This window comes from Longimicrobium sp. (genome assembly GCF_036399935.1).
Lineage (GTDB): Bacteria > Gemmatimonadota > Gemmatimonadetes > Longimicrobiales > Longimicrobiaceae > Longimicrobium.
The window spans coordinates 56427-106269 of the sequence record NZ_DASWMD010000076.1 but is presented as its reverse complement, the minus strand read 5'-3'; the positions used below and the strand labels follow the sequence as shown (position 1 = coordinate 106269).

Here is a 49843-nt window from a genome sequence, read left to right as displayed (position 1 = left end):
CGAGTGCGTGAGTGCGTGAGTGCGTGAGTGCGTGAGTGCGTGAGTGCGGAAGTGCGAAATGCGGCGAGGGGCCCCGGATGAGTTCCGGGGCCCCTCGTGTTCCGGTGCGGCGGCTGCTCAGTCGCTGGTCGTCCAGACGATGGGGATGGCCACTTTCACCGGCACCACCATCCCGGCGATCTTCGCGGGGCGGAACCGGAACCGCTCCGCGGCGCGCAGCGTAGCGCTCTCGAAGCCCGGGTGCGACGTCTCGATCACCCTTGCCGACCCCGGACGCACCCGCCCGTCCTCGTCCACGATCACCTCGACCACGGCGCGGCCGCTGACCCGCGCATCGCGCAGCTGCGGGGGATAGTTGCGCTCCATCAGGCGGGCCAGCCCGTTGCGGTCCAGTGAGGGCAGCTCGTCGACATCGCCCTCGCCCGGAACCCAGTCCGCCGGCTTCACCGGCGTGCCCGGGTCGGTGTTGCCCGTGGGGGGGCGGACGTCCGCCGGGTCCGGCGTGCCGATCACGTCGCCCGGCTTGCCGATGCCCGTCACCATGTCGGTCGTGATGGGCGATTCGTTTGCTCGCGGCGGGCTGATGACCGGCGGAATATCCGTCGGAGGCTGCAGCACCACCGTCTCGCCGATCACCGGGGCATCGGCCGCGGGCTGATCCGGCGTGTCCGGGGCAGGCGGGGGCGGATCCACTGTGGCCGGCTCCTTTTCCTTCTCCGGAATCGGCGGGAGCTCAACCTCAGGGCCGATTACCCAGCGAGGCTCCTCCGCCTTGCCCGAGGCGGCGTACATCACCCCGCCGAAGATGATGACGTGGGCGGCGGCCGAGACCGCGAGGAACAGGGGGCTGATCGCCCGGCGCTTCTTTTCCCGAACCAGGATCTGGAACATGCGGCACCTCCTGCGCGTGGAGCGGTGGGCCTCTCGGCCGCTGGGTCGCGGGGGGCGAGGGCGATCGTGTCGGCGCCTGTGCCGTCGTACGTCGCCGGCGGGCGGGAGTTCCGTCCCCGCTCCGTGCCCTTCCACATACGCAACGAACGATCGTTCGGCATTCTGACCGGCTGCGGGGCAGATGACGATCAGCCGCTGACCCGCGTTGGGTGCACACGCGCGACTCTCGGCCTCAGCGTCTCCCGCGAGCGATATAGTCCCGGTACTCGTCCTGAATGACGCCTTCGTTCACCCAGCGATCTGGATTGGCTCCGTACTCGGTCCGCGCGAGCGTAAGCGCCTCTTCCAGCGTGGCGCACGAGTGCTCGGCCGCGGGATCGCCTTGCTCTCCGTCTACTTCGGAGAAATCGTACAGGTCGAGGGAATCCTCTCCGCCCTCATCGTAGCTCTCGTAAAGGAGCAGCGTCACACCCCCGTCCTCCGGCTGGAGCGTGAGCCAGCGCAACGCCGGGGATCCATCGTGCTCGAAGCCGCCGAGGAATTGCTCAACAGGCCGGCCGCGGTTCAGGGCGCTCTTGATGGACCAAGGAAGGAGGTAGCGCATCGTGTTTTACTCACGAACTGATGGACGAGAAGCGGTATGAAGCATGGGCAAACAACCGACCAGCTACATTGAAGCGACTGGCGTTCGGCGCACAAGGGGCTCAGCACCTGCCGCAGCGCGATCGAATTCTCCCCTCTCCCGCTTGCGGGAGAGGGGCCGGGGGAGAGGGCAGCCCGGGGCGTGCGCCGGAGTGATCGAAACGCCTCGACGGTCGCGGCCGCTGCACGGGTGACCGCTGCCGCGCCCCGGCTTGGAAGTGCCCCATGCCAGATCCTTCGCCCCGCGAGGCAGGGTGTGCGGGCTGGTACGGCGCACCTGGGGCTCAGGATGACAGATTTCGCGGCTCTGCCCTGATTCACACCCGGGCTCCGGGGTACGCACGGCACTGGCTCCCTTCGCCCGCGCAGTTTGCGGGGGAAGGGTTGGGGATGGGGGACGCCTGAGGCGTGCGCGAAAGCTGGGCCCATCCGCCCGTTAGGCGTCGGAGATGCACCAGTCGACCGGGGTCTTCCCGGCGCGCTGCAGTTCGCGGTTGATGATGGTGAACGGTGTGCTTCCGAAAAAGCCCCGCTTGGCCGAAAGCGGCGACGGGTGCGCGGACTTGTGGACGTAGTGCGGCGGGCCGATCAGCGTCTCCTTCTTAGCCGCGTACCCGCCCCACAGCACGAATACGACGGGGTCTTCACGAGCCGCCACCGCGCGGATGACCGCGTCCGTGAACGTTTCCCATCCTTTGCCCTTGTGCGAGTTGGGCTCGCCCTCGCGCACCGTCAGTACCGCGTTCAGCAGCAGCACGCCCTGCTCGGCCCAGGGAACCAGGTAGCCGCTGCGGGGCACCGGGCATTCCATCTCGGCCTTCAACTCCTTGAAGATGTTGGCCAGCGACGGGGGAGGGCGCACGCCGGGAAGGACGGAGAACGCCAGCCCGTGCGCCTGGCCTGCGCCGTGGTACGGGTCCTGTCCCAGGATCAGCACCTTCACCGCGTCGTACGGCGTCAGCTCCAGCGCCGTGAACTCCCGGCCTTCCGGCGGAAAGACGGTCGCGCGGCTTCGCTCCTCGCTCACGAACGCGTGCAGCTTCTGGAAGTAGGGCTTCTCCAGCTCGGCTGCCAGGGGGGACCGCCACGACGGCGGAAGCGTCGGATTCATCGGCCGGATCTCGCGATTGGGGCGCGGAAGTGAACGGCGTGCACTCCATCCGCGGGATGCAATCGTGAGGCCGGGGCTGGGCTCATCATGATTCTGGACGTTCCGGCACTCCGCATGCAACTTGGGAGATATCCCCGGCGCCGGGGCGGCCCACATGGAACTTGTCGGGCCGCCGGGCAGTACGGCGAAGACCACACGTTTCGCTGGAGGCATGGATGATCAGGCCCAACGTACGAGCATCGTTCGGCAGGCGCGAGGCGGAATTGCTCACCTCGCTGGTCGGTACGGGTGGGGAGGAACGGCTGCGCGAGCAGGGGCTGGACGCGCTGCTGGACGACACCGGTGTGCTGCGCGCGCTGGTGCGCAGCAAGGGCGTGAGCGCCGTGCCGGCTCCGCTGCTGTTCTACGTGATGGTGCGCCACGCGCTGATGCAGCGCGAAATCCAGGATCGGCAGCTGGCGGACTACACCGCGGCGGTGCTGCTGGAGTTCGCCATGGCGGGCAAGGCGCACCGCGTGGACGGGGGGGAGGGCGAGCCGTTCTTCTACCTGACCGACATCCTGGGGGCGCTGGAGCGGGCGCGGGGGGAGCGCGAGTTCTTGCTGCGCGTGCACCTGGGCAACTTTGCCCTGTGGCTGGGAGGCGTGTTTCCCGACTACATCGCGCACCGGGTGCAGCGCCGGGGCGCGCCGCCCATGTCGTACTACGACGAGATGGGGGCGGCGGGGTTCCGGATGGCGGCGGGGAGCGACCTGGCGCTGCGCCACGGCGTCGGCGACCTGTTCGTGCGCGCCGCCGACCGCTTTCGCGACGTGCGCTCGGCGCTCAACTCGCTGTCGGACACACTGTTCTTTCCGCAGTCGCAAGATGCCATCGAGCGGCTGCTGCGCCAGGTGAGCGACGACTTCCAGCGGCAGAGCGGCTGGCGCTGAGGCCCCTCCCCCGGCCCCTCCCCGCACAAACTGCGTGCGGAGAGGGGGGAACTTCGATCGTGGCTTCGGCTGGACTTGGTGGGTGCCCCGGGCGCCCCCATCCCCAGCCCTTCCCCCGCAAACTGCGGGGGAAGGGGGCTAGTGTGGTGCTTCACACCCGCCCTCTCCGCACACACTGTCATCCTGAGCCCCAGGCGCACCGTACCGGCCCGTACACCATTCCTCGCGGGGCGAAGGATCTAGCCTGGGGCACGTAATAGCTTGGGCGCGGCAGCGGTGACGGAGATGTGGGACTCGGCCTCGCTCGCCCGTGGCGTTTCGACGGAGGCCGGCGCATTCCCCGGCTGCCCTCTCCCCCGGCCCCTCTCCCGCAAGCGGGAGAGGGGAGAATTCGACCGCGCTTCGGCAGGTGTCGCGTGCGTGCAGGTGAAGCCCCGAGCGGGACGCGACAGCTGCCCGAGTCGGGGCTTTCCGCATTTCGAGCGGCGGGTTCACCCGCTCAGGGGACGGTGCACTCTGAGGCTCGCGTGCGTTTCGATCGGGTGTGTGGCGGATCCCTCGTCGCTGCTATCTTCGGCGTACGGGCCGGTTCGGTGGGGCCGCTTCCCCGGGATGACAGATGCGCTCCGGCTGGTGTGGTGTGCGTGCTGGTGAAGCCCCGAGCGGGACGCGACAGCGGCCGAGTCGGGGCTTTCCGCCTTCCGAGCGGGTTCACCCGCTCAGGGGGACGGCGCACACTGAGGTTCGCGTGCGCTTCGAATGCTGTGTGGCGGATCCCTCGTCGCTGCTATCTTCGGCGTACGGGCGGGTTCGGTGGGGCCGCTTCCTCGGGATGACAGGATGCGCTTCGGCGGGTGTGGAGTGCGTGCAGGTGAAGCCCCGAGCGGGACGCGACAGCGGCCCGAGTCGGGGCTTTCCGCGTTCCCAGCGGCGGGTTCACCCGCTCTTGGGCCTCGTGGCCGCCGATACTCCCATTACCTGGCCATCAGGATGAGAGCTTTTGCGCTACCAGGGCGTTCGCCGGTACCACGTCGGCGTCGGAGGTGCGCGTCAGGCCCTCCCATCCACAGCGCGGGCACCAGCGGCGCTGGAGCTTTCCCATCAGCAGCTTCTGCAGCGTCCGCCCGCCCACCCCCATCCGCACGGGAAGCGTCTCCGCGTCGCACTCGTCGCAGGTGCGCTCCGAGGGAAAGATCAGGTAGCACATCGCGATCGCAAGCAGCAGCTTGGAGATGAAGGCGACGAAGATGAAGAACGTCCACAGAAGCATCGGCACCACGCGTGTCGGGGGACGGGTTGGCACCGGGATGCGCATCCCTCGTGCCCGTCGGATGTTCCCTTACGCCGGTGCATGGGCCTCCGTTCCGCCGCCTGCGTGAGGCCTTCTGTTTTCTGCGGTGTACTCGTAGGTTGCCGCGCGCATCTTCAGTCACCGCACGTGAATCGGAAATGAACGTCCTCAACGTCCAGAGTCTCAAGAAGAGCTACGGCACCCGGGTCGTCTTCGACGGCGTTTCGTTCGCGGTGGACGAGGGCGACAAGGTGGGCTTCATCGGCGTCAACGGGTCGGGGAAGAGCACCCTGTTCCGCATCGTGGCCGGCCTCGAGGGGCACGAGGGCGGCACGCTCGCGTTCCAGCGGGGCATCCGCGCCGGCTACCTGTCGCAGGAGCCCGAGTTCGACCCAGGTGCCACCATCCTGTCCGCCGTCGCGGGGGGCAAGCCCGAGCTGCTGGACGCCATCGGCGAGTACCACGCGGTGGCCCAGGCGCTCACGGCCGGGGAGGGCGACGTCGACCGGCTGCTGGCGCGGCAGGAGCGCGCGGCGGGTCGCATCGACGCGCTGGGCGGGTGGGACTACGAGCACCGGATGGAGGCCATCCTCACCAAGCTGGACGTGGCGCACTGGGAGCGGCCGGTGGAGGGGCTGTCCGGCGGCGAGCGGAAGCGCGTGGCGCTGGCTCGCGTGCTTCTTCAGCAGCCGGAGCTGCTGCTGCTGGACGAACCCACCAACCACCTGGATGCCGACACCACCGCCTGGCTGGAGGAGCACCTGCAGGAGTATCCCGGCGCGGTGCTGCTCATCACCCACGACCGCTACTTCCTGGACCGCGTGGTCACGCGGATGCTGGAGGTGTCCACGGGCGAGCTTACGGGCTATCCCGGCGGGTACACCGAGTACCTGGAGGCCAAGGCCGAGCGGATGGAGCGCGCGTCCGTGGAGGAGGAGAAGCGCAAGAAGCTGATCGCGCAGGAGCTGGCTTGGGTGCGCCGCTCGCCATCGGCGCGCACGGGCAAGCAGAAGGCGCGCATCGGGCGGCTGGGCGGGCTGGAGAAGGAGCAGAAGGAAAAGCGGATGCCCAACCGCGAGGCCGTGGAGATCAACCTGAACGAGGCGCCGCGGCTGGGCCGCACCGTGCTGAACCTGCACGGAATCGCCAAGTCGTTCGGCGAGCGGACGCTGATCCGCGGCTTCAGCGGCATGCTGCAGGCGGGCGAGCGCATCGGCATCATCGGGCCGAACGGGGCGGGGAAGACCACGCTGCTGCGCATCATCCTGGGGCAGGAGCCGCCCGATGCCGGCGAGGTGGAGGTGGGCAAGAACACGCGTTTCGCCTACTTCGACCAGCGGCGCGAAGAACTCAATCCCGACCACTCCATCTACGAGGCGGCCGCCGACAGCGACTGGGTGATGGTGGGCGGCCAGCGCACGCACCTGCGCAGCTACCTGGAAACCTTCCTGTTTCCGCCCGAGAAGCAGCGCCAGGTGGTGCGCTCGCTCTCCGGCGGCGAGCGCAACCGGCTGCTGCTTGCGCGCCTGTTCCTGCTGGACGCCAACCTGCTGATCCTGGACGAGCCCACCAACGACCTGGACCTGGTGACGCTGCAGGTGCTGGAGTCGGTGCTGGCGGATTACGGCGGGTGCGTGCTGATGGTGACGCACGACCGCTTCTTTCTGGACAAGGTGGCGACGGGGCTGATCGTCTTCGAGGGCAACGGCGTGCTTCACCGGCACGAGGGCAACTACGACCTGTACCGCCGTCTGAAGGAGCAGAAGGAGGCCGAAGCCGCCACCGCCCAGACGACCGCGCGCAAGGCCGCGACGTCCGCCGCCCCCGCCAAGAAGGACGACGGCGGGCGCAAGCTGAGCTACAAGGAAAAGAAGGAGCTGGATGGGATGGAGGCCGCCATCACCGCGGCCGAGGCGCGCAAGGAAGAACTCTCCGCGCGCCTGGCCGATCCCGCGCTCTACGCCGGCCCCGCCGACGAGGTGGCGCGCGTCACGGCGGCGTTCAAGGAGGCCGGTGAGGCCGTGGATGCGCTCTACGCCCGCTGGTCGGAGTTGGAGGAGGCGGGGACGTAGGCGTTCCGGTGGGCTTCGCGCTGTTCTATTCGTTTCTCAACGCCCGTGCGTCGACGACGACGTTGCGAACCGCGCGGATCACAACATCAGGGCGCTCAAACTGGATGTTGTGCCCGGCATCCACGGGCTCGTGGCGGCTCCGGGATGACCATGTCGCCATCTCTTGCTGGAGCTGGAACCTGGTCGCTTGCAGACGCTCTTCCATGGGGGGCGTGATCGCGTTCCGATTGCGCACTGCGGGCGATCTGCCTGTCGCGCTCAGTACGACGAGCGGACGGCTCCCCAACTGCTGAAATCGGCCGGCCCGGCGAAGCGTGCCGTCGAACGCGTGCACTTCCTCCAGGAGGGCCGCTGTCGAGGAGGGGAAGAACGCGCGATGTGCCGCGATCATGGAATCCGTCCATGAATGGGGCGCTTCGCCCATGGGGGCCAAGCGGGCAACCCCAAGCCGGACGAGGAGAGGACCCATGGTGACCGCGGCCGCCTTCCTGGCACGATCACCCGCAGAAGGGGAGATGCCCGTCGCCTGCTCCACCCGTTCGAGATGATCGGGATGAGGGATGTCCACGAACACGAGACCGGCAACCTCGCTCGGGTAGCGCCCGGTGAACACCATCGTGTAAGGGCCTCCCGCCGAGTGGCCGACCATCACCCAGGGCGGGCGCTCCCCGGCGCGAATGAGCGCGGTGTGGAGATCCTCGGCCGCCCGGGCGCTGTTGAAGGGGCCCTTCGCCGCATCGCTCCACATCATCCCGGCCCGGCTGTACGCGCAAGTCCGGGTCGTCTCGGCGATTGGATCGTGCACGGATACCCAGCTCAGCGAACCGTTGCGGTCCAGTCCGGACTCGAGGACCACGGTGGGTGAGCCCATTCCGCGGCAGTCCACCTGGATGCGCCGGCCGCCAATGTCGATCAACCTGCCCGGAGGCGGATGGTCACGCCGCGCCCTCCGGCGGGAAAGCGTCTCGTACGTCGCGCCGATGAGCGCGACAACCAGGAGCAGGACGGCCATGCCGGCGGCAACGCGGCGCACCCTTACGATGCGAGGGAAGGCGGATGGGCTGTCATTCACGCTGATGTGGGCGTGTGGACTGCTTTGCGTAGTCTGGATATGAGTAAGTGCAGATGCTTCGCCCGCCGCTCCAGCCCATCCGCTAACTGGGCAACGCTCTCCGGCTGCGGCGTGCGCGTGCCGGCCAGCCAAGCGATCATCGTCGCTCGGCTCAGATTCGCGTCCTCGGCGATCTGGGTGCGGGTCAGCCCGCTCTCCTCGGTGACCTCTCGGGCTACGGTCTGAACGTCCGCCGGCTTAGCCAAACCTCACCTCAGCGTAGTCTGAGAGCGGCGCGTGATCTTTCTAGACTACGTGCCGAGTGGGTGCGGATCGCAGGCAAGACTGGGCAACGACCTTGGCTATATCACCTGCGTTCCGCTCGCGTTCGGATTGTAGGCGTCCTGTTGACGGGGCGCAAACGGAAAGACGGGAGGAGTCGGTGCGCGCCAAGGTAATCGAAGGGGAGCGGACCTCGCCCACGCGCCTGCTGGAGATGTTGACGGACCGGTTCGGGGCGTTCGAATCCGCCTGAAGGAGCAAAAGGAGGCCGAAGCCGCCACCGCCCAGACGACCGCGCGCAAGGCCGCGACGGCCGCTGCCCCCGGCAAGAAGGACGAGGGCGGACGCAAGCTGAGCTACAAGGAAAAGAAGGAGCTGGATGGGATGGAGGCCGCCATCACCGCGGCCGAGGCGCGCAAGGAAGAACTCTCTGCGCGCCTCGCCGACCCCACGCTCTACGCCGGTCCCGCCGACGAGGTGGCGCGGGTGACGGCGGCGTTCAAAGAGGCCGGCGAGGCGGTGGATGCGCTCTACGCGCGCTGGTCGGAACTGGAGGACGCCCGGGCGTAGACGCTCGCGCGAGAGCCAGTCGGGTCACCACTTCGCGAGACGGAGGATCATACAATCGATCCAGCGACAAACAGGCCGAGGTGAACATAGGCCAGCGCGAGGAACGCCACTTTCGCCCAGAAGAAGAATAGGGCTGGCCAGTTGATCGCGGGAGGCACGTCAAATTCCTCGTCCTGTGACCTCCCCAGACGCTCTGCTCGCCGATTGTATACGCTCCACACGATAGCCCCGCTCACATACTGCAACAGATCGAACGTGAGGGCGATTACAATCATCAACCCCGGTGTGAGGAGCGCGTCGGGAATCTGCGGCTGCCCCGCTACTTCGGTCCGGAAGAGCCAGATCAACGCGATCCCAGCAAAGCCAAGTTGGCGAGCGATGTCACTCGCCTTCCCGCTGTTCACTTCGTAGGCGGTGCGGACGTCGCTCAGCTTCATTTCTTCGGTGTCCGGCGAGGGCCGGTGCTCTGAGTACCCTTAGGTTTCGGTGGATTATTACCGCGGTCTGCTTTATCAGGGTTGCCCGTGTTGGACGGACCGTTGTTAGGGCTGCGCTTTTCGCGGACGTTCCCTCGCGACTTCTTCTCGCTCGGCGAACGCTTGTCGGACGAGGTTCGGTCGTGATCCGATGGATCGTTTTCGTTTTTCTTTGTCATTCACCACCGAGCGGATTAGGATAGAGTAACGACCAGCACCCTTAAAGCAAGATTTCCGCCCATCATCTTTGATGGCGAGCGCAGGCGCTGCAGGAACCGCCCACCATTGATGAAACGTATGTGCGGCCGCCGCCGCGCGGTGCCGGACGGCGGCTTTCGAGGTGGCCGGTAAGCGGGAGGCGCTCTACGCCACCGGTAGGACTTGAGGAGGCCCGGCTTAGTCTAGGTCCCGCTTGACGCCCCTCGGGTGTTCGGTTTAGGGGCGGGGCAAGGAATAATGGATGAGAAGGGTTGCGCCGTCCCCCTTTGGCGGTTTCGCTACAATTGAGTCGCCTGCGCGCATCACACTCCGCATGACACTGCAGCAAACCGGCATCCGGTGGTTGCCTGGGTAGCCCCCGACCTGCCGATGCAACGCCCCAGACGTGACTCCGATGAACGCCAATCCGAGCCGTTCGCATTCTTTGAACAACGCCCCCAACGACGACAAAAAGTCCTCACGCGAGGCTGCCATGATGTTGCTCCTCTCAGAGTGGTTCTACGAAAAAGACTGAACCTACGGTAACATGCGGTACTCTGCTGTGCGATATCCCTTCCGCGCCTCGAATTCGCGTGCGTCTGCATGCAGAACTCGCTTGAGCAAACGCCCCCCGTCGATCGCCGCCCGTCGAGACGAATCTGCCGGGCTCATCGTCACCGCATGCCGATCGTACAAGCCCTGCAAGGCGGTGCCGTGCCAATTTTTGTTCGCTCCCCCCATGAAGTCACGGAGCCCGAACCAGTCTGCAGGGCGGTCTTTGCACCACAAGTAAACAGCCCCTTGCAAGAAGTCGAGAATTCGCTCCTCCTCCTGCTGCGTGATATTCCGGACCCGGTAGATGCGCGGTGTTTGATTAGGAGTGGATTTGATTGTCATTAGGCTGTCGAAAAATGGAGGCAATCGTGCTGCTCTCGTCACTCTGCAAGCGTTCGACGCAGCCGGGACACTAGGGCTTGGAGTTGATTGGCCCTGCGCTCCAATCCATCGGCCAGTTGCATCACGCTCTCCGGTTGCGGCGTGCGCGTGCCTGCCAGCCACGTAATTAATGTCGCACGGCTCAGGTGAGCATCTTGAGCGACGAGGGTGCGAGGGAGTCCGCTCTCCTCAATCACCTCACGCACTACGGTCGCGATCTTCTCCGGCTCGGCCAAGTGGCACCTAGGTAATAATCACATCTGTTGACAGCGGGGAGTATTCACAGTAGAATACTCCCCGGGGAGAGTGGCGCCGGACGACGATGCCACTCATGGATTGTAGGCGTCCCGAGTAGAGGGCGCAAACGGAAAGACGGGAGGAGTAGATGCGCGCCAGGGCAATCGAAGGGGAGCGGACCTCGCCCACACGCCTGCTGGAGATGCTGACGGACCGGTTCGGGGCGTTCGAGTCCATCGCGTACTCCAGCATCAAGCTCGCCCGCGCCGTGCCGGACGAGGCGCCCCCGATGGACCCGCTCGTGGCCGAGGCCGTCCTGGAGTTCGGCGACGACCTGCGCGACGCCGCCGAGGCCGCGACGGCGTGGGCAACGCACGCCCGCCCGTAAGCGCGCGCGGTGGCCGTCGGCTCCCGCGCCGGAAGATGAGCTACAAGCGTTTGACGGTACTACTCTGGCGGGCCGGCGCGGTCAGGGAATCCAGCACCGACTCGAGTTGGGGAAATGGGTGCTGACGCCCCGCGCTGTCTTGCGGCGCGACACCGATCGTCCGGTACGCCACCCGCCCGTTCGCGTCGACGACCAGGAACTTGGGAAAGCTGCTCTTCGCGGTCAGACGCGTCCACGCCGCCGGATCCGCGAGCACGTGCTCCCCTCCATTCGCGAGCGCGATCGGCATCCGCACCCCCGCACTGTCCGCGAACCGGCGCATTCGTTTCGCGTCCCCTTGATGGGCGACGATCACGACCGGTACTCCATGCGGCTCATACTTCGCCCGGAGACGTTCCAGCCCGGCCAGCGCCTGGAGGGAGAATCTACAATCAGCCGACCAGATTACGAGCAGGGCGGGTTTCCCGGCCAGTCGATCCGGCGAGAGCCGTGCTCCCGCGGGGTGCCCCAGCATCTCGAAATCGAACCTTGGCACCGGAGTGCCGACAGCCGGGAGCGCCGCCAGGGAGTTCTTCCCTTGCGCGCGCACTACGGTCGCGGCACCGACCACGAGTACGGCGAAGCTTGCGAGCGCGAAACGGGCCACAGGGTGGCGGGGAAGCAGACGCATGGGTGGTCCGTGGGGAAAAGAGACACGTGTCTCGGGAAGGCGGGGCGATGGAGGGTGTAAAGGAAGGTAACGCCGCCATGTGCATGCGGCAATGCAGCGACTCCATACTCGCACACCGGAGACGAACCGACATTGCCGCTATTGCTCACGCGGATCGCGCCGGACCCCGCTCGTGGCCAAGGCCGTCCTTGACCGACGTTACGGCGGCGTGAAAGCAAAGCGGGGGATTGCGGGGTTGGGAGTCTGTCCCGATTCGCCCCTTCACGCGTTCTCTCGCGAACGCACCCCCGCCTCTCCAAGACTCCGAATCCGTCGCATGCCCAACGTTCGCCGTCACGCCGCCCTCGTCCTGCTCGCGCTCGCTGCTGGATGCATCGTCCCTACCGGACCGGCCAAATCCGTCGCAGCCGAGGTACAGGTGAGTACGCGTGGCTTCGGCGCCGATTCGACGCACGTGAGTGCCTCGTTCTACTCACTGGACGGGGGGGACCGCATCCACTTTCGCAGCGACACCCTCCGCGTGCAGAACGTGGTCGCGAAAGGGGTGAGTGGGCAGTCCGCGGTGTTCTTTGCCCGGGTGCCGCTGGACAGCGCAGCCGTCGCCGGCGGGCTTCGCGTGCGGCTTCCCGTGCCGACGCTCGGCGCCGTGCCGCAGTCCGAGTTCACCGTGTTCAGCATGGCGCGGGGCGGCAGCGCCTCGGTGACGCTCCGCAGCGGGCAAGATCTTGTGCTTCCCATCATCCGGGGCTCCTCGGGAACGCTCCCGGCGCCGGAGTACGAGCACTGGAACGTGTCGTTCTATCGGGGAGGCAAGGGCACCAGCATCTCGGGAACCGGGCCGATCCCCTCACCCGTCGTCGTTCCATGGGTACTGATCCCCAAGGAGGGATCGGACACGATGAAGGTACTCGTATCCTCCGACCGCCAGTTCCGATTCGACGCGCCGCCCGCATCGCCGCGCCTGGTCACGAACATCCGCGCCGACGCGTTGCTGGAGTGGTCCGTCCAGCTCGTCCCCTGACCGCGCATCCGTTTGAGCGGTCCCAGCCAGCGCAGTCCTGTCGAATCGCGAGCGAATTCTCCCCCTCTCCCGCTCGCGGGAGAGGGGGCCGGGGGGAGAGGTCAGCCGAGGCATGCGCCGGCCTCGATCGAAGCGCCTCCCTTCTGCGGCCGCCGCACTGGTGACCGCTCCCGCACACGTTTGCGACCGGAAGGCGTGGCAGCCCTCGCTTCACAAAAATCTGTTTCAAAGTTGGCGGCTCACGTACTTGCGGGCCTCCGACACGCGTAATTAGCTTCGCTATGCGACCCTGGCCTGGCCGCAGGGGCGCTCACGCCGGTATCGCCTGCCGATTTACGCCTCTTTCCACGCCGGACTGCCCGGCACACCGGTCCGCGGGATGATGGAACCCTGGATGGACGAGCCCGCCGCCACGGCCGACGCGCTGTTCCCGCGCTTCGTGTGCCGCGTGTCTGGCGCACCCGTGGACACGGTCGACACGCTGCGCGCCGAGCGCACCCTGGCGCTGGTGGACGAGCTGGCCGAGGTGGAGGCGCGAATCGGCGAGCGGCGCGAGGAAGTGTCGCGGATGCTGTTCGAGGCCATCGGCGGCACCACCGAAAAGCCGGTGCGCAACCGCCTGGTGGCCCTTAAGCGCGAGCTGTACAACGGCCGCGCCCCCGCCGCGCAGAAGGTGAACGACACGCTGGCCGCGCTGGACGAGGCGACGGGCGAGCAGGTGCGCGCCTTCGTCGCCGACCTGGAGCGCGCCCGCGAGCTGAACGCCAGAATCGGCGCCGCGCACGACGAAGAGGTCACGGCCCTGCGCCGGCGCTTCCGCGAGCTGGTGCGCGACGGCGACTTCCGGAAGGGGCTGATGGTGTCCAGCCGCGCCCTGTACGGTAACCTGGGGCGCTACGACGCGGCGGCCGAGCGCGGCACGCTCAGCGGGCGCGACGAGAAGACGGAGCGCGGGCTGCTGCGCTACTACACGCGGATGGCCGCCAAGGCCACGCCGTTCGCTACCTTCTGCGCCGTCATCCCCGGCACCTTCGTCGAAGCCGGCGGGGACCAGGACGAGGGGCGGATGCGCTTCACCGGCGACCCGCGCACCAAGCGCAGCTTCGTCCGCATCAACAAGTTCCTGTACGGCCTGCTCTTCGAGCACCTGAAGACCCGCCCCACGGTGCGGCACCGGCTGGCCATCGAGCCCAACCCCACCCTTCGCAAGGAGGATGGGCGGCTGGTGTTCCTGACGGCCATCGACGGGCGCGAGGTCTTTCAGCGCATGGCCGACAACGAGGTGCTGGACCTGATCGCCGACCGCTGCGCGCAGGCCGGACGCCCCACGCTGGGCGACCTGATCGGCGCGCTTTGCAGCGACCCGGAGATCGACGCCACGCCCGAAGAAGCCGAGGCGTACCTCGACAAGCTGATCCAGATCGGGTTCCTGCGCTTCCACACCGGCATCCGCGAGCAGGACGCGGACTGGGACCTGCCTTTCCGCGAGCTGCTGGACCGCATCGACGACGAGCACGCCCGCCGCACGTCGCAGCTACTGGGCGTGCTGCGCGAGCGAGTGGAGGCGTACGGCAACGCGCCGGTGGACGGGCGCGGCGCGCTGATCGACGAGATCCACGCGCTGATCGAAAGCGCGCTGGTGGAGATGGAAGTCAGCGGCCGTCTGCGCCGCGACATGCCGTTCTACGAGGACGCCACCGCCGCCGCGGGCGCCGAGATCGCGCTGACGCCGGGGGTGCGGCGCGCGTTCGGCGCCTGGGAAGAGTGGGCGCGGCTGACGTCCAGCCTGGGGTGGCCGCGGTCCGAGCAGGCCACCATGCGGCATTTCTACCAGACCTACTACGGCGACTCGCCGGGCGTGCCTCTGCTGCGGTTCTACGAGGAGTTCTACCGCGAGCACTTCAAGGCGCACGTCGAGAAGGAAGCGAAGCAGCGCGGCGGCGCCCCCAGGGAGGCGCTGGGCGGATACGACGTGGGCAACCCGTTCGGCCTGGACGTCATCCGCAGCCTCTCGGCCGCGCGCACGCAGTTGAGCGAGGCCTTCCGCGAACGATGGGCGGCCGAGCCGGATGCCGCCGTCGTGGACCTGACGGTGGACGACGTGCGGCTGGCGCTGGCGGGGGTGGAAACGGTCAGCGACGTGCCGCGCTCCATGGGCGCGTTCGGCCTGCTGGTGCCGGCAGAGGAGGAGGGCGGCGCGCCGTCGTTCGTGCTGCACGGCGGCAGCTACACGGCGGGGTACGGCAAGTACTTCTCGCGCTTCCTGTACATGCTCCCCGACGACGTGCAGGAAGACGTGCGGACGGGGAACGCGTCGCTCACGGACGACATGCTGGCCGAGATCTGCGGCGACGCGCAGTTCAACGCCAACCTGCATCCGCCGCTGATGCGGTGGGAGATCAGCTATCCCACGGGCGAGAGCGGCGCGACGGAGGCGCAGCTTCCCAGCAGCGAAATCGTGGTGCAGCCCGACCCTGACGACCCGTACGCGCTGCGGCTGGCGCACGGGCCCACGGGCCGCCGGGTGATCCCGGTGGATTTGGGCTTCCTGAACCCGCGGATGCGCCCGCCGCTGTACCAGTTGCTGTCGCGGTTCACCCCGCCGGTGATGTTCGCCCCGACCGTCCCCGAGTCGCACGCGCAGCCGGCACACGGCCACGGAGCTCGCCCCGCCACGGTGGAAGGCCTGCACGTCGCCCCCGCCGTCATCGCGCAGGACGGGGGCGGCGCTGATACGGTGGATGGGGGCGCGGATACCGTCGACCAGGGCGCCGACACCGTTGACCAGGGCGCGGACACGGTAGCCGCGAATCCGTTCGGCGCCGACACGGTCGATGGTGGGGCGGATACGGTGGATGGGGGAGCGGATACGGTCGCTGCAGGCGCGGATACGGTCGATGGCGGGGCGGACACCGTGGATGGAGGAGCGGACACGGTCGATGCAGGCGCGGATACGGTTGCCCCCGCAGCAGCCCCGGCCGACGCCGTCCACCCGCAGCCGCAGCCCACGATCGGCTATCGCCCGCGGCTGACGTTCGGAGGCAGCCTGGTGCTGACGCGGCGCCGCTGGTCGGTGCCCGGGACGCTGCTTCCCCAACGCCGCACGGACGAGAGCGCGTCCGAGTTCTTCGTGCGGATCAATCGCTGGCGGCGGGAGAGCGGGATTCCGGAGACGGGCTATTTCCGCATCAACCCCGTCCCGGAGCCCCGTTCGACGCCCGCGGGCCAGCCCGCGCCCGAGCAGGCGGAGGCGCCGCCCGAGGTAGTGGACGAGATCCCGGGCTACGAGGGCGCCGCCGAGGTCGAAGCCGACGCGCACGAAGACGAGCAGGAGCCCGAGGCCGAGCCCGCCGCGCGCGAAGCGGGGACCCCTGCGGCCGCCGGAGCGGATGCAAACGCCGCGCAGCGGCCGAAGCCCACCCAGGCGTCGCGCGACTTCTATAAGCCGCAGTTTATGGACTTCGGCAATCCGCTGCTGGTGGCGATGCTGGGGCGCATCGCCGCGGGGCTCAAGCGGTTCCAGGCGGTGTTCGAAGAGCGCCTGCCGGACCGGGACGGCCTGCCGCGCCACGGCGACGACCGGTTCGTCACGGAGCTGGTGGTGCAGCTCGCCTTCCCCGGCGGCACCGCCGCAACCCCGTCCGAAGCCGCGGAGCCGGCGCTGGCGGTGTCATCCTGAAGCCAAGCCACACCGAACCCGCCCTAACGCCGTACCTGGCGGGCCGAAGGATCCAGCCGCGGACACGTACCAGTCAGGGCGCGGCAGCGGTCACCGAAGCCGAGGCCTCGGCTGCCGTGGGGCCCTCACCCCGCCGCGCTGACACGCGTGCGACCCTCTCCCACAAACAGCGTGGGAGTGGGGGTACACACCAGGCTCGGGCGCGGCCTCGGCCCTGCTGGGGCGACTGAAGTCGCGGCAACGACGGCCCGAAGTCCGCCTTCGCGGACTGCACGCGGAGTGGAGTGCACCAGGCCCACCGAAGCGCACCGGGCTGGCTCCCTTCCCCCGCGGCAGTTTGCGGGGGAAGGGCTGGGGATGGGGGGCGCCTTGGGCATGCACCAAACCCAGCCTCAACCGGTATGAAGTTCTCCCCCTCCCCTGCGAAGCGGGGGCCGGGGGCCGGGGGGACGGGGCTCCCGCGGCATGCGCCGCATCCAGCCTTCTCCGGCACGAAGTTCCCCCCTCTCCGCACGCAGTTTGTGCGGGGAGGGGCCGGGGGAGGGGCAACCCGGGGGAGGGGCACCCCGGGGGCCCCGCGTCCAGTGATCCACCGAACCACACGCCACATGACCGAACCGCGGCACGAGCACGGCTGGCTGAGCGTCTACCTGTTCATCAACGGCTGGATCTACGCCGCCGAGTGCGACCAGGTGGTCACGGACCACGTCGAGCCGTTCGTCCGCCGCTGCATGGCCGAGGGCTGGGCCGACCAGCACTTCTTCATCCGCTACAGCGAGCACGGCCCGCACGTGCGCCTGCGCCTGCATGGACGCACCGGCGTGCTCGAAGGCACCGCGTGGCCCGCGCTGGTAGAGCACGTGCGCGCATCGCATCCGAGCGTGCGGGTGGACGAGCTTCCCGAGACGCCCTCGTACAGCCGCGCCGACGACCAGCCCCCGGGCGTGACGCACCTGGCGCGCGTGGCATACGAGCCGGAAACGCAGCGCTACGGCGGCCCGGACGCGCTGGTGGTCGCCGAGCGCATGTTCCAGGACTCCAGCGACACCGCGTACGCGCTCCTGGCCCGCATGGGCGGCGAACGGTCGTCGCGGCTGGGCAAGGGGCTGCTCTGCACCGTGATGGCCTGCCACGTCTTCTGCGAAACCCGCGAGCGCGCCACCACGTTTGCTCAAAACTACTCCACCAGCTACCTGCGCTCGCTCGCCCGCGAAGACGAGGGACGCGAGACGTTCATCAGCGCCTTCGACCGCGGGTTCGAGCAGCAGGCGCAGACCCTCGCGGACTACGTCAACGAGGTGTGGGAGCGCATGGACGAGGGCGAGGAGCTGTCCGAGGCGCTGGACCGCTACGGCGAGGGGCTCGAGGCGCGCCGGGCCGAGCTGCGGGCGCTGTTCGACGAAGGCCGGGTGCAGGTGGCCGGGCAGCCGGTCGGCGACTGGCAGCAGGTGGTGCGGGGCATCGTTCCCAGCTACGTGCACATGATGAACAACCGCCTGGGCATCACCATCCAGGAAGAAAGCTACCTGGGATACCTGGTCCACCGCGCGCTGCAAAGCTCCCCCGAAGGGGCCGAAGCCTGAGCCCCACGGCCCGATCCGTCTTTTCCGCACCCACAAGGACCGTTTCTCGATGGATACGCAGCACCGCACGGACGAGCCCCGCACGGAATCGCTGATGGAAGCGGCGCAGGCCATCGGCCGGCGGCTCGTGGAGGGCGCGCGGTGGACGGACGACGCCTGCACGTGGCACGTGATGCAGCCCGACCGGGCGAACCTGCGAGCGCGCCGCGCCGTCCCCACCCCCGCCACCGGCACGGTGTACGAGGGAACGGCGGGGATCGCGCGGTACCTGGCCGAGCTGCACGCCGTAACGGGCGATGCCGGCCTGGCCCGCACCGCGCTGGGCGCCATCCGCTTCGCCCTGCGCCAGGGTGCGTCGCTGCCGGACACCAGCTTCGGATACCACAGCGGCCGCGTGGGGATCGCCTACGCGGCCGCGCGGACGGGCGAGCTGCTGGGGCACCCGGAGTTCCATGCGCAGGCCGAAGACCTTCTCCGGCCGCTGGCGGGCAACGAGAGCCGCGACGCGGGGTTGGACGTGATCGCCGGGGCCGGCGGCGCGATCCCCGCCCTGCTGCAGCTCACCCGGTACGTGGACGCGGAGCTGGCCCTGGGGATCGCGCGGGGGCTGGGCGACCACCTGGTGGCGACGGCCACGCGCGAGGCCGAGGGCTGGTCGTGGAGCACCATGCGCAACACCGCCGTCCGCAACCTGAACGGCTACGCCCACGGCGCGGCCGGCGTCGGGCACGGGCTGCTGGAGCTGTACGCCGCCACGGGCGACGGCCGCTACCGCTACGGCGCGGAGCAGGCGTTCCTGTACGAGCGGGCCTTCTTCAATCCCCAGCCCAACAACTGGCCCGACCTGCGCAACACCGAGCTGGGCGAGTTCCAGTACGAGGGGCGGCTGGACGAGCTGCGCGACCTGCTGCTGGCCGGCGGCGGCCTGCAGCCGCAGCACACCCGCTACATGAGCGCGTGGTGCCACGGTGCGCCGGGCATCGGGCTCAGCCGCGTGCGCGCCTGGCAGCTGCTGTCTGACCCGCTGTACCGCGACGAGGTGCTGGCTGCCTGCGCCACCACGGCGGGCACGGTGAGCGGACACGGGCTCAGCAACTACTCGCTGTGCCACGGCCGCGGCGGCAACGCCGAAACGCTGATGGTGGCCGCCCGGGTGCTGGGCGACGAGTCGCTGCGCCAACCCGCGCTGGAGAGCGCCTTCGCCGGCATCGAGCTGCACGGTGGCCCCGACGGGCCGCCCTGGCCCTGCGGCACCTTGGGCGCCGTGTCGGACCCCGGGCTGCTGCTGGGCGAAGCCGGCATCGGGTATTTCCTGCTGCGGCTGGCGCACCCCCGGGTGCCCTCCGTGCTGCTCCTGGAGGCGCCGGACGCTTCGGCGTCGCGCGGGGGCACGGCGGGCGAGGAGGGCTGGCGAGGCGAGCAGGAGCGCTCCGTCGCCGCGCACTTCGGCGGCACGCTCGCCGCCTTCCGCGGGATGGGCATTGCGCCGGAGCTGCCGCTGGCACGCATGGGCCCCGCTCCGCGCACGTCGGACGTGGTGGCCGCGTACGAGGTGCTCGCCGCCCGCGTGCGCGACGAGGCGGACCCGGCGCTGCGCGAGCGGCTGGAAGACGCGTTCGCGGTGGACCGTGCGCGCTACGAGCTGGCCCGTTCGGTGACGGACTTCACCACGGAGTACCTGGAGGGGCTGGCCCGGCCTGCCGCGGCGGAGGTGGACTGGCGCGAGGGCCGGGTGGAGCTTTCGCCCCGGGCCCGCGTGGTGAGCACGCGCTGGGATTGGGCCGCCCGCGCCGCCGCGGGCGCCGCCGGCCCGCAGGGGGACGAGGAGGAGGACGAGACGCACTGGCTGGTGCAGTTCACCGGCGGCCGGCCGGTGGTGCGCGCGTTGAGCCCTTTCGCGGCGGTGATCCTGGAGAGCGTGCGCGAGCCCGCGACCGCCGACGAGCTGATCGACACGGTGAACGCCGCCGTGTCGGGAGGCGAAGGCGAAGTGAACCGCGACTGGCTTGAGGAGCGCGTCCTGCAGCAGCTGACCCAGGCGTACCGCGCGGGCTTCGTGACCCTGGCGCGCGGCCTGGTGGGGGCGGCGCGGTAGGGAGACGCCGGGGCCTCGGCCCTGCTGGGGCGAGTGAATTCGCGGCAACGACGGCCCGAAGTCCGCCTTCGCGGACTGCTCGCGAAGCCGGGCGCACCAGGCCAGCCGAAGCCCACCGGACTGGCTCCCTTCCCCCGCGGCAGTTTGCGGGGGAAGGGTTGGGGATGGGGGGCGCCTTCCGAATGCACCGCACCCAGCCTGATCCCGCCTGAACTTCTCCGCGCTCCCGCGCAGTTTGCGGGGGAGGGGCGGGGGGATGGGGGGACCCCGGAGGTGCAGAATCGCCCTCCCGCGACTATCTTTACAAGCTGGCCGAAAAAGACGAGGATGAACCCCGTGTTCCCGCGCCTCGTCCGGGCCGCGAACCACACCTGACTACGCGTTCCATGCCGATGGCCTGATGCCGCCACGCCCACCTACAGAAATCCCGCCGCTGCGGGAAGCCTTTCAGCAGTTCATGCGGCTGATCCGGCTGATCCGCCCGTACTGGGCCCCCCTCGCCAAGGGGATGGCCCTGGGGCTGGTGCTGGGCATGATCGGCATGATCACCCCGTACCTGTCCAAGCTGCTGATCGACGAGGTGTACCCCACCCGCTCGGTCACGCTGATGCACGTGCTGGTGGCCGGCCTGCTGGCCGTCGCCGTCGCCCAGTCGGTGATGGGCGCCATCCGCGGCTACTTCACCATGTACACCACCTCGCACCTGACCAGCGCCACCGGGCTGCTCTTCTTCAACCACCTGCAGCACCTGCGCGTCCGCTTCTTCGACGAGCACCGGGTGGGCGAGATCATGAGCCGGTTCGGCGACATGCGCACCTCGCTGAACACGGTGTCGCGCGTGTTCGAGACGCTGTTCGTTAACGGCGCGTACCTGATCCTGGTTCCGCCCTTCCTCTTCCTGCTGCAGTGGAAGCTGGCCATCGTGTCGCTGATCACCGTTCCCCTGACGGTGCTGATCACCACGATGTCGGCGCGGCTGATGAGAAAGTACTGGAAGAAGAGCGCCGAGGCCTTCGCCGAGCTGGGCGCCTTCCAGGTAGAGGTGCTCAGCCACATCCGCACGCTCAAGGCGATGGGCGGCGAGCACCGGGTGTACGCCCGCGCCGAGGAGCAGGTCAAAGAAGCGCGGACCGTGCAGCTGAAGGGCGGGGGGTACAGCCAGGTGTTCGGCGCCACGAACGCCATCGTGCGGGCGCTGGGAACGGCGCTCTACACCTGGTACGCGTGGCGCCTGATCCTGGCGCAGGAGATGACGCTGGGCGACTACATCGCGTTCAGCGCCTACATCGGCTACCTGTACAACCCCATCAGCCAGATCACGGGGCTCTTCTCCGAGTTCCAGCAGTCGGCCGTGAGCCTGGGGCGCATGTTCGAGTACCTGGACTCGCCCACCGAGCAGGACCCCGCGATCTCGTACCTTCCGCCCCAGCCGCTGAAGCACGTGCTGGTGGGCGACATCCGCCTGCGCGACCTGACCTTCGGCTACACCCCGGAAAAGCCCGTGCTGCGCGGGGTGAGCATCCACTTTCCCGCAGGGATGATCACGGCGGTCGTGGGCCACAGCGGGGTGGGCAAGTCGTCCGTCCTGCGCCTGCTGACCCGTATGGAGGAGCCCGACGAGGGGCAGGTGTTCTTCGATGGCATCCCCGCCACCAGCATCGCCATCAACGACCTGCGGCGGCAGGTGTCCGTCGTCTGGCAGGAGTTCAGCCTGATGCAGGGCACCATCTGGGAAAACCTGACGCTGGGCTCGGAAAATCCCACGAGGGCCGAGGTGGACGACGCGGTGAAGCTGTGCCGGCTGGAGCCGCTGATCCGCGACCTTCCCGAGGGGTACGAGACGCCCGTGGGCGAGTGGGGATCCACCCTCTCCGGCGGCCAGCGGCAGCGGCTGTCGCTGGCCCGCGCCCTGATCCGCGGCGCCCCCGTGCTGCTGCTCGACGAGGCCACCTCCAACGTGGACATGGCCACCGAGTCGGAGATCCTTCGCGACCTGTTCGGCCGCCTGCAGGGCAAGACGATCGTCTTCGTCACCCACCGCGTGGCGACGGCGGCCATGGCCGACCAGATCATCGTGCTCGAGAAGGGCAAGGTGACCGGGTCCGGCACCCACGCCGAGCTGCTGCAGAGCAACGACGCCTACCGCCAGCTGCTGGGCGCCGGCGAGATGTCCGAAGACGGCCGGCGGCTTCGCGCCGTGGCCCCGGCCGCCCCGGCCCCAGCCCCGCGCCGTGGCCCCGGCCACGCGGTGACGCCATGAACGTGCCCAAGAAGGCCGAGAAGCCCCCGGCCACCGTGATTCCCCTGCGGCTTCCCGAGCTGCCCGACGACTGGCAGCCGGGGGCGGGGTTCGCCAAGCGCGCGGTGAGCTACACGCTGGGCTTCGTCGCGCTGCTGCTCGTTTCCGGCCTGCTGGTGTCGATGTTCGTGAGCATGGACATCACGGTGAAGACCTCGGGCGTGCTGGAGCCGGTGCAGCTGTGGCCGGTGCGCGCGCAGGCCGGCGGGGTGGTGCGCGAGGTGCTGGTGAAGACCGGCGACACGGTGGCCGCGGGGCAGCCGGTGGTGAGGCTGGACGCGTTGGCCCTGGAAACGCAGCTGGCCCAGTTGCAGGCGCAGCTGCGGTCGGCGGAGATCGACCGGGCGCGCAGCGCGGCCGCCACGCCGCTGGAGCGGGCGCAGCAGTCCGAAAAGCTCGACCGCGCCCGCGCCCGGCTGACCACCTCGCGGGCCACGCTGCTGCAGCGGATGGTGGAGCACGGACTGGGCACCAACGTCGACTCGATGCTGGCCACGCACCGGCCGGGGCAGCACGTGACGCTGGACCTGGCCGTGGGCGAGGTGCGCGGCGCCGAGGCCGAGATCCGGCTGACCGGCACGGAAACGGGAATGCTGGCGCTGCGCGGGTTCGACGAGCGCAAGACGGGAACGGAGATCGACCGGCTGCGCGCCCAGATCGCCGAGGCCCAGCAGCGCATCACCCGCAGCACGGTGCTCGCGCCCGCCGCGGGGGTGGTGCTGACCGACGACGTGGAGCGGCGGCTGCCCGGGGCGCTGGTGCAGGAAGGCGTTACGCTGCTCGAGGTGGGCGACCTGGCCGACTGGCGGGTGACCATGCTGGTGCCCGAGCGCGACGTGAACAAGATCCAGCTGGGCGACCGCGTGCGGCTGGAGGTGCAGGCCTTCCGCCAGTCGGACCGCCGCCAGCTGGAGGGCCGCGTCACCCACGTGGCGTCGGAGCCGGCAGGGTCCGGCGCGTCCGGTGCCGCGCCCGCGGCGGGGGGCGCCCCCGCGTCCGCGCCCACGGGAGGCGGCGTGTACCGCGTGGTGGCCTCGCTGGACCGCGACCAGGTGGAGCCGGGCGAGCTCGAGCGCTTTCGGCGCGGCTACAGCGTCAGCGCCAACGTGGTCACCCGGTCCGGGCGCATCCTGGAGCTGGCGTGGAACTACGTGGCCGAAAAGCTGAACCGGAAGTGAACGGCGCCGAGCAGGTGCTGGAGCGCGCGGAGCCCCCCGCCTGGGTGCGCGAGGCGCTGGGCGGGGCCACGGGGCGGGGCATTCGCGTGGCGGTGATCGACAGCGGGTGGGACCGTACGATCGGCGATCCGCGCGTGCTGCCGGGCATCTCGTTCGTGGACCCGGAGGACGATTTCGCGCTCGGGCGGAACGACGACGATCGCGACGTCCTGGGCCACGGCACCGCGTGCGTAGACCTGGTGCTGCGGGTGGCGCCGAATGCGCGGGTGGTGCCCGTCCGCGTGTTCGGCAAGCAGCTGGAAACGTCGCCGGGCACCATCCACGCCGCGCTGCTGTGGGCCATCGAGGCGGGGGTGCAGGTGATCAACGTGAGCCTGGGTACGCGGCTGGAGTACGCCCTGCACCCGCTGTACGCGGCGTGCGAACGGGCGCGCCGCGCGGGGATCATCGTCGTCACGGCGGGGCACAACGCCAACGGCTGGAGCTATCCCGCGATCTTCGAGAACGTGATCGGCGTGTCGGCGGCGAGGTTCGCCTCGCCCTACGAGTTCCGCTACCGGGCGGAGCACGCCATGGAGTGCGTGGCCTGGGGTGCGGACCAGGAAGTCACGTGGCTCGGCGGGGAGCGGATGGTGAAGCACGGCACCAGCTTCGCCGCGCCGAACGTGGCGGGCATCGTGGCGCTGATCCTGGAGGCGCACCCGGGCTCCACGATCGAGGAGGTCCGCGAGATGCTCTCCCGCTTCGCCCTGCCGTCGATCGAGCCGCCAGAGCACGATCCGTCCAAGGCAGGAGAGAGGTAGAACTTCGCTGCCGGATGGGGCTGGCTGTCGCTCATGCGTCCGGCAGCCCTCTCTCCCCGGCCCTCTCCCCCGCAAGCGGGGGAAAGGGAGAATTCGATCGCGCTTCGGCAGATTTGGTGCGCACGACGTTGAAGCCCCGAGCGGGACGCGACAGCGGCCCGAGTCGGGGCTTACCGCTTTCCGAGCGGCGGGTTCACCCGCTCAGGAGGGCCCGGCGCTTTCTTTGGGTTTGCCCCGGGCCGAGGCCCCGGCTTCCGTGCCCGCTGCCGCGTCCTGGGTTGTACGCGTCCGCGGCTGGATCCTTCGGCCCGCGAGGGATCGTGTACGGGCGAGTGTGGTGTGGCTTGGCCTCAGGATGACAGATGGTCGCGCCTGAACGGTTTCATTCGACGAGGCCCTGGTGTGTACCCCCTCTCCCACGCTGTTTGTGGGAGAGGGTGGCACGCGTGTCAGCGCGGCCGGGTGAGGGCCGCCGGGTGAGGGGCGTCAGGGCGGGTTGACGGGGATCAGCAGCACCGCTCCCGTTTCCCCCGTCTCCCGGTGCGTGCCGATGCCGGCGATGTGGCCCTGGTCGTCGATGCCCAGCGCGGCCTCGATCTGCCAGTCCTCGAACTCCCGCATCATCCGCTCGGTAAGGTAGTACAGCCGCCCCTTGCCCCAGATCACGCCGTAGGTAGGCTGCGCGGGACGGTCCGGGCGCAGCGCCGAGCCCACGACGAACGCCGAGCTGGCCACGTCGCGCACGACGACGCGCGTCCCCGGGATCACCGGCAGCCCATCCAGGTCGTCGTCGCGCTCCCACACGAACACCGGCTGCAGGTCGTTGTCGAGGATGCTGTCCTGGTCGGCGTCGCGAATGCCGAAGCCGGCCACGTGCCCCTCGCTGCTCACCGCCACCGCCTCCGCCCGGTCGCTTCCCCGCGGAAGGGGCGCTTCGGACCACTCTCCCGCGCGCCACAGCCAGACGGTGCTGCTCGTGCACCCCTCGCCGCCGCAGCCGCTGAAGCCTGTGACCGCCACCTGCCCGTCGTCGGCGATCCCCGCCGCGGCGCTGGCCTCGGCGCCGGGCGGCAGCAGCACGGTGAACGAGCCGCTCCGGGCCACGAAGGCGCGCAGGTCTGCCTGCGCGCGCCCGCGGGTGCCCGCCACGGTGCCCTCGGCGTTGATGTCGACGAACGTGTGCGGCGCCGGGTCCACGCGCCCGGTGATCCCCGTCGCCCAGCCGTAGGTGTCGGCGCCGCACGAGATTTCTCCCGCCACGTTGCCGCCCGAGATCGCGGTGGCCTCCGAGTCGCACCCGGCCGGCGCGCCCGTGTTCAGCAGGGTCCATCCGCCGCCGTTCCACTGCGCCGCCACCATCCGCCCGCCCACCTCGGCCGCGCCCACGACCAGGCGCTTGTCCACGTCCGCCGGAGTGAAGCTGGACGCGCCCGGCGGCACCCCGATCACCTGGAGGTTGTATTCGCCGGGCCGGTGCGGACCGCCGGGATTGTCGCACGCGCCCGCCACCACGGCGGCGGCAAGCACGGCGGAGAAGCGCGAACGAAGGCGGGTCATGGGATCATCGGGCTGTGGCGGTGCATCGTCTTCCTGGATCATAACGCCGGGCGCCGCGATCCGTCACGTCCGGCACTGAGAGACGGGCTCACGCGGGGACACTTCCACGTGAGCCCAATCTTCGACCGCAATCAGGCGCCGGCCGTTTCGCCCGGGCGGTAGTCGTCGCCGATCGCCGAGACGGTGATCAGCAGGGCGCTGTCCTGGTCCGCGCGGATGTCGTGCGCCTCGCCGGGGCCAAAGAAGAGCACCTGCCCCGCGCCCAGCGTGTACTCCTGCCCGTCGGTGCGAAACCGCAGCCCACCTTCCACCACCTGCAGCGTCATGGGGCTGTCGGCGTGGTGCGTGCCGATCTCGTTCCCCGACTTCATCACGGTGAGCGTAAGGCGAAAGCGGCCGCTCTTGGCCAGCGTGCGCCCCACCCGGCCGCTGCGGCTGTATGGATCTTCGGCGCGCATCGAGGCGATCTGCTCGGCAAGGTCGAAGGCCAGCACGGGTCCCGCGAGGGGGCGGTTGATGGACGACATGGGTTGCTCCGGCTCCGGTCCTGGTTGTGGTCGAAAGCTTCGTCGGCCTGACGACGCTCGCTAGAAATACGCCACGAAGCCCGTGTACCACCGGCCCTTGCCACCGTCGCCGGGCCACACGTACTCGATGGATACCGCGTCCTCGAACAGGCTGAGGCCCGCCCCGTACGAGGTGAGCCACCCGTCCGTCTCGCGCGCGCCCAGCCGCGCCAGCGCGGGCGCCGACTCGTCGTTGATGGTGGACCACCCCGCGTCGCCAGAAAGGACGAGGGCGGGGCGCAGCGGCGGGAACAGGAACACGCCCGCGCGGAGCAGCGGCTCGCTGCTGTACGGCGGCAGGTGAAGCAGCAGCCGCCCGCGCCCCAGCGCCGCCGTCGATCCGCCGAACTCGTTGCGCTCGTACCCCCGCAGCCCTTCGATCCCGCCGAAGCGGTACAGGAACTGGGCGGGCGCCCGCCCGGCGATGGTCCCCGCGTCCGCCCGGCCGATGGCGGTGACGTACCTCGACGGGAAGCGCACGGAGAGCAGCGCCTGCGCCCGCGTGATGCCGAAGTCGCCGAACCCCTGGTCGGCGGTGAGCTGCGCGACCAGGCCGCTCCCCACGCCGAAGGAGCCGGTGCCGCGGGCGTAGCGGAGCATCGCCTCCGCCGCCGCGTGCGTGCCGGGCTCCGCGGCCGCCACGGACGGAAACTCGGCCGCCGTGCCGAACACGTACGAGTCGGTGTTCACCGTCACCGAGTCGTGCCGCTCCCAGCGCCCGCCCAGGCGCGCCGTCCAGCGGTCTCGCCGGCGCGTGGCGAAGGCCTCGGCGCCCAGCGCGTCGTAGTAGTCGCGCACGTCGTACCCGGCCAGCGCGGCGGTCAGCGCGTGCCCCAGCTCCCACTGCAGCGGCGGGCGGAACGACGTCATGTCGCGCAGCCGCCGGTAGCCGCCCACCACGGCGCCGTAGCGCGGGCCCAGCGGCACCGTTCCCTGTCCCGGGTGCCAGCGGAACGAAAGCTCGCCGCGCGGCACGCCCTCGCTGAACGCGTAGCCGGCGTGCGCGTACACGTCCCAGTCGCGGCGCTCGGGGTTTCGCGGGGTGATGACGGTGCCCAGCCCCAGGAACGGGCCTTCCACCCGGTTGTAGCGGAACAGGTGCCCGCTCTGCTCGTAGCGGAGTGCCGCCTGCACGCCGCGGGTGCTGCCCGGCGGGCGTACCTGGGCGCGCAGGTCCGCGAAGTCGGCGACGTCCGTGGCGTCGGTATCGTCGCCCACGCCGCGCCATCCCGCGAACGCACCATCCACCAGCCGCCACACCAGGCGCGAGCCGCGGGCCTCCGGGGTCCATCCCGTGTTCAGGTCGAAGTTGGAAAGCACCGTCACCAGCCGCACGGCCGCCGTGCCCCCCAGCAGCGGCGAGCCGATCTGGATCTCGCGCCGCTGGCGCACCGGCAGCCAGTACTGCCCCTCCACCAGCGCGCTCTCCAGCTCGAAGAACAATCCCGTCTCGGTAACCATGAAGCGCCCGCTGTGCTCCACGAACCCGAAGCGGGCGCGGGCGATGGCGGCGCGGTCCACGTCCACGAAGAAGGTTCCCGCCACCACGCGGTGGGTTCCCGCGCGCTCCAGCGCGTCGCCGCGGGGCCGCACGCGCACGGGCACCAGGGTCAGCCGTCCCTCCTGGGTGGTGACGCGAACGGTGTCGCCCGTCTCGTAGTGGTAGAAGTCGATGCCCCGGAACGAGAAGGGGTGGATGGCCTGCGCCAGCGGCGCCCGCGCGTTGGGCGCGGCCGCCAGGGAGAAGACGGTGATGGTGTTGCCGTACAGGTGCGGGATGATCCACGGCGCCTCGAGCAGCGACCCGATGGTGTACGGCGTGGGCGCCAGCAGCTTGATCCGGTGCCCGCTGATGGTCTGCTCCACCGCGCCGCTCTCGTTCCAGCGCACCGCACCCGCCACCTCGTCGACGGTCACCGGCAGCTCCGCGGCGTCGGTGGTGTCGGAGGCCAGCGACAGGTAGATGGCGGCGCGCATGTCGGCGCGGTAGTCGTCCAGCGCGGCGGGCACGGCGCTGCCGGAGCGGATCACGCGGTTCACCAGCTCGCGCGTGCCCGGTGCGTCGAAGATGCTGTCCGCCAGCGGCTCGCTGCCCGGGCCCGGAATCCACGGCGTGGTGTCCAGCGGCCGCACGTCACCGGGAATGCGGATGCGAACGCTGTCGCGGGGAGCGCGCCCCGAGTCTGCCGGCGCGCCCCTGCGCACGCTGTCGCGCGGCGTGCCGATGCGAAGGGTGTCGCGCTGGGCTGCGACGCAAGGCGCCACGCCCAGGACGAGCGCCGCGCACAGGAACATGCGGAGCTTCATGGAATCCTGCCGATTTCCGTGCACGCCCCCACGGCGTGCTCACCGGTGAATCGGCAAGCGCCGCGCCACGCCTGGATATGGCGGCGAAAGCGGCCCCCTCGGCGTGTCGGGAACTCCCCCTACACACGTTCCCTCTTTCCGGATGCCGCGGCGCGCGATTGTCCACTATCATCCAAGTCATTGCCAAACGGCGGGTTGCGGCGCCTGGCCAGCGCTGACCCATGACCTGCGACGGTAAAGGATTGATGATGGATCGAAAGACGGTGCTGGTGGTGGACGATCACGCGCCCACGCGGCAGGCGTACGCCGCGTTCCTGCTGGACTGCGGATACCACGTGCTGGAAGCGGCGCACGGGGGCGAAGCGATTCTTCACATGTACACGCACCGGCCCGACGTGGTCCTGATGGACATCATGATGCCGGGGCTGGATGGGGTAGACACGGCCCTGTCGCTGCGCGAGCGCTGGCCGGCCGCCCGCATGCCGATCGTGGCGGTCACGGGCTCCCAGTCTGCCATCGAGCAGGAGCGGATGCGCGGCCTGTGCTCGGCGGTGCTCCTGAAGCCCTGCCCGCCGGACGTCATCGCCTCCCACGTGAAGACGCTGGTGGACGCGGCGGCCTGAGCCGGAAAACTGAATGGATGAAGCCCTCTCCCGATCGCGTCGGGGGAGGGCTTCGGATTATCCAGCTCCTCGGGGCAGAGATCCGTCCTGACCTCGCCGGTCTCTCCCATGCAGGCAGCGAGGGCAAGACAAACCGCAAGTGCGGCCCTGGCGTGACCGTTGCATTCGACGCTCTCTAGCTCCGGGGAGCATCGAACACCGGTGTGTGCATTTGGCGCGGATCTCCCACCGGACATCCTCACTCAACGATCCACCTTTCGCCTGCTCGGCCTCGCCGTCGCGCTGGCGTTCGCAAGCTCACCTGCCGGCGCGCCGCTGGCGGCACACCCTGCCATCCGCATGAGGAGACTCGCCATGTCACGCTGGATCGTTTGCCTCCCGTTGATGGTGAGCGCCTGTGCGACCACCACCGGCACGGAGCCCGTGGCCGGCCCACGTTTGGAGATGCCCCGCATCAATACCGAGGTTGCGGGCGTCAAAATAGTGCATGAGAGCATGAGCGCCCCGCTGACTCTCCCGGTGCCACGGGCGCAGGCATGGAACGGTCTGCGCGCGGCGTTCGACTCGGTGGGACTGACGGTGCGGAACCGGGACGAGGATGCCGGCATTTTGGGCTCGGGAAACCAGACGGTGAACGGGCGCTTGAAAGGAGTGCGGCTGTCGCGCCTACTGAACTGCGGTACCAGCCGAGGCCTGGACAACGCAGATTTCTACGAGGTGGAGATCGTCGTCACATCGCAGGTCACGCCCGTGGGAGATTCTGCCACGTCGCTCGCGACGGCCGTGCAGGGTTGGGCGAAGCCGCGCGGCACTGCGGGCAGCAACCGCCTCACCTGCAGCACCACGGGCGTGCTGGAGACCCGAATCGCCGAGATCGTGCGTGCAGCCCCCGCGTGAGGACAAGGTCCATCGTGGCTGTAAGGCTCCCAGTCGCCCATCGAGCAGGAGCGGATGCTGCCCCGGACGTAATCGCCTCGCACGTCCGCTCCCTGGTGCACGCGGCGGCCTGAGCCGGAAAAATGAACGGACGAAGCCCTCTCCCGATCGCGTCGGGAGAGGGCTTTTTCGCTGGCGACGTGGGCCGTCAGCGGCGCAGGAGGATCCGCGTGGGGGCGGCCATGAAGGCGGCCGCCTCCTCGCCGCTGGCCGCGTCCAGCACCGCCCAGAGCGAGTCGCGGGCCGCGGAGGGGCGGTGCAGCGCCACGATGGTGAAGGGCGCGCCCGAGCAGCTCCACCCCGCCGGCTTGCCGACGCGCAGGCAGGGGCTCAGGAGATCGCCCGGCGACGCCAGTGCCAGCACCGGAACCTCGCCCGCGCGGGCCGCGAGCACGAACCGCACACGGCCGCCCGCCGGAGAGGCGATCGCGAGGGGGTGGAGGTCGACGGCCGTGATCGGGTTCCCCTTCTGCTTCTCTCCGGCCAGGTGCCTGCCGACCAGCGACGACCGCGGGGGCAGTACCTTGCCCCCGGCGTCGGAGGGCCTGTCCAGGTCTGCCGAGTCCAGCTGCGCCATCGCGGGAAGCCGGCGCGCGGCCACCCAGTGTCCCGCCGGGGGCTTTTTCCAGGCGGGGGCTTCGCGCGTGCGGACCAGGTACCACCCGGTGCCCAGCAGCACCAGCCACGCGGCGATCGCCACGAGCACCAGGCTAGGCCTTGGCATACGTCACCTCCTCGTCGCCCAGCAGCTGGTTGTTCACCGTCAGCCGGTTCCAGATCGCCCGCTCCTCGACCGAATCGAGGGGAAGGGAAAGGTGCAGCGACTCGAGGACGTCGAAGCGGAACAGGTCTACCGTGGCGCGCACGGCCTCGCCGTACATGCGCAGGTTGGCGACGGTGGCGCGGTAGAACAGGACGGCGCCCAAGGGCAGCGCCAGGCCGGTCAGCACCAGGAGGGGCACGCTGTGGCCGCGTTCAGCCACGGCGAGGGCCCACAGGGACCCCAGCCCGCACGCCACGGCCATGGACACCGACACGTCCAGCTTGAGCCGCGCCTCTTCCAGGATGGGCCGGAACCTGTCGTCCGCGGCGGCGGCACGCTGCAGGTGCAGCCAGAACACCTCCGGGTCCATCCGGTAGCGGGTGAGCGCGTAGTCGCGGTACAGCTCGGCCACGTTCGCCATCCGGGTAGGGCCCACGACGGACAGGTTCACCGGGAACCGCGCCCGGCGCACGGACAGGGTGCGGTTCAGCGCGTTTTCCGCGCGCGCCCGGGCCGAGGTGGCCATCGACTCGAACCGCACGTGCAGCCGGTCCATCCCGGGCCCGGCGGGCCCCGCGGCCATCTCCGTTTCCAGTGCCGTGCACAGTTGGTCCAGCACCGGCGGGTTCACCGGCTCCAATCCCCAGACGCGCTGCTGAAGGTGGTCGAACGCGGCAACCAGGGCCGGGGACGGCTCGACGGGGGGAGCGTCCGTCCTGGAGCTTCCCTGCTGGCGAGCGGCGAGCAGGCGGTCCATCCAGGTGAGGGTCGCGGGCTCCGGCTCCGGGTCCGGTTCGGCCGCCTCGGCGGGCGGCGGTGCAGCGGGGCGCATGAGCCCCGTCGCCGCCCGGCGCACCTGGTCCAGCAGCGTTGCGGGCGCGGCGGGGGCGGGTTCCGGTTCGGGCTCCGCTTCCGCCGGCAGCAGGGGCTCCGGGTGAAGCGTGCGATAGTTGAACGCGCGGTCCCCGCACGCGGTTACGTCGGCCTCGAGCGATTGCAGCTGCCGCTGCTGCCGCTGAACCAGGAGGTCGTGCAGCGGGCGCGGAAAGGCGGCACCCTGCAGCAGCGCGCGAAACCAGGGAGCCGCGCTCCAGTACACGAACCCGACCATCGCCACCACGGTCAGCAGCACGCCCGAGGCGAACGCCTGCCGCGTCGCGTCCAGCGCGCGAAAGCCGCTCACCTGCTGGTGGACCCACCGCGAGGTGTCGTTCCCCGCCAGCACCGATACGCCCGCAAGAAAGAGCACGGGAAAGAAGCCGGCCAGGAAGTACGTCTTTCCGAACAGCCCCGTAACGCGCTCGATGATGCTGCCTAGCCCCGGGATCATGGGACGGCCCGCCTCAGGCGCAGCGGACGGGCGAGCCGCAGAAGCGGCACGCAGCGCCCTTGTGGCCTTTGTGCCTGTGTAGTCCCGTGCACCGGCAGACGGAACCGGAGTTCCGGATCTCGGCCGCGAGCCGCTCGTGGCGGGTCACGAGCGTCACCGTCGCGGGCATGCGGGGTCCGCGCGCGGGGGGCGGCCCATAGCCGATTGCCTCCTCGCCGAAATCATCGTCGCCAAAATCATCGTCGCCAAAATCATCGTCGCCGGAATCCGCCGTGGCTTCGGGGAGCACGATGCCGTAGCTGGCGCCGGCGTCGTCCAGGGCGCCCTCCCAGCCCTCCAGTTCGGCCTGCGCCGCGTGCAGCGGAGTGCCCTGGACCTGCCCGATGCGCTCGATTCCCTGGTCGAAGGCGGCATCCAGGTCGGTGTTGCGGACGAGAAACGGCTCGCCCCCGGCGCGCATGACGATGGCGGCGTGCGCGCCGGAATCGGCCATGCGGTCGAACGCGTCTCCCAGCGATTTCGAGCCAGGGATGAGGGGAAGCTCTATGCGGTCCATGGGCGTGGCGGGGAGGATGGACGGAAAGGGAGAGGCAGCCATCCACACGTTACACAGGCGCCCTTCGCCGTGCAATGGAAAAGCGCGCGCGACGCGCCACGGCGCGCCAGCCCGGGCCACCTGCGACAGGGCCCTCCCGTCGGGAGGGCCCTGGGTGTTCGAGACGATTCGTGCCCGGCTACGGCTCAGCCCGTGGGCGTCGTCGTCTCCTCCGGGGATTCCGAGGCGGACGCTTCCGCCGGCTCGTCCGCCGATGCTTCGGGCGTGGCGCCCGGGGCGGCCGGGGCCGCGTCCAGCCCCGTTTCCATCAGCCCGGCGACGAGCTGGGTGAAGCGGACGGGGTCGTGCGGCTCGCTCCCCTCGGCCAGGAGCGACCATCCCAGCAGCAGCTCGCCGTAGTCGCCCACCACCGCGTCGTTGGGGTCGGCGTCGAAGCGGCGGCGCAGCCCCTGCACCAGCGGGTGCCCCGCGTTCAGCTCCAGGATGCGGCGCTGGCGCACTCCGTCGCGGCCCTGCGAAAGCAGCCGCTCCAGCTGCGGCGAGTAGTCGTGGTCCGAGACGACGAGCACGGCGGGCGACTTGGTCAGGCGGCCGGAAAGCCGGACTTCCTTCACCCACTTCTCCAGGCGCTTCTGCAGGGTGCCCAGGAAGGGCTCGAACTCCTTCTTCTGCTCCTCGCCCTCTTCCTTCTTTTCGCCCGCCTCCAGCTCCACCGCGCCCTTGCCGGCCGAGCGCAGGCGCTTGCCCTCGTACTCCGTCACCGACTGCACCACCAGCTCGTCGACGGGGTCGGTCAGGTACAGCACCTCCCAGCCGCGGTCGCGGAAGGTTTCCAGCGCGGGCGAGTTCTCGATCTGCTCGCGCGAGGTGCCCGTCAGGTACCAGATGTCCGCCTGGCCCTCGGGCATGCGCTCCACGTACTCCTTGAGCGTGGTCAGCGCCTCGGCCTCGCGCGACGAGCCCAGAAGCAGCAGTCCCAGCAGCGTGTCGCGGTTCTCGTAGTCGCTGTCCACGCCCTCCTTGACCGCCCGCCCCAGCTCGCGCCAGAAGGTCTCGTACTTCGCGCGCTCGTTCTCGAGCATCTTCTTGAGCGTGTCGAGCACCTTCCTGGTGAGCGCGCGGCGGATCTGCCGGACGTGCCGGTCGCTCTGCAGCATCTCGCGCGACACGTTCAGCGGCAGGTCGGGCGAGTCGACGGCGCCGCGCACCCAGCGCAGCCAGCGCGGCAGCAGCTCCTCGCTGTTCTCGCGCACCAGCATCCGCTTGACGTACAGCCGCAGGTTGGGCTTGAACCCGGGGTAGTACATGTCGGTGGCGGCGCGCGACGGCAGGAAGAGCACGGCCTGGTACTCCACCAGCCCCTCGGCGCGGGTGTGGATGGTTTCCAGCGGCTCCGACCAGTCGTGCGAAATCTGCTTGTAGAAGTCCGCGTACTCCTCCTGGGTCACCTCCGCCGGGGGGCGCGACCAGATGGGCTTCATGGAGTTGAGCGGCTTTTCCGGCTCCGGCGTCTCACCCTCGGGCACCTCTTCCGGCTTTTCGGCCGGCAGGATGATGGGATAGGTGATGAAGTCCGCATGCTGGCGGACGATGCGCGAAAGCACCCAGCGGTCGGCGTAGTCCTCGATGCCGTTCTCGCTGTCCACCGCCTTCAGGTGAAGCGTGATGGTGGTGCCGGGCCGGTCGCGCTCGGCCTCGGTGACGGTGAACGAGCCGTCTCCCGCCGACTCCCAGCGCACGGCCTCGTCCGTTCCGGCCTTGCGCGTCACCAGCTCCACGCGATGGGCCACCATGAACGACGAGTAGAAGCCCACGCCGAACTGGCCGATGAGGTTGGCGGCGCCGTCCTGCTCCTTGAGCTGCTCCAGCGCCTCGCGCGTGCCCGAGCGGGCGATGGTGCCGATGTTCCGCACCACCTCGTCGCGCGTCATGCCGATGCCGTCGTCCTCGATGGTGAGGGTGCGGTTCTCCTTGTCGGGCACCAGGCGAATCTGGGGCTCGTGCCCTTCGGGGAGGAGCTCGGAATTGGTGAGCGCCTCGAACCGGAGCCGGTCGATGGCGTCGGACGCGTTGGACACCAGCTCGCGAAGGAAGATCTCCTTGTCGGTGTACAGCGAGTGGATCACCAGGTCGAGGAGCCGCTGCACCTCGGCCTGGAAGGCGAACTGCTGGGCCTGCTCGGGCACGCTATCCTCCTGTGGGCTGCGTTCGGATGATGTGTATGTCGATGACGTTCCGCGGGCGTCATCAAGCCCGCGGACAGCCCGGGAATTTAGTGAACCGGCGGCGGGTGCAACAAGTGGCGGGATGCGGTGAATCCCCCGATCAGCACGAACTGCGCGCCGTCAGCCGGGCTTGACTGGGAACCGCTCGGTCATTACGCTGGAGGGCAAGAATCCCCCGGACCGCCTTGGCGGCCGGTCGCGAGGCCGCCTTCTGGGGCGGCCTCTGCTTTTCCACTTTCCTCACGTCTCATCACGATGAAAGCCATCCGCCTTCACCAGCCCGGCGCCGCCGACGCGTTGCTCGTGGAGCAGGTGCCCGTTCCCCAGCCCGGGCCGGGGGAGGCGCTGGTGCGCCTGGAGGCCGCGGGGGTGAACTTCATTGACGTCTACAAGCGCACCGGGCTGTACACCGTGCCGCTCCCCGCCACGCTGGGCGAGGAGGGCGCCGGGACGGTGGTGGCCGTGGGCGAGGCCGCGGCGGAGGTGAGCGTGGGCGACCGCGTGGCGTGGGCGGGCCACATGGGCGCGTACGCCGAGTTCGCCGTGGTGCCCGCCGCCAAGCTGGTGCCGCTTCCCGACGGCGTCAGCGCGCGGCTGGGCGCCGCGGTGATGCTGCAGGGGATGACGGCGCACTACCTGGCCGCATCCACCTGCCCCCTGCGCGAAGGCGATGTCTGCGTGGTCCATGCGGCGGCGGGTGGCGTGGGGCTGCTGCTTACGCAGATCGCCAAGCGCCGCGGCGCCATCGTCATCGGCACGGCGGGGAGCGACGAGAAGGCGGAACTGGCGCGCGCGGCGGGCGCCGACGAGGTGATCGTCTACACACGGCAGGACTTCGCCGGCGAGGTGAGGCGGCTGACGGACGGGCGTGGCGTGCAGGTGGTCTACGACTCCGTGGGGCAGACCACCTTCCTCGCCGGGCTCGACGTGCTGGCGCCGCGAGGGATGATGGTGCTCTTCGGCCAGTCCAGCGGCCCGGTACCGCCCGTGGACCCCCAGCTGCTGAACCAGAAGGGCTCGCTGTTCCTCACGCGCCCCACGCTGGGGCACTACGTGGCCACCCGCGACGAGCTTCTTTGGCGCGCGGGCGAACTGTTCTCGTGGATCGCGGCGGGCGAGCTGGACGTCCGCGTGGGTGCTGAGTTCGCGCTGGCCGACGCGGCGGGGGCGCACCGCGCCTTGGAGGGACGGCGGACCACGGGGAAGGTGCTTTTGCGCGTCGGCGGAGGGGCAGAGTAGAAGGCCCGGGTTCCTGCTGGAACGGCATGCCGCTTGTATCGTGGGCGCGTTGGATGTTTATTTGTGTGCGGGCACCGATCGGCGCCCGCGCGTACCTCCCCTGAAGGCGCTCTTCCCATGTGGTCCCGCGCTCGCTCCCTGGGCCTGCTTCTCCTCTCCACAGCCTCGCTGTCGATAGGCCTTTCCGGCTGTGATGCCGCCGCCGAGACCGCCGTCAACGGACTGCGCCCGAGCGCCGTCCCGGGCATCGAGCGCGGCGACAGCGCCGCCGCCGACACCGTCCCCGCCAAGCCGAAGCGGGAGATCGTGCCGGACGTGGAGGTGGTGGTGAACATCCCCAGCGGACGGCTGGAGCTGTGGGAGGCGGGGAGCGTGGTGCAGACCTACCCGGTCTCCGTGGGATCGGCGAGATATGCCACGCCCGTGGGGGAATACCTGCTGGCGACGGTGATCTGGAACCCGTGGTGGAACCCGCCGCCGGGCAGCGGATGGGCCCGGAACCGCAAGCCGGAGCCGCCGGGCCCGCGCAACCCCATGGGCCGCGTAAAGCTGCACATGGATGAGCTGATCTACATCCACGGCACCACCTCCGAGGGGCGGCTGGGCGCGCCGGCCTCGCACGGGTGCATCCGGATGTCGAATGCCGACGTGGTAGACCTGGCCAAGCGCCTTCACCGCATCGCCGCGCCCGGCGTGGACAGCGCGGAACTGGAGCGGCTGGCCCGGCCGGGGAAGAACGAGCGGCACACGGTGATGGCGCGGTCCATCCGCATGCGCGTCACCTACCAGGTGGCGAGCCTGCGGGGCGACCGGCTGCACGTGTACCCCAACGTGTACGGCAGGGACGTTACGTTCGCCGCGGCGGTGAAGCGCGAGCTGGCGCGCGCGGGGATGGATACCGCGCAGGTGCCGTCCCTCGCGATGGCGCGGCTGCGGCAGGGTGCTGCCCGGGGCGGCGCCTCGTTCGCGCTCGCCGACATCCCCCACCTGCGCCCCGAGCCGCCGCGCCCCGCCGCCGAGAGCGGGCCCGCGCTGCTGGGCACGCCCACGGTGGGCGCCGCGACGCAGCTAGCGAACACCTCCGAGCCTGCCCCGGCCGCCCAGGACCCCGCCGCACCGGCGGACAGCGCCGCCGCCCCGGTGGCCGAGGCCGACGACGAACCCTGACGAGCGTTTGTTCGCGCGGGAGCGAAAGGATTGAGGACGCAAGGGACCACGGTCTTTTGCGTCCTCTTGGTTTTGTGCTCGGCCGTGGGCGTGAGCGGGTGAACCCGCCGCAACAACAGCGGAAAGCCTCCAAACCGCCGGAGGCTTCAACCGCACGTGCACCCACGGCCTGCATCCGAGAGAGGCGACAAAAAAAGCGGTTGCCGCCCATCGGAGATATGACCATATTCATAGGTCGCAAACTCTTCGCCGGAGGCACACAGCAAATGAAGCGGATAGATGGAAGCCGCGGTAAAGGGCGTGTTTCAGCCGATCGATTCCCCGGACATCGAATCATTGGCGCGGGTGAGTTCAAGCCCGCCTGCCTCAAGCTGATGGACGAGGTGAACGAGACGGGCGTGGAGATCGTGATCACCAAGCGCAACCGGCCGGTGGCCAAGCTGGTCCCGGTCACTGGAGAGCTGCGGCCGTTCGTGGGCCGTTCGCGCGGGGTGATCCATGTCTCCGACCAAGATCTGCTTGCTCCGGTCGGTGACGACTGGGAGGTCGATGCTGACCTCTAGCCTCGCGGCTTCCGACCGCCTGCTGATGGACACGCACGTGTGGCTTTGGGCCAGTGGCGAGGCCGGGGGACCAGGCAAGCTTCCGGCGGACGTTCTGCCGCTGGTCGAAGCCGCTGCCCGCGGACGGAGGCTGTTCGTCTCCGCGGCGTCGGTGTGGGAGGTGGCTCTCAAAGCTGAACGCGGCCAGGCGCTCGTGTCGGGGAGCCTGGACGAATGGGTCCGCGACCAGCGGCAGTACCCGGGTGTACGTGTCCTCGCGATCGGATCGCGAATCGCAATGGACAGCACGCGCCTGCCCAGATGGGTCCGTGCGCGTGATGGCCAGGAGCATCGCGACCCCAACGACCGCTTCATCGTCACATGCGCGCGGCTGTTGAACGCCGTTCTGCTTACGTCGGACGAAGAGATTCTCCACTTTGCGCGCCAGGGCCACGTGCGGGCATACGACACGCGCACGTGAGCCGGGTGAACCCGCGGCTCTTCGCACGACCATTCGCCATTCGCACACGCTCCCAGCCGCGTTCATGCCGATGATGCGCCGCGTTTCCCTCGCCGCCGCTCTCTCGCTCGCCCTCGCCAGGCCAGCGGCCGCGCAGACGACGCCGGTCCGCGAGTGGACCCGCGCCCACGAGCACGCCATCCTCCGCGAGTACGTGGACCTGCTCGCCATTCCCAACGTGGCGAGCGACCGCGCGAACATCCGCCGCAACGCCGCGCACATCATGGCGATGATGGAGCGCCGGGGGCTGCGTCCGCGCCTGATGGAGGCGGCGGACTCCACGGCTCCTCCGTCGGTATACGGCGAATGGACGGTGCCGGGCGCCACGCGCACCCTGGTGCTGTACGCGCACTACGACGGGCAGCCCACCGACAGCAGCAAGTGGACGGTCACGCATCCATGGCGCCCGGCGCTGCTGACGGCGCGCGCGGACCGGGGCGGCCGCCCCGTGCCCATGCCCACTGCCGGCAGCCCGATCGATCCCGAGTGGCGCCTGTACGCGCGCTCATCGTCCGACGACAAGGCCGGGGTGATGGCCATCCTGTCGGCGGTGGACGCGCTGCGGGCGTCCGGGGCCACGCCGACCTCCAACCTGAAGATCTTCTTCGAGGGCGAGGAAGAAGCGGGCTCGCCGCACCTGACCAGCATCCTCTCTCGGCATGCCGGGGTGCTCGGCGCGGACGCGTGGATCATCGTCGACGGGCCGGTGCACCAGAACGGCAACAAGCAGGTGGTGTTCGGCGTGCGCGGCGACGTGAACGTGGAGGTGACGGTGTACGGGCCCGTCCGCCCGCTCCACTCCGGGCACTACGGCAACTGGGCGCCCAACCCCGCCATGCGCCTGGCCCAGCTGCTGGCCGCCATGAAGAACGACGACGGCCGCGTGCTCATTCCCGGCTGGTACGACGACGTGGAGCCGCTCGGGCCGGTGGAAACGCAGGCCATGCGCGCCCTTCCCGCGTACGACCGGCAGCTGCGGGCGGAACTGGGGATCGCCGCGCCGGAGGGCGCGGGCCGCACCCTGACGGAGCTGATCGCCCAGCCGTCGCTGAACGTGAACGGCTTCGAGAGCGGCGGCATTGCCGCGGGCGCGCGCAACGTGATCCCCACCGAGGCGACGGCCGTGCTGGACCTGCGCCTGGTCCGCGGCAACGACCATCGGCGGCAGGCGCAGCGGCTGGCGGACTTCATCCGGGCGCAGGGCTACCTGGTGCTCGACCGCGCGCCCACGGCGGACGAGCGGCGGTCGCACGCCCGGATCGCGCGGGTGATCGTGAAGCCGGGCGGCTACAACGCCGAGCGCACCCCCATGGACCTGCCCATCTCCCGCGCCGTGCTCCGCGCCGTGCAGTCCACCACGGGCGACCCGGTGTACGCCGTGCCCACGCTGGGCGGCAGCCTGCCGCTTTCCCTGCTCAGCGAGGCGCTGCCGGGTACGCGCACCATCACGCTGCCCATCGTGAACCACGACAACAACCAGCACGCCGAGGACGAGAACCTGCGGCTGCAGAACCTGTGGGACGGCATCGAATCCATCGCCGCCGTGATGACCATGCGCCGCTGAACGGGACCACACACATGTCCAGGCACCTCGCTTTCGCCCTGCTCCTCCTCGTCGCCTCTGTCCTGCCGCGTCCCGCCATGGCGCAGGAGATGGCGCGGGCGCTGGATGCGCTTCCGCAGAACTCGGTGGTGCGGCTGCGGGGGCCGGAGCTTCGCCGTGTCCAGGGGCCTATCGGCGACGTCGTGGGCGACACGGTGTTCATCCGGCGCGGGTCCAGGATGGTCGCGGTGCCCATTGCCGGCATCACGCGGGCCGAGGTGGCCGCGGGCCGCGACCGCGTGCGCGGCATGCTGCACGGCGCCCGCATCGGCGCCGGCGTGGGCGGGGTGATCGGTGCCGTGGTGATGGCCGCCGCGTGCTACAGCTGCAGCGGATCAGAGAGCGTCCAGATAACCGCCGCCGGCTTGGTCATCGGCGCGATCTACTTCGCGATCCCCACCGGCTTGGTGGGGCTGGCGGTCGGCGGGCAGAACTGGGAGCCCGTGCGACACGACGGCTACCGTGTCGGCCTGGTGCAGGCCGCGGAAGGCCGAACGGGAATCGGCGTCTCGCTCGCCATCCCGTAGCGAGAACCGCGTGGTGATCCTGTCCACGCACATCGTGGAAGACGTGGCCGAGCTGTGCAGCCGCATGGCGATCCGCGAGGCGGTGCCGGGCACGCGCACCATCACGGCCCATCGTGAACCACGCCGAAGACGAGAACCTGGGGCTGCGGAAGCTGTGGGACGGCATCGAGTCCATCGCCGCCGGCATGACCATGCCCCGCTGAACGGGACCACACTCATGACCAGGCACTTCGCGTTCGCCCTGCTCCTCCTGGCCGCCGTCCTGCCCCGTCCGACGAAGGCGCAGGACATGGCGCGGGCGCTGGATGCGCTTCCGCAGAACTCGGTGGTGCGGCTGCGGGGACCGGAGCTTCGGCCGCGCCGCATCCAGGGGCGCATCGGCGAGGTGGTGGGCGACACCGTGTTCGTCCGGAGCGGGTCGAGGATGATCGCGGTTCCGATCGCCGGCATCACGCGGGCCGAGGTGGCGGCGGGCCGCAACCGCGTGCGCGGCATGCTGAAGGGTGCCGGCATCGGCGCTGGGGTGGGCGGGGTGATTGGTGCGGCGCTGATCACCGCGCAGTGCGACAACTGCGATCGATCACAGCACGCGCAGTTCGGCGCTCTCGGCTTGGGCCTGGGCGCGATCTGTTTCGCGGTCCCGGGCGGACTGGTGGGGCTGGTGATCGGGACCCGGGACTGGGAGCCCGTGCGCCACGACGGCTACCGCGTCGGCCTGGCGCCAGCCCCCGATGGCCGAATGGGCATCGGCATCTCGCTCGTCATCCCGTAGCCCCGCTCTCCGGCGGGGCTCGTCGCATCCCCCCGCGAAACTCTTGACGACGTTCCCGCGGCGCATTAGTGTACTAGCATGCTAGTACGCTGGGGCACGGGCGTTCTCTCGACCAGCCCCCGCCACCCGCACCCGCCCGCCACCACGACCCCGCGGCACGTCTCCATGGAACTGCAGATCCGCGACGTTTCCAAGACCTACGCGAACGGCGTCCAGGCGCTGAAGCACGTGACGCTGACCATCCCCATGGGCATGTACGGCCTGCTGGGCCCCAATGGCGCCGGCAAGTCGACGCTCATGCGTACGCTGGCCACCCTGCAGGAGCCGGACACGGGCACCATCCGCCTGGGCGAGATCGACGTGGTGCGCCAGCGCGACGAGCTGCGCCGCACGCTGGGGTACCTGCCGCAGGAGTTCGGCGTGTATCCCAAGGTGAACGCCGAGGACCTGCTGGACCACTTCGCCGTGCTCAAGGGCATCGCCGACCGCAAGGCGCGCAGGGCGGCGGTAGAGGGGCTGCTGCGGCAAACCAACCTGTGGGAGGTTCGCAAGAAGCACCTGGGCGGCTACTCGGGGGGGATGCGGCAGCGCTTCGGGATCGCCGTGGCGCTGCTGGGAAATCCGCGGCTGATCATCGTCGACGAGCCCACGGCGGGGCTGGACCCGGCGGAGCGCGTCCGCTTCCTGAACCTGCTGAGCGAGTTGGGCGAGAACAGCGTGGTGATCCTGTCCACGCACATCGTGGAAGACGTCAGCGAGTTGTGCAGCTGCATGGCCATCATCGACCAGGGGAGGATCCTGCTGGAGGCGGAGCCGCTGCGGGCCATCGCCGACGTCGAGGGGCGGATCTGGAGCCGCACCGTGCCGCGGAGCGAGCTCCCGGCGCTGGAGCGGGAGCACGCGGTGATCTCCACCCGGCTGCTGGCGGGGCGCACCATCGCCCACGTCTACAGTGACGGCTCGCCGGGCGCGGAGTTCGAGGCGGTGGAGCCGGACCTGAAGGACGTGTACTTCGCCGCGATGGGCGGGCACGGCCGGTCCGCACGCCCCGTGGAGGTGGCCGCGTGAGCTGCTTCGGCGAGATCTTCCGCTGGGAGGTCACGCGCGCCCTTCGCCGCCCGTCCACCGGGGTGTACCTGGCGGTGCTGGTGGTCATCGGCACCCTGTCCACGGTGGACAGCGACCCGGCCAGCACCACCTTCTTCAACGCGCCGCTGAACGTGGCCGGCGGAACGGTGCTGCTGGGCTTCCTGGGCATCCTGGTGACTGCCGCCCTCTTCGGCGACGCGGCCAACCGCGACGTGCAGACGGGAATGCACCCGCTGTTCTACGCGGCGCCCATCAGCAAGATGGAATACCTGGGCGGCCGCTTCCTGGGCGCCTTTGCCGTCAACGCCGCGCTGCTGCTGGCGGTGCCCCTGAGCCTGTGGCTTTCCGCGGTGATGCCGTACGCGGACCCGGCGCGCGTCGGACCCTTTCGGCTGGATGCGTACGTCTCCACCTACCTGATCTTCCTGCTTCCCAACCTGCTGATCAACGCCTCGGTGCTGTTCGGCATTGCGGCGCTCAGCCGGCGCTCGTTTCCCGGCTACCTGGGTGCCATCGGCCTGTTCGCGGGCTACGCGCTGGCGATGTACATGATCGACGGGATGCAGCACTCCCCCATGGCGTCCCTGCTGGACCCGTCGGGGATGATGGCCGTGTTCGACATGGCGTCGGACTGGACGCCCGTGGAAAAGAACGCGCTGGGGCTGCGTCTGCAGGGCCAGCTGCTGTGGAACCGGCTGTTCTGGATGGGCCTCGGCGCCGCGGTGCTGGCGATGTCCTTCGCCCGCTTCCGCTTTGCCCACCACGCCGCCGCCGAACGCCGCCGCCCGGCCGCCGACGTCCCGGAGACGGTGGATCGCGGCGCGCCGGCCGCCGGGCCGGCGCCGCGGGTGTTCGGCTTCGGCCCGCAGCTCGGGCAGGTGAGGGCCATCGCGGGGCGCTCGTTCCGCGAGGTGCTGGTGAGCCGCGACTTCCTGTTCGTCGTCGCGGGCCTCGTGGCGTTCGTGCTGCTGGCCGGCGGCGAGGTGATGGCCGACGACCGCTTCGGCGTGCCCGCGTGGCCGCTGACGCAGTACACGGCCACCTTCCTGGGCAGCCAGTTCGTGGAGATCATCGTTTCGCTGCTCACCGCCTTCTACGCGGGCGAGCTGGTGTGGCGCGAGCGCGACGCGCGGGTGCACGAGATCAGCGACGCTACGCCGGTGCCCGACTGGGTGCCGTACGCGGGCAAGTTCCTGGCGCTGGCGCTGATGCTGGCCGCCATCCAGGCCGTGCTGATGGGGGCGGGGATGGCGCTGCAGGCCCTGCAGGGCTACTACCGCTTCGAGCCGGGGCTGTACGCGCGGGTGCTGTTCGGGCTGGGGATGGCGGACTACCTGCTGCTGGCCGCCGTCGCCCTGCTGGTGCACGCGCTGGTGAACCACAAGTACATGGGCCACTTCGTCGTCGCCCTCTTCCTGGCCGCCACGCTGTTCGCCGGCAGGCTGGGCATCGAGCACAACCTGCTGGTGTACGGCGCCGACCCGGGATGGACGTACTCCGACATGGCGGGCTTCGGGCCGTTCCTGGCGCCCGTCGTGTGGTTCAAGCTGTACTGGGCCGGGTGGGCGCTGCTGATGGCCGTGGCCGCCAGCCTGTTCTGGGTGCGGGGGACGGAGCGCGGGGCCTCGCGGCGCATCCGGCAGGCCCGCATTCGCCTGAACCGCCCGGCGCTCGCCGCCGCCGCGGTGGCCGTGGTGCAGATCGTGGGCCTGGGCGGCTTCGTGTTCTACAACACCAACGTGCTGAACGAGTACCAGCCGAAGGACGCCCGCGGCAGGATGCAGGCGGAGTACGAGCGGCGGTACAAGCGGTACGAGCCCGCGGCGCAGCCCTGGGTGGCGGGGGTGCACCTGCACGTGGAGATTCATCCCGCGCAGCGCCGGGCGGAGCTGCGCGGCACCTACCGGCTGGTGAACCGCACGGACCAGGCGATCGACTCGGTGCACCTGAGCGTGCTTCCCCCGGTCCAGGTCCGCACGCTCCAGTTCAGCCGGCCTGCGCGCCGGGCGCTGGCGGACCACGAGCGGGGGTACTGGATCTACACGCTGGACCGTCCGCTGCAGCCGGGCGACTCGCTGCGGCTGGACTTCGCCGTGGAGCACGCATCGCGCGGGTTCACCAACGACCGGGCCCGCACGGCCGTGGTCAGGAACGGCACCTTCATCGGCAATCGCTGGCTCCCCTCCATCGGCTACCAGCGCGACTTCGAGGTCACCGTCAACGCCGAACGCCGCGCGCTGGGGCTGCCCCGGCGCGATCACCGGCTTTCCATCCACGACCAGGCGGCGCGGAACATCCCCCGCGTGGCGTCGGACGCGGACTGGATCGCCTTCGAGGCGGTGATCGGCACGGCGGGGGATGAGACGGCGGTGGCCCCCGGGGAGTTGAAGCGCACGTGGACGCGCGGCGGGCGGCGCTACTTCCACTACCAGGCGCAGGCCCCCATCCTGAACTTCTACGCCATCCTTTCCTCCAACTACGCCGTGCACCGGACGGAGTGGAACGGGGTGGAGATCGAGGTGCTCCACCACCCGGACCACGCCTTCAACGTCCCGGCGCTGGCCCGCGCGGCGCGGGCGTCGCTGGAGTACTACAGCCGGAGCTTCGGCCCCTACCGGCACGGGCAGCTGCGCCTCGTCGAATTCCCGCGCTACCAGCAGTTCGCCCGCGCGTACCCGGGGATGATCGTCTACTCGGAGAGCAGCAGCATGCTGGGCCGGGTGAACCACGGGGCGGGGGAGGTGGACGCGCCGATGATGGTGACGGCGCACGAGGTGGGGCACCAGTGGTGGGGCCACCAGGTGATGGGGGCCGACGTGCAGGGGTCGCAGGTGCTGGCCGAGACGCTGGCGCAGTACGGCGCCATGATGGTGCTGGAGCAGGCGCACGGCCCCGAGCACCTGCGCGGCTTCCTGGAGGCGATGCAGATCGAGTATCTCAACCGCCGCGGCGACCACCAGAACCCCGAGGTGCCGCTGCTGCTTTCCGGCGACCACGACTACCTTCACTACCGCAAGGGCGCCGTGGTGATGTACGCCCTGCGCGAGTACGTGGGCGAGGCGCGGGTGAACGCAGCGCTGCGGCGCCTCGTAGAATCCCACGCCTACACCGGCCCGCCGTATCCCACCACGCTGGACCTGTACCGCGAACTGGACGCGGTGACGCCGGACAGCGTGAAGTACCTGCTGGACGACCTGGTGCGGCACATCACCCTGTGGGACGTGCGGGCCGGCAAGGCGCGCGCGGTGCCGGTGGGCGGCGGCCGCTACCGCGTGACCTTCCAGCTCGACGTGGCCAAGGTGCGCGCCGACAGCCTGGGCAACGACACCCCCGTGCCCATGAACGACCTGGTGGAGATCGGCGTGTTCGCCGAGGGCGACGACGGCCGGGGCCCCGCGCTGTACCTGAGGAAGCACCGGCTGGCGGGCGGACGGCACACCGTGACCGTCACGGTGCCCGGACGGCCCGCCCTGGCGGGCGTGGACCCGCGCTACCTGCTGCTCACGAAGGAAAAGGAAGAGCTGGACGCCCGGATGGCCACCGTCGCCATCGCCCCGTAGATCACCGTAGGGCAGCTCAACAGGGAGCCCGATGCAGCTAGCCATCAACACCGCCGACCCGCGGCCCATCTACGTCCAGATCATGGACGAGGTGCGGCGCGCGATCGTACTGGGGACGCTCCGTCCCGAAGACCCGCTTCCGTCCGTGCGGCAGCTCGCCTCGGACCTGCGCGTGAACCCCAACACCGTGGCCCAGGCCTACCGCGAGCTGGAGCGCGCGGGCGTGGCCTACGTGCGCCGCGGCCAGGGCACCTTCGTGGCGGCGGCGGGGACGAACGGCACCGAGCGCCGCGCCCTGGCCGCCGGCGTGGCCGAGCGGGCGCTGGTGGAGGCCCACCGCAACGGCGTGAGCGCCGAAGAACTGATCGACGCCATCCGCGATGCCGCCCGGTCGCGCGACCCTCACACCCTGGCAGAACAACCATGAGCCCCGTGCTTCCCACCGACCTTTCCACCGGGTCCCTGGCCGTACGCACCCAGGGCCTGGCCAAGCGCTTCGGGCGCGAGACCGCCCTCGACGGCGTGAACCTGCAGGTGCCCGAGGGCGCCGTGTACGTGCTGGTGGGCCCCAACGGCGCCGGCAAGAGCACCACCTTCAAGGTGCTGATGGACCTGGTGCGCACCGACGAGGGAACCGCCGAGGTGTTCGGGCTGGACCCGCGCGTCCGCGGCCCCGAGGTGCGGGCGCAGATCGGCTACGTTCCCGAGCGCCACGACTGGGGTTACGGGTGGATGCGGGTGGGCCGCCTGCTGCAGCACCACGCCACCTTCTACCCCACCTGGGATGCGGAGTACGCCGCGCGGCTGGCGGAGGTCTTCGGGCTGAAGATGGACCGCAAGTTCGGCAGCCTGTCCAAGGGCCAGGGGCGCCGCGTGCACCTGACGATGGCGCTGGCGCACCGCCCCCGTCTGCTGGTGCTCGACGAGCCCACCGACGGGCTGGACCCGGTGATGCTCGACGAAACGCTGGGGCTGCTGATGGACCACATCACCGAGACCCCGACGACGGTGGTCATCAGCACGCACCAGGTGCACGACGTCGACCGCCTGGCCGACCACGTGGGGGTGATGCGCGACGGCAAGCTGATGATGCAGGTGCCGCGCGACGAGCTTCACCGCAAGCTGCGCCGCTACCGCGCCGAGGTGCCCGACGGCTGGGCGGGCCCCGCGGCGCTGAACGGCGCGGTGCTGCGCAAGGGCAGCTTCGGACGCGAGATCCAGTGGAGCATCTGGGGCGAGGAGCGCGAGGTGGTGCAGCAGCTCACCAGCGCCGGCGCCACCGTGCGCGACGCCGCCCCGCTCACCCTGGCCGACGCCGCCATCGCCCTCCTCAGCCGCAGGGAACGGGCATGAGCGGCGCGGCCGAAACGCTGCACCCCGTGCCCGCCCGGGGCGTGGTGGCGCGCGAGGCCCTGCGCGCCGTGGGCCAGTCGGTGCGGCTGGAGGTGGGCGCGGTGCTCGCGCTGCTGCTGGGGCTGCTGGTGCTGATGGCGACGGTCCAGCCCCAGGGGGCGGGCGGCGCCGACTACGACGTGTCGGACATGACGTGGCCGGTGGTGATCCTGGGCCTCTTCGCGCCGCTGGCGGTGTGGAAGCACGACGAGCCGTCGCGCCGCGCCTACCTGTGGAGCCTGCCGGTAGAGCGCGCCCGCCACACGCTGGCGAAGGTGGCCAGCGGCTGGACGATGCTGATGGGGCTGGTGGCCGCGTACGTCCTGTGGGCGATGACGGTGGCGCTGGTCACGGACGGCAACATCACCATCAACCCCGAGTGGGAGGCGGCGCTCAGGCCCACCCTGCCGCCGGACGCGCGCATCCGCGACCTGACCCTGTCCGGGCACCCGTGGCTGTGGCTGGTGCCGTTCACGGCGGCCACCACCACGTACCTGCTGGGCAGCATCCTGGCGCTGCTGGCGGACCATCCGCTTCGTGTGGTGGCGGGCGCCGGGTTCGCGTTCTTCGTGGCCATCGGCCTGTTGGAAAGCACCGGGGGCGCGGCGGAACACACGGCCGACAGCCTGTTCGTGCACCTGGTCACGAACCCGTACGGGATCGTGACGGAGGTCACCGGCGTCGTTCACCGCTTCGATACCGGCCCCGGCGTGTTGAACGACCAGCCCAACCTGGGCGCGTGGGCCCGGGCCACGCTGCTGTGGATGGGCGCGGGGCTGGCGGCCACGGTGCTGGCCGCGCGCCGCTACCAGGAGCGCTGACCATGGAACCGACCCTGAACGCCCCCGCCGAGCCGCTGCGCCCGGTGCCGTCCCCCGGCATCGTGGCGCGCGAGGCCCTGCACACCGTCGGGCAGTCGGTGCGGCTGGAGATCGGCGCCGTGCTGCTTCTGCTGCTGGTGGTGATGGCGGTGGTCGCGCCGCGGGAGCCGGGTGGCGCCGACTACAGCGTGGCCGAGATGACGTGGCCGGTGGTGATCCTGAGCCTCTTTGCGCCCCTCGCGGTGTGGAAGCACGAGGAGCCGTCGCGCCGCGCGTACCTGTGGAGCCTGCCCGTGGACCGCGCCCGCCACACGCTGGTCCGGGTGTGGAGCGGCTGGGCCTGGCTGATGGCGCTGGTGGCCATCTACGTGGTGTGGGCGATGGCCGTCGCGGTCGTGAGCGGCGGAAACATCGTCATCAACGAAGAGTGGGAGACGATGCTGCTGCGCGAGCTGCCGCCGGGCTCGCGCATCCGCGACCTCACGCTGGCCGGGCACCCCTGGGTGTGGCTGACCCCCTTCGCGGGCGCCACCACCATGTACCTGGCCGGCACCATCGTGGCGCTGCTATCCAACTACCCGCTGCGGGTGTTCGCGGGCGCCTGGTTCGGCGTCATGGTGGTGATGGGGATGGCGGACGCCAGCGGGGGAGTGATGGACCAGGTGGTGGAGCGCGTGGGATCCCAGGTGATCCTGGGCCGCTATGGTTTGCTCACCCACTCCACCGGGGTCATGGGCCACGGGCAGGGGAACCTGGCAGACCAGGTGAACGCGGGCGCGTGGGCCGTGGCCACGCTGCTGTGGATGGCACTGGCGCTGGCGGGGGTGTTCCTGGCCGCGCGCCGCTACCAGGAGCGCTGACCATGGATACCCTCGTGAACGGTCCCCTCGCCGATGCCGCGCCGCGCGCAGGCACGGCTGCCCCCGCCCCGCGCTGGGCCGGCGTGGCCCGCGAGCAGCTGCGGGCCGTCGCCGCCGGTGCCAGGCCGGAGATGACGTCGGGCGCGGCGCTGCTGGTGCTGCTCCCCCTGCCCATGCTCGTGGAGCACGCGCGGACCCCCGGCCACGCCGCCGACATGCACTTCGCCATGGTGGCGCTGCTGTGCACGCTCGTGGGGCTGTTCGCCCCCATGGCGGTGTGGAAGGGCGAGGGCCCGGCCCGCCGGGGCTACTTCTGGTCCCTTCCCGTGGACCGCTCGCGCCACGCGCTGGTGAAGGTGGCGGCCGGATGGGGCTGGACGATGGCCGCCGTGGGGCTGCTCCTGCTCTGGGGCGCGCTGCTGGCGTGGATGATGGGCGGCGAGATGACCCTGGGCGACACGCGCGTGCCCCTGCGCCCCTACT

43 protein-coding genes (1 of these 43 running past the window's edge) are annotated in these 49843 nt (G+C 70.1%); 27 read left to right on the top strand and 16 right to left on the bottom strand.

Features of this window, described 5'->3' with window-relative positions:
- Positions 1-117: 117 nt before the first annotated feature.
- The 3 genes from VGB24_RS23690 to VGB24_RS23680 all read right to left on the bottom strand — a co-directional run bounded on the left by VGB24_RS23690 (position 118) and on the right by VGB24_RS23680 (position 2644).
- Entirely contained in the window at positions 118-891 is a 774-nt protein-coding gene (locus tag VGB24_RS23690) for a TonB family protein (RefSeq protein WP_331075404.1), read from the bottom strand.
- Positions 892-1123: 232 nt separating this feature from the next.
- Positions 1124-1495, bottom strand: a complete 372-nt coding sequence (locus VGB24_RS23685; protein WP_331075403.1) for a hypothetical protein — start codon at positions 1493-1495, stop codon at positions 1124-1126.
- Positions 1496-1969: 474 nt separating this feature from the next.
- Positions 1970-2644, bottom strand: coding sequence for a uracil-DNA glycosylase (locus tag VGB24_RS23680; protein WP_331075402.1), 675 nt, complete (start codon positions 2642-2644; stop codon positions 1970-1972).
- Between the two features lie 215 nt (positions 2645-2859).
- On the opposite strand from VGB24_RS23680, the gene VGB24_RS23675 reads away from it, so the two are divergent.
- On the top strand, positions 2860-3576 hold the full coding sequence (locus VGB24_RS23675; RefSeq protein WP_331075401.1) for a hypothetical protein: 717 nt from the start codon (positions 2860-2862) through the stop codon (positions 3574-3576).
- A gap of 985 nt (positions 3577-4561) precedes the next feature.
- Here VGB24_RS23675 and VGB24_RS23670 read toward each other — a convergent pair.
- Positions 4562-4852, bottom strand: a complete 291-nt coding sequence (locus tag VGB24_RS23670; protein WP_331075400.1) for a hypothetical protein — start codon at positions 4850-4852, stop codon at positions 4562-4564.
- 173 nt (positions 4853-5025) lie between these two features.
- Between VGB24_RS23670 and VGB24_RS23665 the strand changes: the two genes are divergently transcribed.
- Entirely contained in the window at positions 5026-6939 is a 1914-nt protein-coding gene (locus VGB24_RS23665) for an ABC-F family ATP-binding cassette domain-containing protein (protein WP_331075399.1), read from the top strand.
- A 25-nt stretch (positions 6940-6964) separates the two neighbouring features.
- Here the strand turns inward: VGB24_RS23665 and VGB24_RS23660 are convergent, their stop codons facing one another.
- Positions 6965-7951 carry an alpha/beta hydrolase gene (locus tag VGB24_RS23660; RefSeq protein WP_331075398.1) on the bottom strand — a complete coding sequence of 329 codons (987 nt, stop codon included), beginning with the start codon at positions 7949-7951 and terminating at the stop codon, positions 6965-6967.
- A gap of 56 nt (positions 7952-8007) precedes the next feature.
- A complete protein-coding gene (locus VGB24_RS23655) occupies positions 8008-8256 on the bottom strand; it encodes a helix-turn-helix transcriptional regulator (RefSeq protein WP_331075397.1) in 249 nt (82 codons plus the stop codon).
- A gap of 259 nt (positions 8257-8515) precedes the next feature.
- On the opposite strand from VGB24_RS23655, the gene VGB24_RS23650 reads away from it, so the two are divergent.
- Positions 8516-8842: an ABC transporter C-terminal domain-containing protein gene (locus VGB24_RS23650; protein WP_331075405.1), complete on the top strand. Its 327-nt coding sequence runs from the start codon at positions 8516-8518 to the stop codon at positions 8840-8842.
- Between the two features lie 47 nt (positions 8843-8889).
- Here VGB24_RS23650 and VGB24_RS23645 read toward each other — a convergent pair whose 3' ends face one another.
- Positions 8890-9279, bottom strand: a complete 390-nt coding sequence (locus VGB24_RS23645; protein WP_331075396.1) for a hypothetical protein — start codon at positions 9277-9279, stop codon at positions 8890-8892.
- Between the two features lie 774 nt (positions 9280-10053).
- Positions 10054-10413, bottom strand: coding sequence for a hypothetical protein (locus VGB24_RS23640; RefSeq protein ID WP_331075395.1), 360 nt, complete (start codon positions 10411-10413; stop codon positions 10054-10056).
- A 424-nt stretch (positions 10414-10837) separates the two neighbouring features.
- Here VGB24_RS23640 and VGB24_RS23635 point away from each other — a divergent pair, with 424 nt between their 5' ends.
- Positions 10838-11077 carry a hypothetical protein gene (locus tag VGB24_RS23635; protein WP_331075394.1) on the top strand — a complete coding sequence of 80 codons (240 nt, stop codon included), beginning with the start codon at positions 10838-10840 and terminating at the stop codon, positions 11075-11077.
- A gap of 40 nt (positions 11078-11117) precedes the next feature.
- Here the strand turns inward: VGB24_RS23635 and VGB24_RS23630 are convergent, their stop codons facing one another.
- Entirely contained in the window at positions 11118-11747 is a 630-nt protein-coding gene (locus VGB24_RS23630) for a TlpA disulfide reductase family protein (RefSeq protein ID WP_331075393.1), read from the bottom strand.
- 418 nt (positions 11748-12165) lie between these two features.
- Here VGB24_RS23630 and VGB24_RS23625 point away from each other — a divergent pair, with 418 nt between their 5' ends.
- The 7 genes from VGB24_RS23625 (at position 12166) to VGB24_RS23595 (ending at position 24405) form a co-directional block, all read left to right on the top strand.
- Positions 12166-12768: a hypothetical protein gene (locus tag VGB24_RS23625; protein WP_331075392.1), complete on the top strand. Its 603-nt coding sequence runs from the start codon at positions 12166-12168 to the stop codon at positions 12766-12768.
- A 379-nt stretch (positions 12769-13147) separates the two neighbouring features.
- Positions 13148-16447, top strand: a complete 3300-nt coding sequence (locus VGB24_RS23620) for a lantibiotic dehydratase (protein ID WP_331075391.1) — start codon at positions 13148-13150, stop codon at positions 16445-16447.
- Positions 16448-17055: 608 nt separating this feature from the next.
- On the top strand, positions 17056-18030 hold the full coding sequence (locus tag VGB24_RS23615; RefSeq protein ID WP_331075390.1) for a thiopeptide-type bacteriocin biosynthesis protein: 975 nt from the start codon (positions 17056-17058) through the stop codon (positions 18028-18030).
- Positions 18031-18079: 49 nt separating this feature from the next.
- On the top strand, positions 18080-20125 hold the full coding sequence (locus VGB24_RS23610) for a lanthionine synthetase LanC family protein (RefSeq protein WP_331075389.1): 2046 nt from the start codon (positions 18080-18082) through the stop codon (positions 20123-20125).
- A 400-nt stretch (positions 20126-20525) separates the two neighbouring features.
- Entirely contained in the window at positions 20526-22385 is a 1860-nt protein-coding gene (locus VGB24_RS23605) for a peptidase domain-containing ABC transporter (protein WP_331075388.1), read from the top strand.
- Entirely contained in the window at positions 22382-23602 is a 1221-nt protein-coding gene (locus tag VGB24_RS23600) for an HlyD family secretion protein (protein WP_331075387.1), read from the top strand. Before VGB24_RS23605 ends, VGB24_RS23600 begins: the two co-directional genes overlap by 4 nt.
- Positions 23599-24405, top strand: coding sequence for a S8 family peptidase (locus tag VGB24_RS23595; RefSeq protein WP_331075386.1), 807 nt, complete (start codon positions 23599-23601; stop codon positions 24403-24405). Before VGB24_RS23600 ends, VGB24_RS23595 begins: the two co-directional genes overlap by 4 nt.
- A 486-nt stretch (positions 24406-24891) precedes the next feature.
- On the opposite strand, the gene VGB24_RS23590 is transcribed toward VGB24_RS23595, so the two are convergent.
- From VGB24_RS23590 to VGB24_RS23580, 3 genes are all read right to left on the bottom strand, one after another.
- A complete protein-coding gene (locus tag VGB24_RS23590) occupies positions 24892-25962 on the bottom strand; it encodes a hypothetical protein (protein ID WP_331075385.1) in 1071 nt (356 codons plus the stop codon).
- A 131-nt stretch (positions 25963-26093) separates the two neighbouring features.
- Positions 26094-26489, bottom strand: a complete 396-nt coding sequence (locus VGB24_RS23585) for a cupin domain-containing protein (protein ID WP_331075384.1) — start codon at positions 26487-26489, stop codon at positions 26094-26096.
- A 60-nt stretch (positions 26490-26549) separates the two neighbouring features.
- Complete coding sequence (locus VGB24_RS23580; RefSeq protein WP_331075383.1) at positions 26550-28835, bottom strand: hypothetical protein; 2286 nt, start codon at positions 28833-28835, stop codon at positions 26550-26552.
- Positions 28836-29056: 221 nt separating this feature from the next.
- Here VGB24_RS23580 and VGB24_RS23575 point away from each other — a divergent pair, with 221 nt between their 5' ends.
- Together VGB24_RS23575 and VGB24_RS23570 are read left to right on the top strand one after the other, a co-directional pair.
- Positions 29057-29458: a response regulator gene (locus VGB24_RS23575; RefSeq protein ID WP_331075382.1), complete on the top strand. Its 402-nt coding sequence runs from the start codon at positions 29057-29059 to the stop codon at positions 29456-29458.
- Positions 29459-29812: 354 nt separating this feature from the next.
- On the top strand, positions 29813-30355 hold the full coding sequence (locus VGB24_RS23570; RefSeq protein ID WP_331075381.1) for a hypothetical protein: 543 nt from the start codon (positions 29813-29815) through the stop codon (positions 30353-30355).
- A gap of 187 nt (positions 30356-30542) precedes the next feature.
- On the opposite strand, the gene VGB24_RS23565 is transcribed toward VGB24_RS23570, so the two are convergent.
- The 4 genes from VGB24_RS23565 to htpG all read right to left on the bottom strand — a co-directional run bounded on the left by VGB24_RS23565 (position 30543) and on the right by htpG (position 35229).
- On the bottom strand, positions 30543-31118 hold the full coding sequence (locus tag VGB24_RS23565; protein ID WP_331075380.1) for a hypothetical protein: 576 nt from the start codon (positions 31116-31118) through the stop codon (positions 30543-30545).
- Complete coding sequence (locus VGB24_RS23560) at positions 31105-32487, bottom strand: hypothetical protein (protein WP_331075379.1); 1383 nt, start codon at positions 32485-32487, stop codon at positions 31105-31107. Before VGB24_RS23560 ends, VGB24_RS23565 begins: the two co-directional genes overlap by 14 nt.
- A 13-nt stretch (positions 32488-32500) precedes the next feature.
- The gene (locus VGB24_RS23555) at positions 32501-33085 is read right to left on the bottom strand and encodes a hypothetical protein (RefSeq protein ID WP_331075378.1); all 585 of its coding nucleotides are present in this window, start codon (positions 33083-33085) and stop codon (positions 32501-32503) included.
- 143 nt (positions 33086-33228) lie between these two features.
- Entirely contained in the window at positions 33229-35229 is a 2001-nt protein-coding gene (gene htpG / locus VGB24_RS23550; RefSeq protein WP_331075377.1) for a molecular chaperone HtpG, read from the bottom strand.
- A gap of 294 nt (positions 35230-35523) precedes the next feature.
- Between htpG and VGB24_RS23545 the strand changes: the two genes are divergently transcribed.
- From VGB24_RS23545 to VGB24_RS23480, 14 genes are all read left to right on the top strand, one after another.
- Complete coding sequence (locus VGB24_RS23545) at positions 35524-36507, top strand: quinone oxidoreductase (RefSeq protein ID WP_331075376.1); 984 nt, start codon at positions 35524-35526, stop codon at positions 36505-36507.
- 117 nt (positions 36508-36624) lie between these two features.
- Positions 36625-37674 carry a L,D-transpeptidase gene (locus tag VGB24_RS23540; protein ID WP_331075375.1) on the top strand — a complete coding sequence of 350 codons (1050 nt, stop codon included), beginning with the start codon at positions 36625-36627 and terminating at the stop codon, positions 37672-37674.
- A 266-nt stretch (positions 37675-37940) separates the two neighbouring features.
- Positions 37941-38237, top strand: coding sequence for a type II toxin-antitoxin system Phd/YefM family antitoxin (locus VGB24_RS23535; RefSeq protein WP_331075374.1), 297 nt, complete (start codon positions 37941-37943; stop codon positions 38235-38237).
- Positions 38238-38262: 25 nt separating this feature from the next.
- Positions 38263-38697: a type II toxin-antitoxin system VapC family toxin gene (locus VGB24_RS23530; RefSeq protein WP_331075373.1), complete on the top strand. Its 435-nt coding sequence runs from the start codon at positions 38263-38265 to the stop codon at positions 38695-38697.
- A gap of 70 nt (positions 38698-38767) precedes the next feature.
- On the top strand, positions 38768-40300 hold the full coding sequence (locus VGB24_RS23525; RefSeq protein ID WP_331075372.1) for a M20/M25/M40 family metallo-hydrolase: 1533 nt from the start codon (positions 38768-38770) through the stop codon (positions 40298-40300).
- Between the two features lie 14 nt (positions 40301-40314).
- Positions 40315-40866 carry a hypothetical protein gene (locus VGB24_RS23520; RefSeq protein ID WP_331075371.1) on the top strand — a complete coding sequence of 184 codons (552 nt, stop codon included), beginning with the start codon at positions 40315-40317 and terminating at the stop codon, positions 40864-40866.
- Positions 40867-41083: 217 nt separating this feature from the next.
- Positions 41084-41638, top strand: coding sequence for a hypothetical protein (locus tag VGB24_RS23515; protein WP_331075370.1), 555 nt, complete (start codon positions 41084-41086; stop codon positions 41636-41638).
- A 165-nt stretch (positions 41639-41803) separates the two neighbouring features.
- Positions 41804-42706 carry an ABC transporter ATP-binding protein gene (locus VGB24_RS23510; RefSeq protein WP_331075369.1) on the top strand — a complete coding sequence of 301 codons (903 nt, stop codon included), beginning with the start codon at positions 41804-41806 and terminating at the stop codon, positions 42704-42706.
- Positions 42703-46287 (top strand): M1 family aminopeptidase, encoded by a 3585-nt coding sequence (locus VGB24_RS23505; RefSeq protein ID WP_331075368.1) that lies wholly within the window; start codon positions 42703-42705, stop codon positions 46285-46287. The genes VGB24_RS23510 and VGB24_RS23505 overlap by 4 nt, the downstream gene beginning before the upstream one ends.
- A 31-nt stretch (positions 46288-46318) precedes the next feature.
- Positions 46319-46714, top strand: a complete 396-nt coding sequence (locus VGB24_RS23500) for a GntR family transcriptional regulator (RefSeq protein WP_331075367.1) — start codon at positions 46319-46321, stop codon at positions 46712-46714.
- Positions 46711-47640 (top strand): ABC transporter ATP-binding protein, encoded by a 930-nt coding sequence (locus tag VGB24_RS23495; RefSeq protein WP_331075366.1) that lies wholly within the window; start codon positions 46711-46713, stop codon positions 47638-47640. The genes VGB24_RS23500 and VGB24_RS23495 overlap by 4 nt, the downstream gene beginning before the upstream one ends.
- Positions 47637-48500, top strand: coding sequence for a hypothetical protein (locus VGB24_RS23490; protein WP_331075365.1), 864 nt, complete (start codon positions 47637-47639; stop codon positions 48498-48500). The genes VGB24_RS23495 and VGB24_RS23490 overlap by 4 nt, the downstream gene beginning before the upstream one ends.
- A gap of 2 nt (positions 48501-48502) precedes the next feature.
- Complete coding sequence (locus VGB24_RS23485; protein WP_331075364.1) at positions 48503-49360, top strand: hypothetical protein; 858 nt, start codon at positions 48503-48505, stop codon at positions 49358-49360.
- A 2-nt stretch (positions 49361-49362) separates the two neighbouring features.
- On the top strand, positions 49363-49843 hold the 5' portion of the coding sequence (locus VGB24_RS23480; protein WP_331075363.1) for a hypothetical protein. The gene runs 419 nt beyond the window's last position; the window shows 481 of its 900 coding nt (coding positions 1-481); its start codon is at positions 49363-49365; its stop codon lies off the right edge, out of view.

Bases quoted from the DNA above. Each gene is read 5' to 3' on its own strand.
- VGB24_RS23530 (WP_331075373.1), top strand. From the start codon at position 38,263: ATGGACACGCACGTGTGGCTTTGGGCCAGTGGCGAGGCCGGGGGACCA.
- VGB24_RS23515 (WP_331075370.1), top strand. From the start codon at position 41,084: ATGACCAGGCACTTCGCGTTCGCCCTGCTCCTCCTGGCCGCCGTCCTG.
- VGB24_RS23535 (WP_331075374.1), top strand. From the start codon at position 37,941: ATGAAGCGGATAGATGGAAGCCGCGGTAAAGGGCGTGTTTCAGCCGAT.
- VGB24_RS23620 (WP_331075391.1), top strand. From the start codon at position 13,148: ATGATGGAACCCTGGATGGACGAGCCCGCCGCCACGGCCGACGCGCTG.
- VGB24_RS23585 (WP_331075384.1), bottom strand. From the start codon at position 26,489: ATGTCGTCCATCAACCGCCCCCTCGCGGGACCCGTGCTGGCCTTCGAC.
- VGB24_RS23575 (WP_331075382.1), top strand. From the start codon at position 29,057: ATGACCTGCGACGGTAAAGGATTGATGATGGATCGAAAGACGGTGCTG.
- VGB24_RS23680 (WP_331075402.1), bottom strand. From the start codon at position 2,644: ATGAATCCGACGCTTCCGCCGTCGTGGCGGTCCCCCCTGGCAGCCGAG.
- VGB24_RS23560 (WP_331075379.1), bottom strand. From the start codon at position 32,487: ATGATCCCGGGGCTAGGCAGCATCATCGAGCGCGTTACGGGGCTGTTC.
- VGB24_RS23630 (WP_331075393.1), bottom strand. From the start codon at position 11,747: ATGCGTCTGCTTCCCCGCCACCCTGTGGCCCGTTTCGCGCTCGCAAGC.
- VGB24_RS23590 (WP_331075385.1), bottom strand. From the start codon at position 25,962: ATGACCCGCCTTCGTTCGCGCTTCTCCGCCGTGCTTGCCGCCGCCGTG.
- VGB24_RS23600 (WP_331075387.1), top strand. From the start codon at position 22,382: ATGAACGTGCCCAAGAAGGCCGAGAAGCCCCCGGCCACCGTGATTCCC.
- VGB24_RS23485 (WP_331075364.1), top strand. From the start codon at position 48,503: ATGGAACCGACCCTGAACGCCCCCGCCGAGCCGCTGCGCCCGGTGCCG.
- VGB24_RS23520 (WP_331075371.1), top strand. From the start codon at position 40,315: ATGTCCAGGCACCTCGCTTTCGCCCTGCTCCTCCTCGTCGCCTCTGTC.
- VGB24_RS23510 (WP_331075369.1), top strand. From the start codon at position 41,804: ATGGAACTGCAGATCCGCGACGTTTCCAAGACCTACGCGAACGGCGTC.
- VGB24_RS23640 (WP_331075395.1), bottom strand. From the start codon at position 10,413: ATGACAATCAAATCCACTCCTAATCAAACACCGCGCATCTACCGGGTC.
- VGB24_RS23605 (WP_331075388.1), top strand. From the start codon at position 20,526: ATGCCGCCACGCCCACCTACAGAAATCCCGCCGCTGCGGGAAGCCTTT.
- VGB24_RS23645 (WP_331075396.1), bottom strand. From the start codon at position 9,279: ATGAAGCTGAGCGACGTCCGCACCGCCTACGAAGTGAACAGCGGGAAG.
- VGB24_RS23690 (WP_331075404.1), bottom strand. From the start codon at position 891: ATGTTCCAGATCCTGGTTCGGGAAAAGAAGCGCCGGGCGATCAGCCCC.
- VGB24_RS23610 (WP_331075389.1), top strand. From the start codon at position 18,080: ATGGATACGCAGCACCGCACGGACGAGCCCCGCACGGAATCGCTGATG.
- VGB24_RS23615 (WP_331075390.1), top strand. From the start codon at position 17,056: ATGACCGAACCGCGGCACGAGCACGGCTGGCTGAGCGTCTACCTGTTC.
- VGB24_RS23675 (WP_331075401.1), top strand. From the start codon at position 2,860: ATGATCAGGCCCAACGTACGAGCATCGTTCGGCAGGCGCGAGGCGGAA.
- VGB24_RS23565 (WP_331075380.1), bottom strand. From the start codon at position 31,118: ATGCCAAGGCCTAGCCTGGTGCTCGTGGCGATCGCCGCGTGGCTGGTG.
- VGB24_RS23685 (WP_331075403.1), bottom strand. From the start codon at position 1,495: ATGCGCTACCTCCTTCCTTGGTCCATCAAGAGCGCCCTGAACCGCGGC.
- VGB24_RS23635 (WP_331075394.1), top strand. From the start codon at position 10,838: ATGCGCGCCAGGGCAATCGAAGGGGAGCGGACCTCGCCCACACGCCTG.
- VGB24_RS23500 (WP_331075367.1), top strand. From the start codon at position 46,319: ATGCAGCTAGCCATCAACACCGCCGACCCGCGGCCCATCTACGTCCAG.
- VGB24_RS23490 (WP_331075365.1), top strand. From the start codon at position 47,637: ATGAGCGGCGCGGCCGAAACGCTGCACCCCGTGCCCGCCCGGGGCGTG.
- VGB24_RS23665 (WP_331075399.1), top strand. From the start codon at position 5,026: ATGAACGTCCTCAACGTCCAGAGTCTCAAGAAGAGCTACGGCACCCGG.
- VGB24_RS23580 (WP_331075383.1), bottom strand. From the start codon at position 28,835: ATGAAGCTCCGCATGTTCCTGTGCGCGGCGCTCGTCCTGGGCGTGGCG.
- VGB24_RS23570 (WP_331075381.1), top strand. From the start codon at position 29,813: ATGTCACGCTGGATCGTTTGCCTCCCGTTGATGGTGAGCGCCTGTGCG.
- VGB24_RS23555 (WP_331075378.1), bottom strand. From the start codon at position 33,085: ATGGCTGCCTCTCCCTTTCCGTCCATCCTCCCCGCCACGCCCATGGAC.
- VGB24_RS23525 (WP_331075372.1), top strand. From the start codon at position 38,768: ATGATGCGCCGCGTTTCCCTCGCCGCCGCTCTCTCGCTCGCCCTCGCC.
- VGB24_RS23540 (WP_331075375.1), top strand. From the start codon at position 36,625: ATGTGGTCCCGCGCTCGCTCCCTGGGCCTGCTTCTCCTCTCCACAGCC.
- VGB24_RS23545 (WP_331075376.1), top strand. From the start codon at position 35,524: ATGAAAGCCATCCGCCTTCACCAGCCCGGCGCCGCCGACGCGTTGCTC.
- VGB24_RS23495 (WP_331075366.1), top strand. From the start codon at position 46,711: ATGAGCCCCGTGCTTCCCACCGACCTTTCCACCGGGTCCCTGGCCGTA.
- VGB24_RS23660 (WP_331075398.1), bottom strand. From the start codon at position 7,951: ATGGCCGTCCTGCTCCTGGTTGTCGCGCTCATCGGCGCGACGTACGAG.